Annotated in this window: 58 protein-coding genes and 4 pseudogenes (1 of these 62 only partly in view); 29 read left to right on the top strand and 33 right to left on the bottom strand. The window is 61.3% G+C overall.

The features are described 5' to 3' along the window. Positions 1-547 precede the first annotated feature (547 nt). Positions 548-739 carry a hypothetical protein gene (locus AB4Y40_RS35985; protein WP_028215456.1) on the bottom strand — a complete coding sequence of 64 codons (192 nt, stop codon included), beginning with the start codon at positions 737-739 and terminating at the stop codon, positions 548-550. Positions 740-1,089: 350 nt separating this feature from the next. After that, positions 1,090-1,566 carry a hypothetical protein gene (locus tag AB4Y40_RS35980; protein WP_368691912.1) on the bottom strand — a complete coding sequence of 159 codons (477 nt, stop codon included), beginning with the start codon at positions 1,564-1,566 and terminating at the stop codon, positions 1,090-1,092. A 732-nt stretch (positions 1,567-2,298) separates the two neighbouring features. On the opposite strand from AB4Y40_RS35980, the gene AB4Y40_RS35975 reads away from it, so the two are divergent. Then, positions 2,299-3,381 carry an IS630 family transposase gene (locus AB4Y40_RS35975; RefSeq protein WP_368691911.1) on the top strand — a complete coding sequence of 361 codons (1,083 nt, stop codon included), beginning with the start codon at positions 2,299-2,301 and terminating at the stop codon, positions 3,379-3,381. A 13-nt stretch (positions 3,382-3,394) separates the two neighbouring features. Continuing rightward, a complete protein-coding gene (locus AB4Y40_RS35970) occupies positions 3,395-3,694 on the top strand; it encodes a hypothetical protein (RefSeq protein ID WP_368691910.1) in 300 nt (99 codons plus the stop codon). Between the two features lie 21 nt (positions 3,695-3,715). On the opposite strand, the gene AB4Y40_RS35965 is transcribed toward AB4Y40_RS35970, so the two are convergent. Together AB4Y40_RS35965 and AB4Y40_RS35960 are read right to left on the bottom strand one after the other, a co-directional pair. Then, positions 3,716-4,189 (bottom strand): hypothetical protein, encoded by a 474-nt coding sequence (locus AB4Y40_RS35965; RefSeq protein WP_368691909.1) that lies wholly within the window; start codon positions 4,187-4,189, stop codon positions 3,716-3,718. An 83-nt stretch (positions 4,190-4,272) separates the two neighbouring features. After that, positions 4,273-4,683, bottom strand: coding sequence for a hypothetical protein (locus AB4Y40_RS35960; RefSeq protein WP_368691908.1), 411 nt, complete (start codon positions 4,681-4,683; stop codon positions 4,273-4,275). 8 nt (positions 4,684-4,691) lie between these two features. Here AB4Y40_RS35960 and AB4Y40_RS35955 point away from each other — a divergent pair, with 8 nt between their 5' ends. Both AB4Y40_RS35955 and AB4Y40_RS35950 read left to right on the top strand, forming a co-directional pair. Beyond that, complete coding sequence (locus AB4Y40_RS35955) at positions 4,692-5,129, top strand: hypothetical protein (RefSeq protein WP_368691907.1); 438 nt, start codon at positions 4,692-4,694, stop codon at positions 5,127-5,129. Next, the gene (locus tag AB4Y40_RS35950) at positions 5,126-5,488 is read left to right on the top strand and encodes a hypothetical protein (protein WP_368691906.1); all 363 of its coding nucleotides are present in this window, start codon (positions 5,126-5,128) and stop codon (positions 5,486-5,488) included. The genes AB4Y40_RS35955 and AB4Y40_RS35950 overlap by 4 nt, the downstream gene beginning before the upstream one ends. A gap of 381 nt (positions 5,489-5,869) precedes the next feature. On the opposite strand, the pseudogene AB4Y40_RS35945 reads toward AB4Y40_RS35950, so the two are convergent. Beyond that, positions 5,870-6,175 (bottom strand): annotated as a pseudogene (locus AB4Y40_RS35945) (hypothetical protein); the annotation flags it as partial. Positions 6,176-6,448: 273 nt separating this feature from the next. Between AB4Y40_RS35945 and AB4Y40_RS35940 the strand changes: the two are divergent. After that, the gene (locus AB4Y40_RS35940) at positions 6,449-6,625 is read left to right on the top strand and encodes a hypothetical protein (RefSeq protein ID WP_368691905.1); all 177 of its coding nucleotides are present in this window, start codon (positions 6,449-6,451) and stop codon (positions 6,623-6,625) included. A 92-nt stretch (positions 6,626-6,717) separates the two neighbouring features. On the opposite strand, the gene AB4Y40_RS35935 is transcribed toward AB4Y40_RS35940, so the two are convergent. Beyond that, a complete protein-coding gene (locus AB4Y40_RS35935; protein ID WP_368691904.1) occupies positions 6,718-7,020 on the bottom strand; it encodes a hypothetical protein in 303 nt (100 codons plus the stop codon). A gap of 225 nt (positions 7,021-7,245) precedes the next feature. On the opposite strand from AB4Y40_RS35935, the gene AB4Y40_RS35930 reads away from it, so the two are divergent. Further along, positions 7,246-7,650: a hypothetical protein gene (locus tag AB4Y40_RS35930; RefSeq protein ID WP_368691903.1), complete on the top strand. Its 405-nt coding sequence runs from the start codon at positions 7,246-7,248 to the stop codon at positions 7,648-7,650. A gap of 65 nt (positions 7,651-7,715) precedes the next feature. On the opposite strand, the gene AB4Y40_RS35925 is transcribed toward AB4Y40_RS35930, so the two are convergent. Further along, a complete protein-coding gene (locus tag AB4Y40_RS35925) occupies positions 7,716-7,919 on the bottom strand; it encodes a cold-shock protein (RefSeq protein WP_042293433.1) in 204 nt (67 codons plus the stop codon). A gap of 532 nt (positions 7,920-8,451) precedes the next feature. Here AB4Y40_RS35925 and AB4Y40_RS35920 point away from each other — a divergent pair. From AB4Y40_RS35920 to AB4Y40_RS35875, 10 genes are all read left to right on the top strand, one after another. Continuing rightward, positions 8,452-8,802 (top strand): hypothetical protein, encoded by a 351-nt coding sequence (locus AB4Y40_RS35920; RefSeq protein ID WP_368691902.1) that lies wholly within the window; start codon positions 8,452-8,454, stop codon positions 8,800-8,802. A gap of 695 nt (positions 8,803-9,497) precedes the next feature. Further along, on the top strand, positions 9,498-9,689 hold the full coding sequence (locus AB4Y40_RS35915) for a hypothetical protein (protein ID WP_324159082.1): 192 nt from the start codon (positions 9,498-9,500) through the stop codon (positions 9,687-9,689). A gap of 1,459 nt (positions 9,690-11,148) precedes the next feature. Further along, positions 11,149-13,647 (top strand): glycogen/starch/alpha-glucan phosphorylase, encoded by a 2,499-nt coding sequence (locus tag AB4Y40_RS35910; RefSeq protein WP_368691901.1) that lies wholly within the window; start codon positions 11,149-11,151, stop codon positions 13,645-13,647. Positions 13,648-14,160: 513 nt separating this feature from the next. Continuing rightward, positions 14,161-15,249: a pyruvate dehydrogenase (acetyl-transferring) E1 component subunit alpha gene (pdhA, locus tag AB4Y40_RS35905; RefSeq protein WP_368691900.1), complete on the top strand. Its 1,089-nt coding sequence runs from the start codon at positions 14,161-14,163 to the stop codon at positions 15,247-15,249. Next, entirely contained in the window at positions 15,242-16,222 is a 981-nt protein-coding gene (locus AB4Y40_RS35900; protein ID WP_368691899.1) for an alpha-ketoacid dehydrogenase subunit beta, read from the top strand. The genes pdhA and AB4Y40_RS35900 overlap by 8 nt, the downstream gene beginning before the upstream one ends. A gap of 4 nt (positions 16,223-16,226) precedes the next feature. Continuing rightward, positions 16,227-17,351, top strand: coding sequence for a dihydrolipoamide acetyltransferase family protein (locus AB4Y40_RS35895; RefSeq protein ID WP_368691898.1), 1,125 nt, complete (start codon positions 16,227-16,229; stop codon positions 17,349-17,351). 141 nt (positions 17,352-17,492) lie between these two features. Then, entirely contained in the window at positions 17,493-17,720 is a 228-nt protein-coding gene (locus AB4Y40_RS35890) for a hypothetical protein (RefSeq protein WP_368691897.1), read from the top strand. Positions 17,721-18,016: 296 nt separating this feature from the next. After that, positions 18,017-19,612 carry an APC family permease gene (locus AB4Y40_RS35885; RefSeq protein ID WP_368691896.1) on the top strand — a complete coding sequence of 532 codons (1,596 nt, stop codon included), beginning with the start codon at positions 18,017-18,019 and terminating at the stop codon, positions 19,610-19,612. A gap of 658 nt (positions 19,613-20,270) precedes the next feature. Further along, the gene (locus tag AB4Y40_RS35880; RefSeq protein ID WP_368691895.1) at positions 20,271-20,507 is read left to right on the top strand and encodes a type II toxin-antitoxin system ParD family antitoxin; all 237 of its coding nucleotides are present in this window, start codon (positions 20,271-20,273) and stop codon (positions 20,505-20,507) included. After that, positions 20,504-20,842, top strand: coding sequence for a type II toxin-antitoxin system RelE/ParE family toxin (locus AB4Y40_RS35875; RefSeq protein WP_368691894.1), 339 nt, complete (start codon positions 20,504-20,506; stop codon positions 20,840-20,842). Before AB4Y40_RS35880 ends, AB4Y40_RS35875 begins: the two co-directional genes overlap by 4 nt. 306 nt (positions 20,843-21,148) lie before the next feature. On the opposite strand, the gene AB4Y40_RS35870 is transcribed toward AB4Y40_RS35875, so the two are convergent. The 7 genes from AB4Y40_RS35870 to hyfB all read right to left on the bottom strand — a co-directional run bounded on the left by AB4Y40_RS35870 (position 21,149) and on the right by hyfB (position 28,815). After that, positions 21,149-21,601, bottom strand: a complete 453-nt coding sequence (locus AB4Y40_RS35870) for a hypothetical protein (RefSeq protein ID WP_368691893.1) — start codon at positions 21,599-21,601, stop codon at positions 21,149-21,151. Positions 21,602-21,673: 72 nt separating this feature from the next. Continuing rightward, a complete protein-coding gene (locus tag AB4Y40_RS35865; RefSeq protein ID WP_368691892.1) occupies positions 21,674-22,183 on the bottom strand; it encodes an NADH-quinone oxidoreductase subunit B family protein in 510 nt (169 codons plus the stop codon). Then, positions 22,183-23,745, bottom strand: a complete 1,563-nt coding sequence (locus AB4Y40_RS35860) for an NADH-quinone oxidoreductase subunit C (protein ID WP_368691891.1) — start codon at positions 23,743-23,745, stop codon at positions 22,183-22,185. Before AB4Y40_RS35860 ends, AB4Y40_RS35865 begins: the two co-directional genes overlap by 1 nt. A gap of 3 nt (positions 23,746-23,748) precedes the next feature. Then, complete coding sequence (locus AB4Y40_RS35855) at positions 23,749-25,212, bottom strand: hydrogenase 4 subunit F (protein WP_368691890.1); 1,464 nt, start codon at positions 25,210-25,212, stop codon at positions 23,749-23,751. Beyond that, on the bottom strand, positions 25,205-25,864 hold the full coding sequence (locus AB4Y40_RS35850) for a formate hydrogenlyase (protein WP_342920062.1): 660 nt from the start codon (positions 25,862-25,864) through the stop codon (positions 25,205-25,207). Before AB4Y40_RS35850 ends, AB4Y40_RS35855 begins: the two co-directional genes overlap by 8 nt. Then, on the bottom strand, positions 25,865-26,815 hold the full coding sequence (locus AB4Y40_RS35845) for a respiratory chain complex I subunit 1 family protein (RefSeq protein ID WP_368691889.1): 951 nt from the start codon (positions 26,813-26,815) through the stop codon (positions 25,865-25,867). Beyond that, entirely contained in the window at positions 26,809-28,815 is a 2,007-nt protein-coding gene (hyfB, locus tag AB4Y40_RS35840) for a hydrogenase 4 subunit B (RefSeq protein WP_368691888.1), read from the bottom strand. Before hyfB ends, AB4Y40_RS35845 begins: the two co-directional genes overlap by 7 nt. A gap of 538 nt (positions 28,816-29,353) precedes the next feature. On the opposite strand from hyfB, the gene AB4Y40_RS35835 reads away from it, so the two are divergent. Continuing rightward, positions 29,354-29,551 (top strand): ribbon-helix-helix protein, CopG family, encoded by a 198-nt coding sequence (locus AB4Y40_RS35835; RefSeq protein ID WP_342952542.1) that lies wholly within the window; start codon positions 29,354-29,356, stop codon positions 29,549-29,551. Between the two features lie 20 nt (positions 29,552-29,571). On the opposite strand, the pseudogene AB4Y40_RS35830 reads toward AB4Y40_RS35835, so the two are convergent. Then, a pseudogene (locus tag AB4Y40_RS35830) lies at positions 29,572-30,441 on the bottom strand (fused MFS/spermidine synthase); the annotation flags it as partial. 40 nt (positions 30,442-30,481) lie between these two features. Next, positions 30,482-30,826 carry a zinc ribbon domain-containing protein YjdM gene (locus AB4Y40_RS35825; protein ID WP_368691887.1) on the bottom strand — a complete coding sequence of 115 codons (345 nt, stop codon included), beginning with the start codon at positions 30,824-30,826 and terminating at the stop codon, positions 30,482-30,484. A gap of 179 nt (positions 30,827-31,005) precedes the next feature. On the opposite strand from AB4Y40_RS35825, the gene AB4Y40_RS35820 reads away from it, so the two are divergent. From AB4Y40_RS35820 to AB4Y40_RS35800, 5 genes are all read left to right on the top strand, one after another. Beyond that, positions 31,006-31,452 carry a hypothetical protein gene (locus tag AB4Y40_RS35820; protein WP_368691886.1) on the top strand — a complete coding sequence of 149 codons (447 nt, stop codon included), beginning with the start codon at positions 31,006-31,008 and terminating at the stop codon, positions 31,450-31,452. Positions 31,453-31,487: 35 nt separating this feature from the next. Continuing rightward, entirely contained in the window at positions 31,488-31,751 is a 264-nt protein-coding gene (locus AB4Y40_RS35815) for an HPr family phosphocarrier protein (RefSeq protein ID WP_368691885.1), read from the top strand. Positions 31,752-31,756: 5 nt separating this feature from the next. Beyond that, positions 31,757-32,569: a fused MFS/spermidine synthase gene (locus AB4Y40_RS35810; protein ID WP_368691884.1), complete on the top strand. Its 813-nt coding sequence runs from the start codon at positions 31,757-31,759 to the stop codon at positions 32,567-32,569. Between the two features lie 54 nt (positions 32,570-32,623). Beyond that, positions 32,624-32,845 (top strand): hypothetical protein, encoded by a 222-nt coding sequence (locus AB4Y40_RS35805; protein WP_368691883.1) that lies wholly within the window; start codon positions 32,624-32,626, stop codon positions 32,843-32,845. A 248-nt stretch (positions 32,846-33,093) separates the two neighbouring features. Then, on the top strand, positions 33,094-33,663 hold the full coding sequence (locus AB4Y40_RS35800) for a hypothetical protein (RefSeq protein WP_368691882.1): 570 nt from the start codon (positions 33,094-33,096) through the stop codon (positions 33,661-33,663). A 115-nt stretch (positions 33,664-33,778) separates the two neighbouring features. On the opposite strand, the gene AB4Y40_RS35795 is transcribed toward AB4Y40_RS35800, so the two are convergent. After that, positions 33,779-34,504 carry a response regulator receiver protein gene (locus AB4Y40_RS35795; protein WP_368691881.1) on the bottom strand — a complete coding sequence of 242 codons (726 nt, stop codon included), beginning with the start codon at positions 34,502-34,504 and terminating at the stop codon, positions 33,779-33,781. 280 nt (positions 34,505-34,784) lie between these two features. Here AB4Y40_RS35795 and AB4Y40_RS35790 point away from each other — a divergent pair, with 280 nt between their 5' ends. Next, positions 34,785-35,147: a hypothetical protein gene (locus AB4Y40_RS35790; RefSeq protein WP_368691880.1), complete on the top strand. Its 363-nt coding sequence runs from the start codon at positions 34,785-34,787 to the stop codon at positions 35,145-35,147. 109 nt (positions 35,148-35,256) lie between these two features. After that, positions 35,257-35,664 (top strand): nuclear transport factor 2 family protein, encoded by a 408-nt coding sequence (locus AB4Y40_RS35785; RefSeq protein WP_368691879.1) that lies wholly within the window; start codon positions 35,257-35,259, stop codon positions 35,662-35,664. A 291-nt stretch (positions 35,665-35,955) separates the two neighbouring features. Here AB4Y40_RS35785 and AB4Y40_RS35780 read toward each other — a convergent pair whose 3' ends face one another. The 8 genes and pseudogenes from AB4Y40_RS35780 to AB4Y40_RS35745 form a co-directional block, all read right to left on the bottom strand. Continuing rightward, positions 35,956-36,342, bottom strand: a complete 387-nt coding sequence (locus AB4Y40_RS35780; protein ID WP_368691878.1) for a BON domain-containing protein — start codon at positions 36,340-36,342, stop codon at positions 35,956-35,958. A 33-nt stretch (positions 36,343-36,375) separates the two neighbouring features. Next, entirely contained in the window at positions 36,376-37,521 is a 1,146-nt protein-coding gene (locus AB4Y40_RS35775) for a porin (protein WP_368691877.1), read from the bottom strand. 81 nt (positions 37,522-37,602) lie between these two features. Continuing rightward, a pseudogene (locus AB4Y40_RS35770) lies at positions 37,603-37,787 on the bottom strand (hypothetical protein); the annotation flags it as partial. A 27-nt stretch (positions 37,788-37,814) separates the two neighbouring features. Next, positions 37,815-38,051: a DUF1289 domain-containing protein gene (locus tag AB4Y40_RS35765; RefSeq protein ID WP_368691876.1), complete on the bottom strand. Its 237-nt coding sequence runs from the start codon at positions 38,049-38,051 to the stop codon at positions 37,815-37,817. A 13-nt stretch (positions 38,052-38,064) separates the two neighbouring features. After that, positions 38,065-38,901: an SDR family NAD(P)-dependent oxidoreductase gene (locus tag AB4Y40_RS35760; RefSeq protein WP_368691875.1), complete on the bottom strand. Its 837-nt coding sequence runs from the start codon at positions 38,899-38,901 to the stop codon at positions 38,065-38,067. A gap of 2 nt (positions 38,902-38,903) precedes the next feature. Further along, on the bottom strand, positions 38,904-40,184 hold the full coding sequence (locus tag AB4Y40_RS35755; RefSeq protein WP_368691874.1) for an MFS transporter: 1,281 nt from the start codon (positions 40,182-40,184) through the stop codon (positions 38,904-38,906). Between the two features lie 74 nt (positions 40,185-40,258). Then, positions 40,259-41,314 (bottom strand): 3-keto-5-aminohexanoate cleavage protein, encoded by a 1,056-nt coding sequence (locus tag AB4Y40_RS35750; protein WP_368691873.1) that lies wholly within the window; start codon positions 41,312-41,314, stop codon positions 40,259-40,261. A 44-nt stretch (positions 41,315-41,358) separates the two neighbouring features. After that, positions 41,359-41,766, bottom strand: a complete 408-nt coding sequence (locus AB4Y40_RS35745) for a carboxymuconolactone decarboxylase family protein (RefSeq protein WP_368691872.1) — start codon at positions 41,764-41,766, stop codon at positions 41,359-41,361. Between the two features lie 142 nt (positions 41,767-41,908). Between AB4Y40_RS35745 and AB4Y40_RS35740 the strand changes: the two genes are divergently transcribed. Continuing rightward, the gene (locus AB4Y40_RS35740) at positions 41,909-42,940 is read left to right on the top strand and encodes an AraC family transcriptional regulator (protein WP_368691871.1); all 1,032 of its coding nucleotides are present in this window, start codon (positions 41,909-41,911) and stop codon (positions 42,938-42,940) included. A 235-nt stretch (positions 42,941-43,175) separates the two neighbouring features. Here AB4Y40_RS35740 and AB4Y40_RS35735 read toward each other — a convergent pair whose 3' ends face one another. The 3 genes from AB4Y40_RS35735 to AB4Y40_RS35725 form a co-directional block, all read right to left on the bottom strand. Continuing rightward, entirely contained in the window at positions 43,176-44,033 is an 858-nt protein-coding gene (locus AB4Y40_RS35735) for an MBL fold metallo-hydrolase (RefSeq protein WP_368691870.1), read from the bottom strand. Positions 44,034-44,286: 253 nt separating this feature from the next. Beyond that, entirely contained in the window at positions 44,287-44,763 is a 477-nt protein-coding gene (locus tag AB4Y40_RS35730) for a hypothetical protein (protein ID WP_368691869.1), read from the bottom strand. After that, positions 44,760-44,984, bottom strand: coding sequence for a hypothetical protein (locus AB4Y40_RS35725; RefSeq protein WP_368691868.1), 225 nt, complete (start codon positions 44,982-44,984; stop codon positions 44,760-44,762). The genes AB4Y40_RS35730 and AB4Y40_RS35725 overlap by 4 nt, the downstream gene beginning before the upstream one ends. A gap of 657 nt (positions 44,985-45,641) precedes the next feature. Here AB4Y40_RS35725 and gspG point away from each other — a divergent pair. Continuing rightward, entirely contained in the window at positions 45,642-46,010 is a 369-nt protein-coding gene (gspG, locus tag AB4Y40_RS35720; RefSeq protein ID WP_368691917.1) for a type II secretion system major pseudopilin GspG, read from the top strand. A 397-nt stretch (positions 46,011-46,407) separates the two neighbouring features. Here the strand turns inward: gspG and AB4Y40_RS35715 are convergent, their stop codons facing one another. Both AB4Y40_RS35715 and AB4Y40_RS35710 read right to left on the bottom strand, forming a co-directional pair. Further along, positions 46,408-46,836, bottom strand: a complete 429-nt coding sequence (locus AB4Y40_RS35715) for a VOC family protein (RefSeq protein ID WP_368691867.1) — start codon at positions 46,834-46,836, stop codon at positions 46,408-46,410. A 363-nt stretch (positions 46,837-47,199) separates the two neighbouring features. Next, positions 47,200-47,951: pseudogene (locus AB4Y40_RS35710) on the bottom strand (SDR family NAD(P)-dependent oxidoreductase). Between the two features lie 118 nt (positions 47,952-48,069). Between AB4Y40_RS35710 and AB4Y40_RS35705 the strand changes: the two are divergent. Beyond that, on the top strand, positions 48,070-48,693 hold the full coding sequence (locus AB4Y40_RS35705) for a TetR/AcrR family transcriptional regulator (protein WP_368691866.1): 624 nt from the start codon (positions 48,070-48,072) through the stop codon (positions 48,691-48,693). 336 nt (positions 48,694-49,029) lie between these two features. Here AB4Y40_RS35705 and AB4Y40_RS35700 read toward each other — a convergent pair whose 3' ends face one another. Genes AB4Y40_RS35700 through AB4Y40_RS35690 form a run of 3 tightly spaced genes read right to left on the bottom strand, consistent with a single transcriptional unit; the run spans position 49,030 to position 51,632 of the window. Beyond that, complete coding sequence (locus tag AB4Y40_RS35700; RefSeq protein WP_368691865.1) at positions 49,030-49,800, bottom strand: PP2C family serine/threonine-protein phosphatase; 771 nt, start codon at positions 49,798-49,800, stop codon at positions 49,030-49,032. After that, positions 49,797-51,140 (bottom strand): type VI secretion system-associated FHA domain protein TagH, encoded by a 1,344-nt coding sequence (gene tagH, locus AB4Y40_RS35695; RefSeq protein WP_368691864.1) that lies wholly within the window; start codon positions 51,138-51,140, stop codon positions 49,797-49,799. Before tagH ends, AB4Y40_RS35700 begins: the two co-directional genes overlap by 4 nt. 57 nt (positions 51,141-51,197) lie before the next feature. Next, positions 51,198-51,632, bottom strand: coding sequence for a TssQ family T6SS-associated lipoprotein (locus AB4Y40_RS35690; RefSeq protein WP_368691863.1), 435 nt, complete (start codon positions 51,630-51,632; stop codon positions 51,198-51,200). 294 nt (positions 51,633-51,926) lie between these two features. Between AB4Y40_RS35690 and tssJ the strand changes: the two genes are divergently transcribed. Further along, positions 51,927-52,541: a type VI secretion system lipoprotein TssJ gene (gene tssJ / locus AB4Y40_RS35685; RefSeq protein ID WP_368691862.1), complete on the top strand. Its 615-nt coding sequence runs from the start codon at positions 51,927-51,929 to the stop codon at positions 52,539-52,541. 8 nt (positions 52,542-52,549) lie between these two features. Next, a protein-coding gene (tssK, locus tag AB4Y40_RS35680; protein ID WP_368691916.1) for a type VI secretion system baseplate subunit TssK crosses the window boundary here: on the top strand, positions 52,550-53,849 show its 5' portion. The gene runs 119 nt beyond the window's last position; the window shows 1,300 of its 1,419 coding nt (coding positions 1-1,300); the start codon lies at positions 52,550-52,552; its stop codon lies off the right edge, out of view.

Genomic DNA, 53,849 nt, shown 5'->3' with positions numbered 1-53,849 from the left:
GGAGCGGATGCGGGACGCACTGCATTGGCGGCCCGCTACGACTGATCAGTCAGGACCCTGTGCGCGTCGCCTTCGTCAAGGCGACGCCACGTATGTACATGAGGAAGCGCGGACACTGATCCACGCGCCTTGAACCCCATGCCACACCGTTTCGAGCTTGTTTCTCTGGCGTTGCCGGCTGATTGTCCACCGGAGTCGGTTCCTTCGGCGGTCAGTCGGCTGATCTCGCTCGCGTGGCCGGGTATGAGCCGTGCACAACTCGTGGACCGTGCCCGTCGGCTCGGCATGCATGCTTCGCTGCGGGTGCAGCCCGGTTTCGGACCGGATGGGCTGACGCAGTTCAGGCTCACGCTCAGCTTTGCGGATGAGCGTTTCGTTCTGGTTGCCCATGTACGTTGTGTTGCTCGCCGACGCACGGGCGCACGACGCCAGAAACCGTCACTGCCTCCAGTGCGCGACATCAGGCAACAAAGCCTTTTCTGAGTGTTGCCGAGGCTGGGCAACAACGCCTGTCGACTCCCAGTCATCACCGCTGAAAAGAAGCCCGCTAGAGAATCCTGAGATTGCGAATCTTTCCGATTGCCGGTGAGCGTTCGACGATCAGGTTCGCGATGAATTCAGGCAGCAGGGCGCGCGGTACGTTCGCGGGGATATCGGTCACGAGCTGCGAAGGCACCTGAACGATGAATTCCTCCGGCGCAGTGGCGAGACTATGTTCGTACGCAACGCGGATTTCCATGCTGTTATCTTTCGGTGATGTGGTTGCCGGGAGTGCATGCAATGTGCGCAGGGCTATGTAGAGTTGTGGACCCAGTGTAGCGCGCGATACACCTGTCGTTGTTTGTTGTGAGCGCTTGCGCGCTTTTGCCGACCATCGCAGGCTGCACCGCCCGCGACTTCATTTCCCTGTATTGCAAGCCCGGCGGTCTGGTCCCCGTCTATGGGAGCCGGTTACCATCAGATGCCGGAATATCCGTATGACGTTTGTACGAGCCTCTCTCACGTCTGCACGTCCTTATTCACACCGGCGGCCTTTAATGCACATGAGCAGACTGATGTGCGATTGCGCGGCGGGAAGCGTTGACGACGTTATCGTGCAACCTGGAGATCGCTGTCGTTGGTGCGGGTGTCGCGCGCGACCATACCGACCAGCTTTCCGAGGCAATCACTCGCCCTGAGTATGATTTCCATTCGAGTCACGCTGAGCGCGCGGTCGTATTCATTTACCACGGCGGTGAGACCGTCAGTCAACGATTCAGGCACATTCCAGACGCCAGTGCGGTCTGCCTGATCGAGCACCTCTCCGAGGCCACGCTCAACGCGTTCGATGTCCGCGATATCGAGCTGCCCATGTCCCGCTCGGGTAATGAAGCTCGTGATGATGATGATCTGCGAGAGGAGATTAACCAGCGAGCGGTCCGCTTCTCCATTGCGCAGACGCTCGAGCGCAATCCGTGCACGCAGCGCAAGATCCGAGGATTCCTTGCGGGGCATGGGAAGAAAGAGCGATTTTGCGTGCGCACTGGCAGACGGACGACGCGGGGAACGGTAGTTCTTGTTTGACATGTTCGACAGCGGGCGAATGGATTTCGGATTCGCATATTGGGACGCTTCACCGCAGGGCAAGAGCACCCGTCAAAATTTGTCCGTGTCTCGCGGGTCGTCGCGTTTTCTGTGTGGTCGCCTTTCGATGCCTGGCTGCAGCCCTGCTGCGAAACCGCCTATAAACGCGACTAACTGTCCGCGCGCCGCGGTTCCCACAAGCGCCTGACGGCGGCCTCCGCTTTCCTGCATTGGCGGCACTCCCCAGGAATCGCTGGAAAGTCGGAGCAGGCAGAGGGGCATTGCTGCCCGGGTCAGGGCGAAAACAACTGTGCCTTCCTTGGGCTGATTGCGCAGACGGAGCCGGACTCTGTCGGCGAACTCGCGTTCAGGATGGGAGGCGCAAAACCGGATCGGTCGAGGACCTTGAAGGCACGCGGGAAGGATGGGCTGATTCATCTTGAAACGAGCTTCGGCCCGTCAGATGACATCGCGGGCCGTATCGCCCGCGATACGCTGTTCGGCGGGCATCAGAACAACGGACCCGGTGAGTTGTGAGCGTTGAGCGGGCGCTAGAATAGCCGTCCTGGTAGCCGTAGCCGCCTGTCACGCATCCGCCTGACCAGCGGAAACAGGGCGCGTGTTGCCGCAGGTGCGCGGCGCAAGGATTGTGGGAGCAAAAGCAGATGAGCGATGAACTAGTACAACATCCCGTAAATAGATTGAATAATTAATTGCCTCGGTTATCATGTCTGGATGAGCCGAGGCCGCCATGCATCGCCAGTGAAGCTGGCGAATAAAGAACGACAGGAACTGCTATCGCTGATTGAGCGGAAGACTGCTGCGCAGCGAGATGTGATGCGTGCACGTATCGCCTTGTGGGCCCACGAGGGGCACTCCAATACGGTGATCGCGCGGGAGTTGGGTGTCTCGGTGCAAACAGTCTGCCTGTGGCGCAAGCGCATTTCCCGTCAGGGCGTCCAGGGGATTCGCGAGGGTGAGCGCAGTGGGCGTCCGCCGCGCATCACGCACGAAGCGCGATTGCAATTGATTGCGCTGGCGTGTGAAGCTCAGGAACCTGAGGGAAGGGTCACGCCGACACTCGACGAGATTGCGGCGCGTGCCGTGGAGCGTGGCGTTGTCGCGCAGATCAGCCGCAGTCACGTGCAGCGCGTTCTGCAGGCCGGCGATGTACGTCCGCACCGGATCCAGCAGTGGCTGCACAGTCCAGACCCGGCCTTTCGCGAAAAGGTCAACGTGATCTGCAAACTGTACCGGAAGGCGCCGCGAAACGCGGTCGTACTCAGCATCGACGAGAAGACCGGCATTCAGGCCATTGAGCGCAAGCACCCGGGACGGGCACCTGCTCCAGGACGGCTGCGTCGCCGTGAATTTGAATACATCCGTCACGGCACCCAGGCGTTGATTGCCGCGCTCGATGTGCATACCGGAAAGGTGTTGGCAGAGTGCCGCGAGCGGCGCACCCAGGACGATCTGGTAGCCTTCATGGAACGCGTGGCAGCCGCGTACCCAGACGAACAGGTGCACGTGGTGTGGGACAACTTGAACACGCATCGCGCCCAGGCTGTCTGGCAGGCGTTCAATGCGCGGCATGGCAAGCGGTTTCACTTCCACTTCACGCCGTTGCACGCGAGCTGGGTCAACCAGATCGAACTCTGGTTTGCCCGTTATACGCGCCGGGTGCTGCGCCATGCCAGCCACACCAGTACCGCGCACCTGCGCGAGCGCACCGATCAGTTCGTCGGCGAGCACAATCGGGCCGCACGCCCCTTCAAGTGGAGTTTCCGGGGCTATCCGCTGCAAAGCGGTGCATCGTAATCGAGGAACGCAGATGCCAGCTTTACCAGCCAAATACCACGCCGCTGAACTGCAGCGTCAACTGCGCAGCCTGCTTGGCCATGAGCAGATCGTCACGCAAGCCTACGGGCGTCACTTGCTGATCAAACGTCTGGACGACGACGAGCCGACTGTCGTCGCGCGTCTCACCGAACTCGGCCGAAATCGATATGGCGCCGCGTTTCGCAGCCATAGTGGGCGTTGGGAACCCCTGCCGGGCATGGGTTCGCTCAACGAAATGGCCAATGTGGTCGTCACGCTCCTGCACCCTTATTTGCAGCCCGATAATTATTAAACCTATTTACGGGATGTCGTACTAGGGGCGAAGATTGGTGCTGTCGCGGGCAAGCTTGTGCAGGAAGCGATGACGACCGGACTGACGTGGGAAGAGATCGTCGCCGCCTTTGGCCTGGCCGCGAAAGCAACCGCGCAGGCCGCTGCGAGTGCGGGCGATGCGCCGGCAGATGAATGCGTTGCACGCGCGCGTAGCTGTCTGGAAGATGCCTTCGAGCAGGACGTCCACGTCGTCATTGCGGATGGCGTTGCGCCAATGGGCGACGCCGAAGCCGACGAGAATCCGCTTCTGGCAACTGCCCGCCGTCGCCACCTGTCCAAACTCCACTGAGCCGCAGGCGAACTCCGCGCCGCGGATAGCCTGGAACCCGCTGTTCAGTATGCCCAGGAAAACCCGCGAGAAAAATCCGGTCTCCGCCATCACCCGCAGCGTCAGATGAATGACCTCTCCGGTCAGCCCGGCGATGCAGGTCGGTGGCAAGTCGACCTGACACAACGCAATTTCTTGCGTAGCGGGACCCGGTCACCTCGATGCGCTTTGTGCGGCATGGCACGGGGAGCCTGGCACGCTATACCGGCTCATAGCAGGATCGCCTGCTGCAGCAGTTCCAGCGCTTTCAGTTCGTCCAGGCGACCCGTGCGTGCCTTGCCTGCCAGCGTCTTGATCAAGGCTTCCGCTATCGGCTCAATACCGTGAAGATTGTCCAGACTCGTCACGCAAGCGTAGGGGAGCGCTGCCGGGTTGCGCTGCGGTACTGCGGACGCGGCGAACGACTCTGGGGCTGCCCGTGTAGCTGCCGGCGCCCCGTCACGACCTTCTTCAGGCAGGTGACCGGTAACGTCGTCGGGAAATCCATTTACATGATCTTGCGCGCTGGTCACGATCGCCTCTTTCTCTCCTGCGACATCCGCCGAAACAGTTGAGCTTTCTGGATCGCTCGCCCGCGCGCGCCGTGCACGCGCCTTTGCACCGGCGGCCTTCACTGGCATGTCGACGTTTGTTGCTGGCGCAAGCGATTCGTGCTGTTGGGCGGATACTGTTCTCTGACGAGCGGCTGTTTGGCGGGCACGCAGTGTGGACGCAGAGCCGTGCCGTGCAGGCCTCGCCTGTGTCGGTCTATTCGCGCGAGCAGACAGTCAGGATGTTCGGGAAGGGCGAACTGGCCTACCGCGAGACGGTGCTCGGCGGCTGCGCCAGCGTCGAACCGTGCAGGTCAACGCCACTCGACTGGATGCGTCTGGATTGCCTTGAATCGAACTGCCGCAATCTCGTGGTCGTGCCGTCAAAACTTCAGCGTGTGATCAAGGCGCAGCAGGCTACGGTCGGGAAGCTGCGCGCTGTCGATGAGGCGAGCGTCGAATACCGTATCGAGGCCCAGACGCTGCAACGATCGCTTGACGCGCAAGAGAAACTGATCAAACCGGAGGCAGCATGAGCGAAGCCATAACCGACTACTACGCCGCCCTTGAGCGGCTGAAGAAGCGCAAGGGCGCGCGTATCAACAATGACACCGTGGCAATCGAAGCGGGGCGCAAGAAGGGGAGCATCAAGAAGTCACGCCCACAGTTCGCTGAACTGATCAAAGCGATCGACGCAGCCAACACGGTAGCCGTGCGCCCGAAACGCGATCTGACCAACCAGCTGAACCGCGTGAAGGGCGACGCAAAGGATCTGCAGGGACAGCTCGACGAGTCGCTGGCTCGTGAACTCTCATTGCTGCGCCAGGTATTCAGCCTGCGCAAGGTACTGGCCGCGCTACGTGGCGGTAGCGTCCTGCCTCTGCACCCGCGCTAGATCGAGGCGGGTGTTTTCGCCCGAAACGGGCACTTGGGCGGCCTCACCTGCGTCGGCCTGGTGCTCGCGAGGGTTCCCGCTACCGGTCACCCGGCGTAGTCCCTTCAAATCGATCGTGATTTTGTGACACCGCTGAACGGGTCAAGGGCGGGCGAAGCCCGGCGAAGTGAACCCTTGACGCGCGATGGTTTGACACGCTCCAGCATGGTCGGACGCCCGGCTTTATCGGGCTTCCGACCATGCGAAGCTTGCTGCGAAAGATGGACATTCCGAGGTCGCGCTGTCCATTTTTTGGGCTAACCTGATGGACACCTCACAGACGGCTGGTTCCCAGTGTTTTCAAGGCTCCGGCCGATGTCCATTGTTTTTCTCTTGCGCGTAATGCGGCAACCCGAGCGTGGTTTCCATGTGAAAGGCGGTCTCGGGAGTGAACCTCTCGCCCTTCATCAATTCGGCCACGCGCGTCATGCTGGATTCAAGTGCGATGGCGATATTCTCTGCGCCTACCGTATCGACCAGAAACTGGAACGACCGTGTCTTGAAAATGGAGGCGGTCTGGGTGGAGTCCTGAGCAGGCGCCTTCACATACGGCTGTCCCGGCCGCCTGGGCTGAGACTTCTTTTCCTGGCGAGCCTGGCGTTGGCCGCTGTCGCGGGATCCCGCATATCGCCCGCGGGCTTGATTCATAAAGTAGGGCTCCATGCGGTCGCTGATATCCTTAAGGTGTTGATTATAGACGCGGCGATGCTGGTATTTGATGTGTCATTCGCACAAAACGCGTAAATGTACGCCGGGATGAAGGTGGCGGCCTCCTTGATGTACTGGTTTTCCGTGATCGGGTTTGGAATGGAGAGGATAACGAATGAAGTCACGAAAGAAATCAGGTGATCATTCATGGTCCAGCTTGAGGCGTCAAAGCTTATTTAGCCACTTGAAGCTGCGACGAGCTCGGGGTCGTCGATGATGCAGGCGGCGAGCGGATATTCCGTTCAGGGAGGGCGTGGCGCTCTGCTCGCCACCACAAACCGGCGCATCGACGAATGGGGCGAGGTCTTGCACAACCCGCTCATGACGCTAGTCGCCGTCGACCGGCAGGTCGACCACCCGATCATCTTCGAGCGCAACGTATTCGCCTGACAAGTCCCTGATGAGGATTTTCAGTATTTGGGAATGCGCAACATACCTGGAACATCAAATTTACGTTTCCCGAAATCGTCGTGCCTCCGGTGTCACGACGGCGCAAAAACGACCGCGCCACGATCCTCAAAATGTTTGAAGCTCCGGCTAAAACGGTATAGCTGTCCGCCGATCTCCAGCCGGTTTCGTCCAGCGCGGGTTTGCTCAAGGATCGCTTCGGCCTGGGTCGCAGCGATGTCCCCGTGATATCTCAGGCGATCCTGATCTCGCCTGGCATCGCCAACGTACATGGCACAGACGTCATTGCATTTCTGCATCATGATCACGCTTGCGCCAGAGTTCAGGGACAGTTCGAGATATTCGGCCAACGTCAGAAGTGACTCAGTCGTCGTCATGGCGATTCCCCTGAGGGCACGGCTCGCAGCATCGATCCACTGGGTGCTGGCATCGACACCCACCGAGGATAGCGCCACGAACTTCCTGCACTTGCCTCGCCTGATTTAAACAATCCACGCGGCGGACGGCGTCCCGGTCACCGTGATCATGCACGGGACCGGGCGGGTCCGCCACGCACGCGTCGCGAGGCGCAGTGGGCCAGCACATCGAGGAGGCTGTCTGGCATGGTGAGTGCCAATCGTCAGAAAATTATCGTGCGACAGGCACCTGCCGTGGCCACCGGCATGTTTTCGATCGTAGTGCTTCTGGTCGGGGATGTCGATTCTTCGAGGACGGTTGTGTTGCCGGCGCGGTGTTCAACTGTTTTCCTTCACAGGATATCCGCTGTTTTGCAGGGCAATGATGGGTCCGGGCAGCGTGGCCGCAAGCGCGGCATCAACGTTACCGCGAATGCGCGGTTCGTCCCTGCGTCTTCACACCTATGCTGGATCGAATCAATTCTCAGGAGGACAGGCGAAACGCTTACGCTTCGTCAACGATCAACCGGAGAATTGACCGATGTCGCGAAGAGGGCGCACCCGGACATCGCGCGCATGTGCTGGCATGGCCATCGCTTCATTAAAGATTGATGCGCAGGGTGCAAGAAAAACTGGCCCGCAGGACGGGCCACACATCGGGATGTGACGCGCGCCGGTCAGGCTGGCTTGATATTTGCAGCCTGCTTGCCCTTCGGCCCCATCTTCACATCGAAGCTTACTTTCTGGTTTTCCTGCAGCGACTTGAATCCTTCAGTCTTGATTTCGGAAAAGTGGGCGAACAGGTCTTCGCCGCCGTCATCCGGGGTGATGAAGCCGAAGCCTTTCGCATCGTTGAACCATTTCACAGTGCCAGTTGCCATTTCTTGAATCCTGTCGATGTTGAAACCTGTAATCGCGAGAATACGGCATCGCATGGAGGCGATCACCCGCAAGGGATGACTTTTTACCACGCCGGGATGACACCTGCCAATCAGCAGATCCATGGACCGCACAGGGGCTGGCTTTCAACGACCCAGGCCCGGTGCAGACATTCGTCGTTCTAATCCCTGACGGTGGCACCCTATGATTGCCGCGCGGCAATCGCGATCTACCCGGCAACCGGGAGTCCCGGCGAAGCCTCCAGGCTGGGCCGCGAAGACTGATTCCGAAACGGAACAGGGGAGGCGCCTGCGAAGAGTCGCAGAAGCATCGACGCATTGCGGATTCCTCCCTCGCCACACGCGAAAGCCCGGTCTCCGTCACCATTCTGGTGCGGTCCCGTCCCGCACATTCCAGCGACGAGCAAACTATGGCGCGCAAGCGGCCCCAACCAGTCTTCCAGGGCCAGCCCAGAGACCGGGGAGGCCATGTTACCCTTGGACGACGCTAACACCAGCGAAGCCGCGCTCGAGGATGAACGATACATTCGAGTTTTCTCAGGATTTCGAGCCGTTCCCCGAAGACCTGCCGAGAAAGGACTGGCAGACAAAGTCGCTCGATTGCGCCATGGCCGATTACTGGGTGGCAAGCGATGGACTTGTCGCGCGTCGACAGTTTCTGAGTGACGGTTACTTTGCCAGCAACACAGCCTCCTTCTCGGCTTATTTGTTCCACGTCCGGAAAGGCGTGAGACTCGACCTGAAAGTGGTTGTTGCTCACGGTCGCATTCTGGAGCTTCGGCGGGAGCGCGAACCCGAAGCGGGAAAAGCGGTGGATGAGTGGACGATCCCCGTGCCGGGTCCCGACGCGGAACATCACAAGTGACGCGGGCCGGATCGCAGACGACTCGATAAAAGACTGGTAGCGGTTCCGCGCAAGTGTAGCCTGTCCGAAGGCCACGATCTGCAATAACGACCTGGGCGTCATCGACGTTGCCGATTCTGGGAACGGGCGCCTCGAATGCATCCACGGCATTGTACGAGGCGTTGCAGGAGCATCCGGCGTCGATCGCCGCGCTGCCTGTGCCTGGACCTCTTTACGCCCCGGCAGCGCGACAGCGTTTCGTTCCTTCCTCGTTCTCAAGTGATGAGGCTTGCGCTGCGCAGTGCATTCCTTCAGCTCACGAGATGCCAGGAGCCGTCGGTCAGCATACGAAGATCGAGTGGACGTCCCGCGTCGGCGCGTAGCGATCATCTGACTCACCCGGTCTCATCAGGGAAGACCATCGCCAATGCGCTTCATCGAGGCTGTGCGATCCTGCAGATTTGGCGCAGGCGCTCGCGCTGAAGCGAACGATTAGTCTGGCTTTTTGGGGGCGTACACCGCGCCATGCATGCACGCAATGGCAAAGCGCTCCCGATATGCGGGACGACCCGAATTGCTGCGCCAGGGGAGCGCCGCCTACCATCAACTCCCCGCATCAAATCGCGGCGACTGCACCGCCGGCAGCGCATGTCAAAAGCGCGCGCTTGAGCCGACGCGATCCATACAGCACCTACTCGAGCTATCAGGAGGCAAGCATGCTTAGCGCCCATGAATTTGCGACATTGATGCTGGTAAGAGACTCGGCCGACCACATTGCGGACCGGGAAGAACTCGACATCTTGCTTGAACGCCAGCTGGTTGCCCTGGAGACACTTGACGGGACCGTACGGCCTCGCGTTACGCGGGACGGCGATTCGCTCCTTCGTACCCTCGCGCGCCTGCACTGACACGTTGATACCGGGGTGCGTGACAGGGGGTAATGCCTGAGTCGTCGCGGACACCACCGGCCAGCATGTGTCAGGGATGCCAAAACTGCGTGCTTTCCGAACACTGAGCGCATTCGACCTGTGAGGCGCGCGCGCTGTCACAACACCACCATCTCCAGACTGACCGACCGGCAAAGAACGTTTCTATGCCGCGGGGATTCTCGAAGTCCAGAGTCACACTGCGTCCTGGGATCCTGCATTTCAACAGTTTCGCGTCGGCGAGCGGGCGAGTGAGTCGACGCTGGCTTACGTGGATGTTTCGACTGGCGCGCGACGGGCCAAAGCCCGGCACCTGCGCGTCCGTTTTCCGGACCAGGGAAGAAGCTCACGGCATGTTGTGAAACTGGTGTGGACCGACCATACTTCCCTGTAATGCCCCCCCAAAAATCCTTCAGATCCGCACTGCGCCGGACACCTTCGCGCTTTGGAAGGATGCTCCCTCCGTTCCTGACCGAGGACGCGCTGACCACGTTGGCGTGCCGCTTTGTCACCCAGGCTGCGTCGCGCTGCTCGTGCAGGTCCTTGACGGAGATGGTCATGCAGGGGCCATTGAATAGCTGGCGCCGGGCAACGCAGCGCATTACTTGCGCGGCGTGTTTTTTCTGCAGGCCTCGATAGTCAGGGGCATCGCAAATTGTCAAACAATTGACCGGGGATGCCAGCCTGGCGGTCCTCAACATCTCGTGGACGGCGGTAGCGCTCACGTCAGTCGCTCGCAGGATGAATGGACAGCGTAATACGGAGCGGATGGTGCAGGACACGACTCTTCAGGAACGCGAACCTGCACGAATGGGCCTGTACGGCCAGCTTGCGCGGCTGGAGCGCCGCTTCGCAGTAACCGTAAGCCGCAGGAGGGCAGCAATGACGACGTTGATACGTAGATACTTCGTGTGCGTCAACGGACACGATGGCGAAGAGGTGGCGTGCGATGACGATGAACCGTACTCTTCCCAGTGGGACTCGATTCGCACGACCGGACTGGTGAACAACGGCAGGGACTCGCGTGGATACGCCTGCTATACGTGCAAGACGTGCGGCGAGCTCATGTCGGAAACCGGGAAAAGGTAATTGATAGAAAGCCAGAATCGTGGTTCGACGTTCTGCCTGGACGTGCGCGATCGACTGCCGCAACCGGAATTTGAGAAACGGTGAGTTTGCGTCATTCTCTTCATCAATCGGCTAACAGATTCGAAGTCCTGCATCTAGTGAGACCCGATGCCCGCGCGCAGGCATCGGGTGCCCCTCGGCGTGCCAAAGCACGCTGACGGGGCCACAGCCTCTGGCGTGGCGATGCGCCGGAACACGAATTCGAGACGCCGGCGATTCGTCAGCCGGTGCGTGGCGAGAAGTACGACCATGAGGTCGCGGACCGGGCGTGGCCCGAACAGATCCTTGAATCGATGAAACCTGGGGAAGCATTGTGGCCTTCACCCCGACGTCGGGCGCGAACTCTCACGCGGAATCTGCGCGTAGCGGCCTGAGCATCGACGCGCTGCAGCGCGGCGTGCTCGACAATCTGGTCTGCCTGCAGGCCCGTACACCGGGCATAGCGACGCCGCACGACTGGTACATGGCGCTTGCCTATAGCGTGCGCGACCGGATGCTCGCCCGCTGGGCTGCAACGATCCAGACCTATGCCGGGCGCGATTTACGGGTGGCGTGCTACCTCTCCGCCGAGTTCCTGATTGGACCGCAACTGGGTAACAATCTTGTCAATCTCGGTATCGAAGACAATGCGCGCCACGCCATGCAGGCGCTCGGTCAGGATCTCGACGAACTGCTCGCGCTCGAAGAGGAGCCAGGGCTTGGAAATGGCGGGCTCGGCAGGCTCGCGGCCTGTTATCTGGATTCACTCGCGACGCTCGAAATTCCGTCCGTGGGCTATGGCATCCGCTATGAGTTCGGTATCTTCAATCAGGAAATTCGCGATGGCTGGCAGGTCGAAATCACCGACCTTTGGCTGCAAAAGGGCAATCCATGGGAGATCGTGCGCCCAAACGTGAACTACTACGTCCCGTTCGGCGGACATACAGAAATGTGGAGCGACGCGCAAGGCCGCCTTCGCGTTCGCTGGCTGCCTGCGCGCATGGTTAAGGGCGTGGCCTGCGATACGCCGATGCCCGGCTTTCGGGTCAATACGTGCAACACGCTGCGCCTGTGGAAGAGCGAGGCTATCGAGTCCTTTGGCCTCGAGGACTTCAATGCCGGCGACTACTACCAGGCCGTGCAGGAAAAGGTGATCTCCGAAACGCTGTCCAAGGTGCTGTATCCGAATGACGAGCCTGAAGCCGGCAAGCGGTTGCGCCTTGCACAGCAGTACTTCTTCGTTTCGTGCTCGCTACAGGACATGCTGTGTCTGCTCGATCTGAAGGGTGAACCCGTTTCGCGCTTCGCCGAGATGTTCACCGCCCAACTGAACGATACGCATCCTGCCATCGCCGTCGCTGAACTGATGCGCCTGCTGGTGGACGAGCGGCTGCTTTCCTGGGAAGAGGCATGGGACATTACGCGGCGCACGCTCGCGTATACCAACCATACCCTGTTGCCCGAAGCGCTGGAGACCTGGGGATTGCCGCTTTTTGCGCGGTTGCTGCCGCGTCCGCTCGAGATCATCTACGAGATTAACCGTCGTTTCCTCGACGAAGTCCGGCAGAAATATCCTGGTGACGAGGCGCGTGTGGCGCGGGTGTCGATCATTGACGAGGCCGGCGAGAAAAAAGTGCGCATGGCTCACCTGTCGACCATCGGTTGCCACGCCGTCAACGGTGTTGCAGTGCTGCATTCCGCGCTTCTCACGCAGACTGTGCTGCGCGACTTTGCGCAGATGTGGCCCGAACGTTTTCTCAACGTCACAAACGGTGTCACGCCGCGCCGGTTCATTCTGCTCGCCAATCCGCGCCTTGCCCGGCTGCTTGACGAAACGGTGGGCGAGGGGTGGGTCGCCGATCTTACGCGGCTTCGGAAGCTGGAGGCGTACGCCGACGATCCGGCGTTTCGGGAAAAGTGGCGTGCGGTGAAGCGGGCGAACAAAGAGGTGCTGGCGGAGCGCATCCGGAACGCCACGAACGTCATCGTGGATCCCGACGCGCTCTTTGATATTCAGGTAAAGCGCATTCACGAGTACAAGCGACAGCATCTGAACGCGCTTTACATCATCACGCTTTACCAGCGTCTGCGCCGTAATCGGGAGCGGGGTTGTGTGCCGCGCTGCTTTATCTTTGGCGGAAAAGCGGCGCCTGGCTACAGGATGGCGAAACTGATGATCCGGCTGATCACGGGCATTGCCGAGGTCGTGAACCACGACCCGATGATGGAGGGCAGGCTGAAGGTCGTGTTCCTTCCCGACTTCAATGTGAAGAACGCGCAATTCATCTATCCCGCCGCCGATCTGTCCGAGCAGATTTCGACGGCCGGCAAGGAAGCATCCGGCACCGGCAACATGAAATTCATGATGAACGGCGCGCTTACGATCGGAACGCTGGACGGCGCCAACGTCGAGATCCGCGAGGAAGCGGGTGACGAAAACTTCTTTCTGTTCGGTCTGACTGCCGAACAGGTGGAATACGTCAAACGCGAAGGCTATCGACCCGCGCATTATGTCGAAGGCAATGCGGAGTTGCGCGACGTGCTGGACCTGATTGCCGGTGGGTACTTTTCGCGTGGTGACCAGCAGGTGTTTCGTCCACTCGTTGAGAACCTGATGCGGGTCGATCCATTTCTCGTGCTTGCCGATTACGCCGACTATGTGGCGTGCCAGGCGCGTGTGAGCGACGTCTGGAAAGACGAGGCACGCTGGACGCGCATGTCGATCTTCAACACGGCGCGCTCGGGGAAGTTCTCGTCGGATCGCGCGATCGGCGAATACTGCGAACGGATCTGGAAAATTGCTCCCGTGAGGATCGATCTTGGTCAATCCTGACATTGAACCTGGTCTGCGCCAGGCGGTGCGGGACAGATCGCGGAGTTATAGAGTCGGCTAAATATGCAGCGCAGAGTTGTCCATTGCCTCTCGCGCAACGCACTAGTCGAAATGCTCACCAATCACGATAGACCTGGAAGCGGCACGCACTGACTGATGCGGCTCCTGGAGCCTTCATGCGTTACGTCAGGCTCAGTCAACCGGGCGCAGGCGCGGAGACAGCGCAGGCACCCCGCACTTCGGGGCCATCGTCGAAGAATGGCGGCAAACCGGCCCTGTCGGTGGCGAATGCGGTGGACTGTGCGGCCATTTCGGGGGCGGAAAGATTCTTGCCCGCACCTGGCAGCGCATCAAGATCAGGAGCGCGGCTGCTGTGCTCCATATATGGTACGTAGATTGCAAGTGCCGTATTCCATGTGAATGTGCGGGATCGAGCCCTGACATCGGTGGGGCATTGCACAAACAAACAGGCATCAGAGCGCCTACGATGTGTGAAACAGCCAGGAGGCTGTCATGACCACGGCTGCGAGGTTTCACATCGACTATCTGCAGTATCTCGGTCCCGAGGGTGAACCCGTGCGTCCTCTTCCGGGCTTCGCAAGAGACCCAGCCGCGCTGCTGCCGCTGTATCGCGCGATGGTGGTGACGAGGGCCTTCGACAGCAAAGCGGTTGCGCTGCAGCGTACCGGGCAACTTGGCACATTTGCATCGTCGGTTGGCCAGGAGGCCGTCGGCGTCGGCGTGGCCAGTGCGATGCGCCCCGAAGACGTGCTGTTTCCTTCCTATCGCGACCACGCGGCCCAATTGCTGCGCGGGGTCACGATGACAGAAAGTCTGCTCTATTGGGGCGGCGACGAGCGTGGAAGCGATTTTAGAGTGCCCCGCTTCGATTTCCCGAACTGTGTGCCGATCGGGACGCAGATCTGCCATGCGGCGGGTGCTGCCTATGCGTTCCAGTTGCGCCAGGAGCCGCGCGTTGCAGTGGCGCTTTTCGGCGATGGCGCCACATCCAGGGGAGACTTTTATGAGGCGATGAACTTTGCCGGCGCGTGGGGCGCGCCGCTCGTGCTCGTGATCAACAACAACCAATGGGCGATTTCGGTGCCGCGCAGCCGTCAGAGCGCTGCACAAACACTCGCGCAAAAGGCGATTGCCGCGGGAATCGACGGACTGCAGGTCGATGGCAACGACGTGATTGCGGTCCACCACGTCGTTGGGGCGGCACTCGCGAAGGCTCGGGGCGGCGACGGTCCGACCTTGATCGAAGCGCTCAGTTATCGCCTCGGCGATCACACGACGGCCGACGATGCCACGCGCTATCGCGACGCCGAAATCGTCAGCAAAGCGTGGGAATCCGAGCCGCTGCGCCGTTTGCGCACGTATCTGATCCGTATGAACGTATGGGACAAGGCGCGTGACGAACAGCTTGGCAAGACGTGTCACGCACAGGTCGAGCAGGCTGTCGAGGCGTATCTTGCGATCGCCCCGCCGGACGTGTCCTCGATGTTCGACCGTCTCTATGAGGCACTACCGTTTGCCATGCGCGAGCAACTGGCGATGGCGCAGCGATTTGCGCCTGATGCGGAGAACGGCGATGTCTGACCTGAACATGGTCGAGGCGATCAATGCCGCGCTTGCCTGGGAGCTTGCGCATGACCCCGCTGTCGTGCTGCTTGGAGAAGACATCGGTGTGAACGGCGGCGTGTTTCGCGCCACCGTTGGCTTGCAGACACGCTTTGGCGAACAGCGCGTGATCGACACACCGCTTGCCGAAACGGCGATCGTCGGCACAGCGGTCGGCATGGCCGCGATGGGCCTCAAACCGGTCGCGGAGATTCAGTTCAGCGGCTTCATTTATCCGGCCATCGACCACTTGCTGAATCATGCGTCGCGTCTGCGGCACAGGACGCGCGGACGGCTCACGTGTCCTCTCGTGGTCAGGTCGCCAGTCGGTGCGGGCATCCACGCGCCGGAGCATCATTCAGAAAGCCCGGAAGCGCTGTTTGCTCACATACCAGGGTTGCGCGTCGTCACCCCGTCGTCGCCCGCGCGCGCCTATGGCCTGCTGCTGGCGGCAATTCGCGACCCCGATCCGGTCATCTTCTTCGAGCCGACGCGCCTCTACCGTCTCTTCAGGCAGCCCGCGGAGGACAACGGCGAAGCGCTGCCACTCGATTGCTGCTACGTCCTGCGGGAAGGGGTGGACGTCACGCTGGTCAGTTGGGGCGGAGCGCTGCAGGAAGTCCTCGCGGCCGCCAATCTGCTCGCTCAGGAGGGCGTGATGGCAGAGGTGATCGACGTGGCCACGCTCAAGCCGCTCGACATGGACACGATCCTTGCGTCGGTAGCGAAAACGGGCCGCTGCGTGATCGTGCATGAAGGATCGCGCACGGGCGGCGTGGGTGCGGAAATTGCCGCGGGCATTGCCGAGCACGGACTCTATTCGTTGCTTGCGCCGGTGCAGCGCGTCACAGGCTATGACGTGGTGGTCCCGCTTTACAGGCTCGAGAGTCAGTACATGCCAGGCACAGGGCGCATCATTGCCGCAGTCAGACAGGCGCTGGAGGCGCAGTGAAACCATGAAACTCTTCAAGCTGCCCGACCTGGGCGAAGGCCTCCAGGAAGCAGAAATCGTCGAATGGCACGTCAAGATCGGCGACGACATTCGCGCAGACCAGCCGCTCGTGTCGGTCGAAACGGCGAAAGCCATCGTTGAGATCCCCTCGCCGCAATCCGGATGCATCGCAAAGCTGTTCGGCAAGCCGGGCGACATCGTGCATCTGGGGGCGCCGCTTGTCGCTTTCGAAGGGGGCAGAGAGGGTGGTGAGGATGCCGATGCGGGCACTGTCGTCGGCCATATGGAAGTGGGCCGGCAACCGGTGCAGGAAGGACCCGCTGCGCCCGGCAGTGGCGCGGGAGCGAGGCCTGGCGCTATCAAGGCGATTCCCGCGGTGCGGGCGCTTGCCCGCAAACTGGACATCGATCTCGCGATGGTGACGCCTTCCGGGCCGGAAGGCGTCATCACGGCGGTCGACGTACAACGGGCGGCAAAGCTGCTTGCGGAGCTTGGTCCGCCTGAAGTGCTGCGCGGCGTGCGGCGTGCGATGGCGCAGAACATGGCGCGTGCCCAGAGCGAAGTGGCGGCCGCGACCGTGATAGACGACGCCGATATTCACGCGTGGCCTCCCCATACCGATGTAACGATCCGCCTGATCCGCGCGCTGGTGGCCGGGTGTCGCGCGCAGCCGGAACTGAACGCATGGTTCGACGCCAGGATGGCGCGGCGCCATGTGCTTGAGAAGATCGATCTCGGCATCGCCGTTGATCTGCCGGAAGGCCTGTTTGTCCCGGTGCTGCGCGATGTCGCGCATCGGGACGCGGCCGGCCTGCGCGCCGGACTCGACCGGATGCGTGCTGATATTCGCGCACGCAAGATTCCGCCGGAAGAGATGCGCAGCAACACGATCACCTTGTCGAACTTTGGCATGATCGCTGGCAAATATGCAGCTCCGGTGGTGGTGCCGCCCACTGTCGCGATTCTTGGTGCCGGGCGCATGCATGACCAGGTCGTGGCGCACGAGGGTGCGCCCGCCGTGCACAGGATTTTGCCGCTGAGCCTGACATTCGACCATCGGGTCGTCACGGGCGGAGAGGCTGCGCGCTTTCTTGCTGCAGTCATCAAGGACCTTGAGATGGCGCAATAACTGGATGCCACGGTTGGTCCGGCCAGAATCGCAATGGGCGGTGAGCCTTGCGCACCGGTACCTTGCCATTCTCCGAATTGTCGGGCCGCCGCCCCTTTTTGGAACGATCCTCGATTGATCTGGCGTAACAGAAAACGGTTTGTGTTGTCTCTGGCCTTCATGCAGCGATACAACGGCTGCGTGCCCCGATGGAATCCAAAATCTTCACAGGAACCGGTGAGCGGCGACCAGGTCAAGGCGCGTTATCAGGTAATCGTCGCGTCGCTCGGTAAGGATGAATTCAAGGCGCACATCATCACGATACCGGACGATAAAGCGGCGAAGAAGATGTTCGATGCATTGCGATTCAGCTGGAAGAGAAGCGCATAAGCATCGGGCATATAAACAAGCTGATGTCTCCACGACTTTCGCTCAGCGCCGCCCCATCGTTATGCAGAATTTGCATATATCCATGCCGACACAGCATTAGACGATCACATCAGGCCACTTCATCATCGCGTCTCCGCAGCAATTGCGGTTGCCTCTATAGCTCGGCAATACGACGGCATTACAACGAGGACATGCGTTTTCAGGGCCGGCCACCTGCGTAGGCAGGCTCGGTACGGTACAGGCATGCCGTACTCCCGGTATGGCTCGTTCGCGCTGTCCATAACGTAGGAGACAATGTGAAGCAATCGATACAACGGAACATCGGCCCGTTCGCGCTGATGTTCACCGGCCTCGGATCGATCATCGGTTCGGGCTGGCTGTTCGGCGCATGGAAGGCGGCGAAAATTGCAGGTCCGGCGGCGGTTTGCGCCTGGATCATCGGCGCCGTGGTCATTCTGGCCATCGCGCTCACCTACGCCGAACTCGGTGCGATGTTCCCGGAGTCGGGCGGTATGGTCCGCTACGCCCGCTACTCGCATGGCGCACTGGTGGGCTTCATCAGCGCGTGGGCAAACTGGATCGCCATTGTCTCGGTGATCCCGATCGAAGCCGAAGCCTCGATCCAGTACATGAGCACCTGGCCCTATGAGTGGGCGCACGCGCTCTTCGTCGACGGGTCATTGACGCATTCAGGGCTCGGGCTCTCCGCGATTCTCGTGATCATCTACTTCATGCTCAACTACTGGGGTGTGAAGCTGTTCGCGCGCGCCAACAGCGCGATCACGATCTTCAAGTTCATCATCCCGGGTCTGACGATCATTGGCCTGATGGCGGGTAGCTTCCACCAGGAAAACTTCGGCCAGACGACCTCGTTCGCCCCGTATGGCTGGTCGGCGGTGTTCACGGCGGTTGCCACGAGCGGCATCGTGTTCGCGTTCAACGGCTTCCAGAGCCCGATCAACCTCGCGGGTGAAGCGCGCAATCCGGCCAAGAGCGTGCCGTTCGCAGTGATCGGCTCGATCCTCTGCGCACTCGTGATCTACGTGCTGCTGCAGATCGCGTATATCGGTGCGGTCAATCCCGCCGACGTCGCGAAGGGCTGGAACACGTTCAACTTCAAGTCGCCGTTCGCGGAACTCGCGATCGCGCTGAACCTGAACTGGCTCGCGATCCTGCTCTACGTCGATGCATTCGTGAGCCCGAGCGGCACCGGTACGACGTACATGGCGACGACCTCGCGCATGATCTACGCGATGGAGCGCAACAACACGATGCCGAAGATGTTCGGCAACGTGCACCCGTTCTACGGCGTGCCGCGCAACGCGATGTGGTTCAACCTGCTCGTCTCGTTCATCTTCATGTTCTTCTTCCGCGGCTGGAGTTCGCTCGCGGCGGTGATCTCGGTGGCGACGGTGATTTCGTACCTCACGGGTCCGATCAGCCTGATGGCGCTCAAGCGCGCCGCCACGGACATCGAGCGCCCGCTGTCCGTGCCGTTCATGAAAGTGATCGCGCCGTTCGCATTCGTCTGCGCATCGATGATCCTGTACTGGGCGAAGTGGCCGCTGACCGGCGAAATCATTCTGCTGATGGTCGTCGCGCTGCCGGTGTACTTCTACTTCCAGAGCAAGCAGGGCTTTGACGGCTGGGGCCAGGATCTGAAGGCCGCATGGTGGCTGTGCGCATACCTGCCGATCATGGCGCTCCTCTCGCTCGTCGGCAGCAAGCAGTTCGGCGGCGCCGGTCTGCTTCCGTACGGCTGGGACATGCTGGTCGTCGCGCTGGTCTCGCTCGTGTTCTATTACTGGGGCGTGAATTCGGGCTACCGCTCGCCGTACCTCGCGGAACGCCAGGAGCACGACGAAGTCCTCGAAGGCATCGCAGTCCATTGAACGTCGATCGCCTGTTGTGCACACCGGAAAAGGGCGACCTCAGGAGGCAAATCTGGTAGTCGGTTTGGCGAGCACGCGGCGGTTGCCTTGAGCAATCACAGCGTGTCCGATCGGCCTTGGTGCATGGCCTATACCTCAAGGATCCAGTCGACGTTCAGGGAGAAATACTGGAGCAGAAAAAGGCGCGTCATGCGGGTGGGCATGACGCGCAAAGGACTTCCCTGGGAGAGGTACCAATCGCCTGGGGAATTACCGAAGTCAACCAGGCACGCCAGTCGATCTTTCAGACCTGACGTGCATTCTCGCGGCGTCGTTCGGTGAGCAAAGTCTACGCATTGACGACATGAGACGAATAGTAAGGATTCCCTGAAAATGTTGTAGGCAGACGGCTGCCGAGTCTGCTACCGGCGGCCCCGGGTCAGCATGCGTGCGTTCTGTTTCGCCTGTCCTGGACTCACGATGCGTCTCCATCACCGAAAAGCACCCGCCCTGACACCCAGCAAGGCGTCAAGGCGGCCGGAGTTGAGCAGGGGGCCGTTCCGCCACCGCTGCTGATTCCTGAAAGGGCACGCCTGTTTAGACCATCCGGACTGGTCAGGCGCACCTGCACAATGCCCTCGTCTTGGCAAAATTTGCCAAGACTGATAGACTGATCTACATGGGCACCATGAACATTTCCCTCCCCGATTCGCTGAAGGAATACGTCGATGAGCAGGTCGGTCAGGGCGGCTATGGCACGAGCAGTGAATACGTCCGCGAACTGATCCGTAAGGATCAGGATCGCAAGCGCCTGCGCGGAATTATCCTGCAGGGGGCCGCATCGGGCCTGACGGATCCCGTCGATTCCGACTACTTCGAATCGCTGCGCGCCCGCGTGCGCACGTCGCGCAAATGACGGCGAAGCCCGTCAAACCGACGAGGCTGGCCACGCGGGACGTCGAAGACGAGCTGACCCACTACCTCGTAGAGGAAGGCTCGGAAAAGGCCGCGCTCGGATTCATTGCGGAGATCGAGCAGGCGTACGCTCATCTCGCTAAACATCCGCACATTGGATCTCCCCGGTACGCGTACGAGCTGGACATACCAGGCCTGCGATCGTGGCAACATGATCGCTACCCGCATGTGATCTTCTACGTTGAGCACGTGGATCACGTCGAAGTCTGGCGTGTGCTTAACGGCAAGCGCGATATCGCGTCGTGGCTGTTGAACGATGACAGCGAGATTCACTGACGTTTTCCGGACGGTCATGCTGTGCAAGCACGTTTTTACTGTCGTATCCACCTGCACCTGAAGCGGATCGTTTCTTCGTCGTGCGCGTCAGACTCCCGAATCTCACTGCGCAGCTGGATTGGATCTGACTGGCAGTCGGAAAATCGAACTAGGGAATGCGATTCACCTTGCCTTCCATGCCTTCCCATGGCGACGATTTCCGACGAGTCAAAGCAATTGATCTCGTCGATCATGTCGTTCTTGATAAGTTCATTCTGCGGCACTGTCTCCTTTGTGAGACCAGGCGTTCCTGCATGATTTCCAGACTTAGTCAACGTATCGTCCGCTAAAGGCCCAGGCCAGCATCACGGCCAGCGCACCGAAACAGCACGTCCATTGCGTTACAGCGGATCCAGTCCCGAACTCGGGGTTCGAAATCAGCGTGGGCTGGATCGCGAGGCCGAGAAGCGCACCTGGTTCCAGATGGTGCGTCCGCTCGATTCGCAGCCAGTACATCGAGAGCAGACTGGCCGACCAGCCGGAACCGACCAGGAGCCAGTCGATCACCTTGAAATCAAACGACCTGGCGGGATTCCTCGCGACATTCATGGCGATGTGCGAGATCGAAACCGTCACAACAAGAACGGACAGGGCAACAAACCACGTCGGGTAGCGAAGCAGAACGGCAAAGAGGTAGCCGAACAGCGTGACGAGTTGAGGCCATGCCAGCCGCACGAGTGCGAGGCTCGCGCGCAATTCGTCGAAATCGTCATCATGCATTGACCGCGTCCCGGTGCGTGGAGGCATGGCACTGCGCGTACCTGCCTGGATGCCGATCTTCCCTGAAATACGCTAACGTGCCCGACACGCCGCCAGAATACCCCGCAGCAAATCGATGGGCGGCGGAGGACAACCAGGGATCGCCACATCAACCGGCAGGACCGACGAAACTGGGCCGCATACGGCATAGCTGCCGGCAAATATGCCACCCGTGCACGCACATTCTCCCGCCGCCACGACGAGCTTCGGGGCTGGCGTTGCTTCATATGCCGCAAGCACGGCCGCCTTCATGTTCAGCGTCACGGGCCCGGTTACGAGCAGCAGGTCCGCGTGGCGGGGGCTCGCAACGAACCTGATCCCCAGACCTTCGATGTTGTAGTAAGGATTGCTGAGCGCGTGGATCTCCAGCTCGCAGCCGTTACAGGAGCCCGCATCGATCTGCCGGATGCATAGCGCGCGCCCGAGGAGATCGAGTACTTCGCGACGAATCTCTCGCTCCTCGTGTCGCCATGCATTTTCCACTGTCGGCGCTGGTTCGTCCGGAAAGCCGGAGCGCGCGAATTGCCGGATAAGCTGCCACATCAGAGATCGTGCCCCGCGTAGTTCAGGTTGAACGACTTGTTGATCAGGGGAAAATCAGCAACGATGTTGCCAATGATCGCGTGCTCGAGTGCTGGCCAGGCCTGCCACGATGGATCGTGGCAATGGCAGCGCGTAATCACATCGTCCGCGTCCAGTTCGAGCGCGACGAATACGTCGCCGCGCCACCCTTCCACCCAGCCCGTCCCGCGCGACGGTTCGGAGACCGGCTTCACGTGGACGGCAACGGATCCGGCAGGAAGGCTGGTGAGCAGTACACGTATCAGACGCAGGGACTCGTCGATTTCGGCAAATCGCACGGCAACGCGCGCCGCGACGTCGCCCCGTGTGTCGCTTGCAGCCTTGACGGACACATCGTCGTACGGAGCGGGTTGCAAGGCCGCGCGCAAATCGAATGTATGACCGCTGGCGCGAGCGGCCATGCCGCGCACGCCGAAATGCGCGGCGACATCGGGACTCATCCGGCCGGCACCGGCAAACCGGTCCTGCAATCCCGACTGGTCCTCGTAGATCTTGCGCATAATGCGGGCTTCACGCTCGATAGCATCGCACTGCTTCACCAGGGCCGTCGCGGTCTCCGGACGAATGTCGACTGACACGCCACCCGGTACGATCCGGTCCATCAGATAGCGATGCCCAAAGGCGTGCGCGTTCATCCGTATCCAGTCCTCCTTGAGCCGTGAGAACTGTGCGAGTCCGAAGGCGAACCCGGCATCGTTGCCGAGCGCGCCAAGGTCGCCCAGATGATTGGCAACCCGCTCCCGTTCCAGCAGGAGGGCGCGCACATACAGCGCGCGGTTCGACACCGTGACACCGCACGCCTGCTCAAGCGCCATGCAGTATGCCCATGTAAACGCAACTGTCGAGTCGCCTGCAATCCGTGCCGCGACCCGATAGCCACCTGAGGCCGGCGTTCGTTCGAAGAGGCGCTCGACTCCGCGGTGCACATAACCCAGGCGCTCTTCAAGGCGCAGCACCTTTTCCCCAACGACCGAAAAGCGGAAGTGCCCCGGCTCGATGGTGCCGGCGTGGATCGGCCCGACCGCGATTTCGTGTACGCCGTCTCCCGCGACCTGCACGAAGGGGTAATCCGCCTCGCTGGACTCGAACGTCTCGACGCCTGATGCCTGTCTTTGCAACGGGAAATAGTCACCGGGCCAGTTGCCGTGATTGAGCCACGGGCGGGTGTCCTGCGCATCACGCGCCCGCAGGCCGCTGAGATCGAAGATTGCGCGCTGCATGCGCGCCGCGTACGGAAAAATGGCGGCAAGATCAGGGAAGCTCCCACCGGCCTGAGGGCTGCACCCCGTCGCAAGACGCACCCACATGATCCCGTCTTCGCACTCGTACGCCGCGTTTGCCGAAAAACCCCCGTCGGGTGCTTCGCAGCCCCACATCGTGATGAGCCGGCTCTGCTGCGAGTGTGCCATGTGCGCGACTTCGAGCCACCGCGCTTCGTTCACCTCCACGATGGCTGCCGGAATCTGTCCCGTTGCGGGTGACAGCCGGATCGCGCCTTCGATCTGTACCGTGTCAAGTCGCATGCTTCAGCCCCCCAGCATCGTTGCGGCCTGGCGATACCACGTTGCCAGGTAAGGCGGCACATAGAGGCCGAGCATCAGCCCGAGGCCCAGATGCACGAAGACCGGCAGCAGGGCAGGGCGATGCTCGAGCGGTTTTGCCGTGGTCGTTCCACCAAACACCATCCGCTGCACACGCGCGAAGATTGCCGCAAAAGCGACGGCGAGTCCGAGCAGGAGCAGGGGTGCCGTCCACGGTATCGTATTCATGGCGGTCGTCAGGATCAGGAACTCGCTCGCAAACACGCCGAACGGCGGCAGGCCGAGGATCGCGAGCGAGCCGAGCATCATTGCCCAGCTGACCGTCGGGCTGACCTGCAGCAGCCCGCGAATCCCGTCGATCGCCTGCGTGCCTGCCTTCTGCGCCGCGTGACCCACGGTGAAGAAGATGGCCGACTTGACGAGCGAATGGACGGTCATATGAAGCAGCCCGGCAAACGTCGCGATCGGGCCGCCAAGTCCGAACGCGAAGGTCATCAGCCCCATGTGCTCGATCGAGGACCAGGAGAACAGCCGTTTGACGTCCTTCTGGCGAAACAGCGAGAACGACGCAACCAGCACCGAAACGAGCCCGAATCCGACCAGCAACTGCCCCGGCAGGCCATTGCCCAGGGCACCGTCGGCAAGTACCTTGCAGCGCAGCACCACGTACAGCGCGACGTTCAGCAGAAGACCAGAAAGCACGGCCGAAATCGGTGTCGGGCCTTCGGCGTGGGCGTCCGGTAACCAGCTATGCATTGGTACCAGTCCGACCTTGGTGCCGTAGCCTACGAGCAGGAAGACGAAGGCGATCGATACGATGTTGGGGTCAAGGTGGATCCTGGCCGCTGCCAGGCTTGTCCAGAGCAGCGCATCATCGCCGCTCAACTGCCGGCTCGCCGCGAGGTAAAGCAGGATTGTGCCGAACAAGGCCTGCGCGATGCCGACTCCACACAGGATGAAGTACTTCCATGCGGCCTCGAGGCTCGCAGCTGTGCGGTAGACGCTGACCAGCAGCACGGTCGCGAGTGTGGCGGCTTCCATCGCGACCCAGAGTACCCCGAGATTGTTGGTCAGCAGCGCAAGCAGCATGGCGAAGATGAATAGCTGGTACATGCTGTGATACAGCCGCATGCGCCTGGCCGTCATCCGGCCACGGTCCTCTTCGACCTGCATGTACGGCCGCGAGAACAGTGACGTCGTCCAGCCGACGAATGCGGTCAGCGCGACGAGGTACACGTTGAGCGGATCGACATAAAATGCCCGACCGAACGCAAACGACGGGCCGTGTTCGACGGTACGCGCCGCGAGTACGAGCGTGGCAGCAAACGTCGCGACGCTGAATGCGACGTTCAGGTGCCGTGCGACACGGCTCGTTCGAGTGAGCGCCAGGCATGCGGCGGCCAGGAGCGGAATGCCGAGTACGGCGAGCACGACGTGGGCGTCACTCATCCCTGAGTTTCTCGATGTGATGGATGTCCAGGCTGTCGAACTGCTCCCGGATCTGGAACATGAACACGCCCAGAATCAGGATGCCGACCAGCACGTCCAGCCCGATGCCGAGCTCCACGATCATCGGCATGCCGTTGGTCGCGGCCGTTGCCGCGAAGAACAGGCCGTTCTCCATCGACAGGAAGCCGATCACCTGGGGAATCGCCTTCGCGCGCGTGATCATCGCCATGAACGACAGCAGCACGCACGCGAGTGCGATCCCGAGTGTGCCGTGCGCGACCGAGGTCGCGAGCTGGCTGATTGGCGAGGCGACGGTGAACGCGATGATGACGAGCACGATACCAATGAGCATCGTCGTCGGAATGTTGATGAGCGGCTCGACGTCGGCCCGCACGTCGAGCCTTCGCACAAGCCGGTACAGGATCCACGGAATCACACCGACCTTCAGCACGAGCGTGAGGCCCGCGGACACGTACAGGTTTGCATCGCCCGTCACGAATCCGAGGATCAGGTTTGCCAGCACGAGTACGACGCCCTGCAGCGTATAGAGGTGAATCAGCGAGAGGATCCGGCGCTGGCTCAGCATCGCGAACGACAGTGCGAGCAGCACTGCCGCGAGGAAGTTGATGAGTTGCGTCGCGTAACCGTGCATTCACGCCCCCAGCAGGATATGCACGAGCATGCCGATGACCGCGAGCAGGAAAGCGGTGGCGAGAAACTCGGGAACGCGGAAAATGCGCATTTTCGCGTTTGCGGTTTCGACCGCGGCAAGTGCAGCACCGCCCGCCATGAGCTTGATGAAAAGCACCGGCAGCGCGAGCAGCAGCGCAAACGGGCTGCCTGCCCCGGCGATGCCCCAAGGTACGAACAGCGCCAGTCCAATGCATGAGTACGCGAACAGCTTCAGGCTCGCCGCCCATTCCATCAGCGCGAGGTGTCGTCCTGAATATTCGAGGATCAGCGCCTCGTGGATCATCGTCAGCTCGAGGTGAGTGGTGGGATTGTCGACCGGCAGGCGCGCGTTCTCGGCGAGCGACACCAGCGTGAACGCAATACCCGCGAAGGCCAGGCTCGGATAGATCGTGAGTTCACTCCGGCCCAGCGTTGCGACGATGTTCGTGAGCAGTGTCGACTGCGTGATCAGCGAGGCAGAGAACAGCACCATCAGCAGCGCCGGCTCTGCGAGGAAGCCGATCAGCATCTCGCGGCGGGCGCCGAGCGTGCCGAACGCGGTGCCGATGTCCATCGCAGCGAGCGACAACGCGACTCGCGCGAGCGCAAACAGGCCGACGAGCGCGATCGCGTCCGCAGCAGGTGACAGCGGCAGTTCAGTCGACAGCGTGGGCACGATCGCACACGCGAGCGTCATCGCGGCCCAGACGACGTAGGGGGCCCCACGGAACACCGGACTTGCACTGTGCGCGACGACCGATTCCTTGTTGAAGAGCTTGTGGAGCGTCCGGTACGGCTGCCAGATGGATGGCGCGCGCCGGTTTTGCAGCCATGCGCGGCACTGGTTGATCCAGCCCGTGAGCAGCGGGGCGCCGGCAAGCGCCACGAGAATCTCGAGGGCCTGCGAGATCACGCCGGACAGGCTCACCATTGCCTCACCAGCATCAGCAGCAGGATCAGGACGGCGAAGCTGTAGGTCAGGTACACGGCAATCCTGCCGGTCTGCAGCCGGCCAGCCCATTGTGCCGTGCGCTGCGTGAGTGCCGCGATTCGATCATAGAGCAGGGACCATGTGCGGTCGGTGACTGACACGCGGTAGACCGGTTGCGTATCGTATGGCGATGGCAATTGCCGCTCGACGCGTAGCAGCGGCGCGAAGATCTCCCGGATCGGTTGCCCGAAGCCTTCGGCGGTGTCCTGCATCCGTGCTGTCGTGAACGGAAAGCCGCAGCTCCAGGGCGCCGCGCGACGCAGCCGGCCGTGGTAGAAGCGCCGCACCAGGATCCAGGCAAGCGCGCAGCAGGCAATGAAGAAAAGCACGAACACGCCGGGCATGTAACTCGCCCGTGCAGTGGACACCGGCGCGAACAGCAGCCAGCCCTGGTTGTTCGCAGCGACGCCCCTCCCAACCAGCGCACGCGTGACCGGGTCCAGCACCTTGACGAACTGAACGGGCATCAGCCCGAGCAGCACGCCGGCCGCGGCGAACCAGCAGAACGCGAGCCGCTCCCATACATTCGCGTCGCGTGCACGGGCCAGTTTCGCTTCCCTCGGCTGCCCGAGGAACACGATGCCGAAAAACTTGACCATGGTGTAGCCGGCGAGCGCCGCCGACATCGCGACCAGCGCGGCCACGATCGGCACGGTCATGGCAAGCACGGAATTGGGCAAGCCCGGCGCGAACAGGAAACTCTGCAGCAGGAGCCACTCCGCGACGAAGCCACTCAGCGGCGGCAGGCCTGCACTGGCCGCGACGCCGGCGAGCACGGCCCACGCGGTCCACGGCATGAACCGGATCAGGCCGCCCAGCCTGCCAAGGTTACGCTCCCCGGTGGCGTGCAGCACAGCGCCCGTACCCAGGAACAGAAGGCTCTTGAAACACGCGTGTGCGGCGATCTGGTAGAGCATCGCGGTCAGCGCCAGGGCTGACAGAAGCGGCATGCCGCACGCGCGAAACAGCACCGCGAGTCCGAGTGCGGCGATCATCAGGCCAACGTTGTCGATCGACGAATACGCGAGCAGGCGCTTCATGTCGACCTGGATCGTGCTGAACACCACGCCAAGCAGCGTGGTGCCAACGCCGAGCACGAGCAGCAGCACACCCCACCACGCGATCTGCACGTGCAGCAGGTCGAACACGGTACGCAGCATGCCGTAGAGGCCGACTTTCAGCACGAATCCGCTCAGAAGTGCCGATACGGGCGACGGCGCCGCCGGATGCGCCTCCGGTAGCCAGACATGCAGCGGAAACACGCCGGCCTTCGCGCCGAATCCGGTCAGGGCGAACAGGAACGCGAGCGACGCCCAGAATGTATCGGGCGACTGAGCCCGCATGTTGGCGAAGGTGTAGTCGCCGGTGCGCGCCTGGAGAATGCCGAAGCACAGGAGCAGCGCGAGCGCGCCGACGTGTGAAATCAGGAAGTACAGGTAGGCGGCGCGACGGATCTCGCCGATCCGGTGGTTGGTCATGACGAGGAACGTGGCGGACAGCGTCAGCGTTTCCCAGGCAACCATGAACGCGTAGGCGTCGTCTGCGACGAGCACGAACGCGATGCTCGCGATACACACGTGGTATTCGAAACAGATGAGCCCAGGCGCGGTCCCTTCGCCCTTGCGGAAGTAGCCAGCGGAAAAGGCGCCGATCCCCACGCTGACGACGCCGAGCACGAACAGGAAATAGCCCGACAGCCGGTCGAGGCGCAGATGGAACGGAAGGCCGGGCAGACCGACCGGCAGTACCAGGGTGGAAGGTTCGGCGAAGACACCCACAACACCTGCCGCGCCCAGCAGCACGCCAGCCAGCGCTCCGAGCGGAAACAGTCCGTGCGCGACCAGCCGTGTGCGATGCAACACCCCAAGGCCCAGCGCGCCGACTGCGAGCCAGGCAGCGACGACCAGCAGGACGAAATGGACGCCAGACACGCTTGCCATCCGGATTGTCTCCAGTGCGCTCGGATTGGACGAGGGGCATGGACCGAGCCCGGCACACCGGATCAGTCCTGCGCATAATATTACATCGAAAGATGCATGTGGCTAGCAGGGTATGCTAATGACGTTATCATGTGAGCTACATGGGGAAAAAAGAGCCGGCGCAGCGGGTGTGCCGGCGCGTCACACGTAGCGTTCAACGGGCTCGCGGAAAGTGGGCGCAATACAAGCGCAAACCGTCAGCATGGGTTGTCGCTCGCCTTTATCGCCGACGACGTGTTCGCGTAGTTCCGCAGGCAGCAACCGGGCACGGGGAGATCCCGATGCCGTGCCGGGCACGATGGTCTGCGTGAGGAGCGTGAAGCGGGGGAGTGGCCGTAGCGCGCAGTCCCGGCAGTGTTACCGGAACGTCGCTGTGCAGGGTATCGATGCCCAGGGCGTCGTGACTATCGGGACGGCCTCGCGCGCTTGCGCGGGCATTGGCATTGAACGCGAGTGTATTATAATTCGATTATCATACTTGCCTTTCCTGCCTCTCCCAATGGAAACGAAAACCGCGCGTCTGACCATCCTGATCGATCCCGCCAAGAAGGAGGCATTCGAGAAGCTCTGTGCCGCGCAGGATCTGACGTCTTCGCAGGTTGTCCGGCAGTTGATCCGCGAATATCTCGAACGTCACGGCGTGACCTACAAGACGAAGAGTACGCTGGGAAAGCGGGTCGGGCGCAGCGCCGACTGAGCCTCACTGAGCCAGCACGTTCAGGCACCATGCTCCCAGTGCGCGTGGCCGTTCTCGCGCCAGATCAACCGCTTGGGGTCGAGGCTTACACCGCCCTTCAGTCGTCTGGCGGTAACCGGTAGCCGCAGGTCATCCGCCCACGCATACGAGAAGGCGCGATCCAGCAGGACGCGCGAAGACGGCAGACGGCTTCTGCCTTTCCAGGCGAAAGCGACGAAATTGCTGTCGTCTCCGCATCGGACCAATGCGTATGAGGTGCCGAACACGGATTTCAGCCGTTCAAGGTAGAGGTCCAGCGCGGGTTCGTCATCGGTGAAATTCATCGCAAGTACGCCCGTCTCCGTCAACCGTTCGCGACATGCAGAGAAGAACGCGATATCCGTGCACTGGCTCGCGACCCCGCCCGACACGTAGGCATCAACCAGGATGACATCGGCTGCGGCGCCCTCATTCCGGATGTGGTCTGCGCCATCGGCGCACACCACCCTGAAGCGCGCGTCGTCTGCCGGAATCCTGAACACGTCGCGCAGCGCAATCACCTCAGGGTCGATCTCGACCGCAGTGATCTCCACTTCAGGCAGATGCAGATAGCAGTACTTCGCCAGTGAGCCCCCGCCCAGCCCGATCATGCAGATGTGCCTGGGAGCGGGCTGCAGCAGCAGGAACCCCATCATCGTGCGCGTATAGCCGAGCGTGAGCCTGTCCGGCGCACGAAGCGACATGCAGCTCTGGGTGGCAAAGTGATCGAAGTGCAGGGACACGGCGTGCTGCGTTTCCAGCACGAAGGGTCGCCTGTCATTCAGTGGCGTCGAGAGGAACTCGACGAATGCGTCACAGGATGTCTGGTCGCCGTCCATTCTCGATATAACCTGTAGTCGGGCAAGTGCGTAAAAAACCGCGGCGCTTCGCGAGCGGGTGCAGGCCGCCCGGTCAGGCCTTCTTCAGGAAGCAGGCCTTGAGCATGAAGCTGCCGGTATCGGTCCTGCAGTCGATCTCGTGATCGCCGCCGACGATCCGGATATTTTTCACCCTGGTGCCCATCTTCAGCATGATCGAGGAGCCCTTGACGCGCAGGTCCTTGATCAGCACGACCGAGTCACCGTCTGAGAGCACGGCTCCGTTTGCGTCCCGGACCACACTCCTTTCCGGTTCGCCCACGGTTTCCACACCCCCGTTCTCTGACCATTCATGGCCACAGTCCGCGCACACATACAGCGCTGCGTCCGGGTACGTGTTCTCCATTGAGCATTGCGGGCATGCGGGGGCGGCGTTCATTGCGGATTTCATTAAAAACAGTTTCGGGTCAGTCAGGAAGAAGACGGGTGTTCGCCGGAGGCGATCATCTGCTCGCACACAGTGCATTATAATGTAAGGCACATGAAATTGTTGCTGTATTATAATGATGATCGCCGCCCTTCCGCGAACTTGCGGGCGGATTCGCTGAGGATGTCGTCATGTTGGATCTGGATGGAGCGCTGCTGCTGCCTGACCGGCGCATGGTTCGCGTGCAGGAAATCGCGGGAAGCCGGGGTCTGATCCTGGTGGGGGTCGGGCGCGGTGGCGAACGCGGGTTCCAGATGATCCACCGCTTCCATGACGTAGGCGAGCAGCTCGCGGCGGTCGGTATTCACCTGGCCTTCGTCTATCCGCGGGAATCGGCCCGGCACGTGCTGGACGCGATCTCAGTCGCCAGTGCGAGGTTCCGGCACCATCCGCGGCTCCTTCTGGACGTGGACCGCCGGTGTTTTGCGCAGGCCGTGTGGCCCCGATCGCTTGAAGCGGTTCACCTGAACCTCGAAATGACACGCCTTGCCGGCGTCAGCATCGACCTGCAGGACACAACGTGGGAAGGCGAACTCAGGGCGTTTCTCGCGGACTGTCAGGTCGATAATTCGCACTGAATCCAGGGACCTGTCCCGAGATTTTGGAAAAGAACATGGCAACCGTTGTGGATGTTGAAGCCGGTTCCGGGTGGAACCGGAATGGGGCGCACGCTGCCCGGGATGTATTCGTCAATGTGGCGCGCCGTTTCGAAAGCGACATCCTGCTGGTCGCGAATGGACGCCGCGGTAACGCGAAGGATGGCATGGCAATCGACGCACTACGGGTGCGCGGCGGGACCGCTGCCCAGGTGCTGGTCGCGGGCCCGGACGAAGAGGCGGCACTTCACGCGCTTTTACCGCTGCTACAGCAGGGGTGAACCGCATGCCCCGGTTCAACTGGCCACTCCCGAATTTCCGTGCCCGTGGCCCAGGCGCTGCTCCGGATATCCCGGTTGTTGTGCAATCCGAACATCTCATCTCGCTGTACTTTGACGGCCGTGGCATGCAAAGCACCATGCTGCGCGCGGCGCCGGATGCGCTTGTATTGGGATATTCGCGCACGATGATGGGATTCCTGTTGCTGCAGCCCGCTCCCAGACACATCTGCATGATCGGGCTGGGTGGAGGATCACTGACCAAGTACTGCTATCGGCATCTGCCGGATGCACGCATCACGGTAGTCGAGATCAATCCGGAGGTGATTGCGCTGCGCGAGCGCTTCTGCATCCCACCCGACGACGAGCGGCTGTCGGTCGTTTGTGCGGACGCCGCGCAGTATCTGTCGACAACCACGCACACCTTCGATGCGCTGCTGCTCGACGGTTTCAATGCGCACGGCGTGCCCCCCGAGCTATCTGACGGAGCCTTCTACGAAGCCTGCCATTCGCGGTTGAACGACGACGGCGTGCTGGCCGCCAACCTGCAGGCAGAGGATCCACGGCTTGGGGACAATCTCACCCGGATTCGCGAGACGTTCGGTTCATCGGTCGCGCTCGCCCCGGCCAAAGACAGCGCCGGAAACATCATTGCCTTCGCGTGGAAGAACGGTGTCCCGTTACCTTCACTCGAGGCGCTGATGAAGGAGGCGGATCAACACGCCGGGCAACATGGCGCTGACCTCGTTGAAACAGCCGTACGCATCGAGATGGGTGCGCGCTACGACTGGACGCGACAGGAGGCGTCGATTTTCCTCTGATGGCGTAGCGCCTCGCAATCCGCAACGACTAGCCGTTAATTCCTTGGAGAAGCAATGATCGACAACGACTCACCAAATGAGCAAACCCTATCCGCGTCCTCAATCTGGGCGCTGGAGCGCCTCGCTGAAGTTCGCTATGGGAGAGACGCCCCGGCGCTCGGTTGGTCGGTCACCCGGGAGTTGATCAGCGCGGGCTTCGTTAGCTACCCATCTGGTGCGCGCTCCAGTATTGCGATTACGGCTGCCGGACGGGCGTTCCTGAAAAGCCGGAAGTAGGTCATCCACTCTGATTTCTCGGAGGCCACTGTTCGGCCTGAGCGGACGTTGAACGAACGACGCTCAGTGGTCGCTCAACGTTCCAGACCAGCCATTGGTCACACAGCCTGATCGAACGGCAACTGCCCTCCTGGTCAGTGGGTGAAACCGACCCACGCCGGACCTTTCATTCGCCCGGTAGCAGTCATTGGATTGGCACGTTGCTGACGAGCGATAATGAGCATGAGCCGCAGTGACCGGGGGGTGTCATGCAATTCGAGACTGCTGAGAGGACGATGTGGGGTCTCGTGGAAACATATACAGGCCGAGTTGGCTACCAGCGCGGCATGAAGTCCGAAGGGCTCTCGGCTGAGCCGCCGGTCATCGACTGCTCGGGGTGGACAAGGTTGCTCCTCACTAAGGCGATGCAAGCAGAGAACGAGGCCGCGGGTCGCGAGGTGTTTGGTTCTGGCGACGTGAAAGCCCTTCAAGCGTGGTCGGATCGAATCATTCAGGAGATCGAGACTCGAACGGGATTTGTCCTCGGAGGGGACAATATTACGGCAAAAAGTCTTCCGCGCTGCGCCACCATTGGGCTGAAAATGGGAGAGCCTTCGTGGGCGAACAACCATCCTCGTCCTCGCGGAATCACCCACATTGTTCAGATTGTGCGCCGCCCTGAGGATAGCGTGCCGTTTGTTTCGGAGTCGTTCTGCGGTGCAGTTTCACCGGGCATCAGTCTGACGTCGCTCGAAGAGTGGCTCGCTCGGTCACAGCCGCATATTCGCGCGGGCGAAATGTGGGCCGTTGATCCGTTCCGGCTGGCCTCAAACAACTGAATGCCTTCTTGAACGTTCCTCCATGGCCGCCCTGTGCCCAACGAGCGGGCATGCTGTTCGTCACCGGGCCGCCTCATACACCAGGCATGACCCGACCCGTTGCTGACATCCACCGTCAGCAAGGTTGTGTCCGCTCTTGCTGAGGACGTTGCCAGACCTTCGATACGGGGCAGTCGTGTTGACTACGACACGGTTGCGCTTTCCCGTCTCCGGTCGGTGTGTCATTCGCAACGGGAAGCGCCTCAGCCTCCGAACTGATTCGATCTATCGCGTGAAGCAGCTTCTTGAACACGAGTGGCTTGGCGATTACGTCATCAACCTTGCCTTTGAAGCTCGGTGCGTCCTGCGGCCACACGAGCGCGATGATGTGCGGTCTTTCGGTTGCCACATCGAAACTCTCCACGAACCACGCAGAGGGACCCCGAGAAAATTCTGCAACGTCGAGTACGATCAACTGTTGCGACGGTTCAAGGCAGAATTTCTGCCAACTGTCGAAACCACATGCCTTCGACCGCCCATACCCATTCACATTGAGCAGAACGGCTAGAGACTCCCGTATCACCTCGTCGCGGCCCACTATCATTATGGGTCCGACCGCTGGTGGCGGCGTCGGTAGCGCATGGGCACCCGACGCGCGCAGCTGCCACTCGCAGCGCAGCCACTCCAGCCGCGACAGCTCGTAACGGTGCTCCGCCCTCGCAAGCGCAGCGAGGGAGGTCGCTGGATCGCGCTCCAGGCGTTGCAGATCTTGCGTCGCTTTGCTCAGTTCAGCGAGCGCAGCGCCGAATGCAACCTTGTCTTCTGGCTTCACAATGGGGTTCGCGGAGCAGAGGTTGAACAATTCTCAACTGCGGCAGCATGAATCTTGCTGGCAGATCCATATCCGTGGAGCATAGATCCCGGTGCTTGAAAATGCCATGAAGATTCATCTGTTGCCTCAGCGGCGCAGCGGGCAAAAAGCCTGAAGGTACCGGGTTGCGGAAATTCGAAATGCGTTTCGGGCTGCCGCCCGACAGAACACGGAGCCCGCTACGTGGCCCGATTGCGGCGATCATCCGGTGGCTCGATTACGCCGATCCCGGAATGGCTCGAATATGCCGGTCAGTGACAGGAGGCGACTGATGCAAGATCTGACTTCGGAATTGCAAGAACTGCACGAAGCGAGTGACCATATCAGCGCGGCAACTTGGCGTCTGGTTGATCAGGCTTGCCGGGTGGAATTCCTGCAAGGTGCTGGCCTTGACGCCGTGGAAGCTCGCCGACTTCTGGAAAACATGTGGGACGCGCTGATTGCAATGTATCTTCACCGGTGTGCGATCAAGCAACGGCTTCGGCCGGAAGGCACCAGGAATCCTGCCGCCTTCGACACCTACGTGGTCACACGACAACTACCGATGGAGCGACTCGCCCTGCGAGTGCTTAAGCGTGCGTTGCGGGTCGCCGGTCAGCGTTCGCCGAGCGTCCGCACGTTAGCTAATCAATGAAATGCTGTCGCAATATGCGTCGCGATCTTGGGGACGCGAGCTTGCCTTCAAACGGACGAACGGTCGCTGGAATCAACAATCTGCCTTGATTTCGAAGAGATCGAAAAAAATGACCACCGACGCGCCTTTCGTAGATTCCGCCGAATTCACCGTGCAACAGCAACTCCACTCCTACAACGCACGCGATATCGACTCGCTCATGCAATGGTGGGCCGATGACTGCGAGTATTACGAGTTCCCCTCTCGGCTGCTCGAGCGTGGCGCTTTAGAGATTCGAGAGCGCCAAGTTGCCCGTTTCACTGAACCCAACTTGCTCGGTCGACTTATCCATCGCGCCGTACTTGGGAATGTGGTTTTCGATCACGAGCGCGTGACCCGGACATTCCCGGAAGGTACTGGCGAAATCGATGTGCTTGCGATTTACGAGGTCACCAACGGGAAAATTACGAAAGCTTGGTTTAGGATGGGAACACCGCAACTGCTCACGCAGATTCTAGGTGTTGCATCGACCGGTTGAATCCGCCGCCGGACCCCGTCCGACCCTCGAAGACGGCGCCATGGTCCGCCGTTGAATCGACACGCATCGGGCAGCAGTCGACCCACTCCCGCCATTCGACCCGGCGCCGCCTCGACGGCGGGTTTTAAACGTCAACGGACATTCGCGCGATCACGTCGGCCGGCGGTGGCTCTTGAGGTTTGTTCGGCGCCTGCCCCTGGCCCAGAAGCGTTCGGTTGATAGAAATGGATTGGGCGTTAAGCGCCTGCCCCGACATCACATCAGGCTCTGTCGGATCGCCGCCAAGCCCAGTTACTGGCCGCCAAACGGCTTTTTGACCGTCAACTTGTTGGTAACGGATGTGACGCCCGGAACGCCTTTCGCGATCTCGCTCACTTTGTCGATCTGCGATGCATCGACCACGGTGCCGTCGAGCGTCACTGCGCCGCCCTTCGCGATGACGCTGATGTTGCCAGCGTTGATCTCCTTGTTGTGCGTGACGATCGCGGAGTAGACCTTGCGGCGCAGCGCATGATCGGCTTTCCGGATGTCTTTCGCCGTCATGCTGCCCGAGGCCGCAACCGCGGTTCCGCTCGAAGCGGCGCTCGTTTCGCTTGCACCCGCCTGCGCCCAGGCATGAACCGATGCCAATACGATCAATACGCCGCCCGCAATCCCGAGCGCCCAGTTTGTTTTCATTGAATGCTCCACTTGTTATCTGTGTGGGGGAGTTCAGAAGCTATGGCGAATACCGACCATCGCCGCCGTGGTTGACCTGCCTTCCGGAACAGGCGCACCGTAGGTGATTGTCTGGCTCATGTTGCCGCGGTTGTTGACATAGCCGACCTGCGCGTAGCCGAGGGTGGTTTTGGACAGGTTGTATTCGGCTCCCAGCGCAAACTCGTTCGATTGACTGGATGAGTGGTTACGATCCTTCAGGTAATAAAAGCCCGAGGTGACCTTGAAAGTCGGGCTGAACTTGTAGCCGAGCCCCCCGGAAATCATCTCGAAGTTGGCGTGGCCACTGTTCGCGGGGTTCTTGCCGATGCTGTATGACGTTGACACGGAAAAATCGTGGAAGGTGTACTGCGCGCCCAGATACCAGAAGCGGTTGTTGGCCAGGCCGGTCGACGGCGCCGTGACGATTGTCGTGGGGCCCGTCTGCGTGAATGGATTCGTGTCGTGACCGTTGTAGTAGACAGCTGCCAGGTTCAGGCCATAGTTCGAATACTGCAGCACGGCGGACTCGCGCGTGCCGCCCTGGAACTGACCCGGAACGCCGCCGGGAGCATACTCGAGCGCAAGCGACGCGCCGTAGAACTTCGGCGACCGGTAGACGATCGCGTTGTCGTCGTACAGCGCGCCGATCGGGCCGTTCGTGCTGAGGCCCTGCCAGCCCGCGGCCTGGTTCATGCCTAGCCATGCGGTCAGGATACTGCCGAAGTACTGGGCGTTCCGTACGTCTGTATCTGCCATCGCATAGATCATCGGCACGATCTGCCGCCCCATGTCGATCGTACCGAACGGGCTCGATACACCCACCGTCGTCTGCTGGTTGAACAGCGCTGTGGCGCCCGGCGTGTCGGCCAGCCCGGGCTTGCCGTTCGAACTGTTGAATGCCCCCTGCAACCTGAAATTGACCTTGTAGCCACCCCCGATGTCTTCGCTGCCCTTGAGACCCCAGATGCTCGAATAGATTCCGCCATCCTTGAGCTCGTAGACATGGCCGAGGTTCACTTTCGACTGAAAGTTCGCTGCATTCGCACTCTGATACAACACCCCCGAATCGATGACGCCATACAGCGTCACCGATGACTGCGCGTACGTGGTGCCTCCCATTGCAGCCAGCACAGCCGCCACCAACCACTTCAGTTTCATTTTGTCTCCTGTTTGGTATATCCAAGCAACCCGTAACGACGTCCATCCGCGTTCGATACCAAGCAACCATCCGCCCGGAAATCAGACCAGCAGATAGTCATGGAACGCTTCACGCAGCTGGTTCTTCAGCACCTTGCCGGTGGCGCCCATGGGCAGCGCCTCGACGAACACGACCGCGTCCGGCATCCACCGCTTCGCAATCTGCGGTCAGGGATCTGCATGAAGCCGTCCGCATCGATCGTCGCGATATCGCCGGTCGGGAACCAGCAACTGCTTTTGCAGCATCAATCCGTTCACTCTAGCAATCCATTTTCTAAAACATCGCAGTTGTGGCGCGGCGTCAAACGGCACGCGAATGTGGGTCGGCGGCGTTCGACCGCCGCTGCGATTTCGGCCTTCTGCTGGTCAGTCATCTGATCCCATAGGCCAATCTCACGGAGCGTTCTCCAGCACCCCTGGCAGAACTGATCGTTCGGGTCCATCCGGCAGATATTGATGCAGGGATTCATGACGGGGTTGCTTCGGGTCATATGGCGTATCCGGTTAGATCACTACCCCTCCGTTGGGGCTGATCACCTGGCCCACCAGGTAGTGATCGCCAGCCAGCCAGGTCACCGTCGAGGCGTATTCCTCCATCGTGCCTAGGCGTCCGGCGGGTATCAGCTGCCAGAACTGGTTGCACTTTTCCTCGCCTGCGGCCTTGAAGTATTGGGTGAATTCGGGCGTGGCCACGCCGCCTGGCGCCATCGCATTGACGAAGATGTTGGCACCCGCTACCTCGGCCGCAACCGACTTCGTGAAAGCAATCACCGCACCCTTGGTCGCGCAATAGTGCGGACTGTGCGCGCTCATTGCCGACGTGCCGGCAATCGACGCGATGTTGATGATCCTGCCGTCGCGCTGCGGCTCCATCAGCCTGAGCGCTTCGCGTGTGCAATAGAAGAGCCCGTGCACATTGACATCCCAGTAGCGATGCCACTCCTCATCGCTGATGGTGCTGGTAAAGCCCAGTGACTGCCGCGGCACGGGCGTGGTGATGTAGGCGTAATGCTGGTTGCGGCGCTCCGTATCGACCGGCGTGTTTGGCACGCGCGCAGCATTGTTGACAAGGATATGCAGCGTGCCGAAGCGCCCGGCGATGGCGGCAAACAGCCGGGAGACTTCGCTGCTCGACGAGACATCGCAGCGTAGCGCGAGACACTGCGCGCCGGCTGCTTCCACCGCTGCGCGCGTTGCTTCGAGCGCTGGCATGTCGATGTCGCAGATCGCGACGTCTGCGCCCGCGCGGGCCAGGTCGATGGCAATGGCGCCGCCCATGCCGCGGCCGGCACCCGTAACAAGGGCGATACGCCCAGCCAGATTCTGACGTTGGTTTTGCATTCTCAGGATCTCGCAGGTTGAACATGTTCGGTTGAGGCAACGCGCTGCCTGCCTGAGGCGCGCGCCGCAAGGGCAAACCAGACGGCCGAGCTGATCGCCACCACATCGTTGACGAGCAGGATGCCCGTCAAGGGTGCGGTGCTGCCTGCATGCTTCAAATGGTCAGCCAGCATGCCAATGGCCACCGTGCCAATGGCGAGCGCAAATACATTGATCAGCAACATCGTGAAGCCAGTCACCGTCGAGCGCATCTTTGCCGGCGTCATGCTGGTTATGGCCGTCAGGGCTGAGCCATAGGCCGCCATCGGCAGAACGAATCCGGCACACATGCCGATATAGAACAGGGGCGAGCCAGCCGGTACGAATCGATATGCCAGCATCGACGGCGCGCAGACCAGGACGAGCAACGCCATGAAGCTTGCGTGTCCCCCGTGCAGGCGCCTCGCCGCGCGATCCCCCACTGCACCTCCCGCTGCCGCGCCGAGCGTGCCGAATACCAGCTGCAACGCCCCGATCCGTGTGGCAATACCGGCCGCATTCATGCCTCGCTCGTCGACGAGCCAGAGCTGCGTGAAGGAGAAGCTGGCAAAAACCAGATGCACCAGCACGAAACCGACAATCGTGAAAGCCAGTGCACGATTACTGACAACGGTGCGCAACACGGCGAGCGCCTGCTCGAGGAATGGTGCGCCGCGCTCCTGCGGCGCGAGTACGCTTCGGTCTTCCCTGAGCAGCGCCAGCGGCAGCGCAATCGCAATGCCAATCACGCCCAGCGCATGGAACGTGGACCGCCACCCGAGCGTGGCGCCAAAGCTGCCAGCAAGCAGGAAACTGCAGCCGACACCCAGCGGAATGCCCATGAAGAAGAGCCCCATTGCCGTGCCACGCCGCCTGCCGGAGAAGAGTTCAGCCAGCAGGGCCACTGCGGCAGGGACCAGCGCCGCCTCTCCGCTGGCAACGAAAAAGCGGGCCACCACCATCTGCTCGAAGCTCTGGGCGCGGCCCGACGCCAGGGTGCAAACGCTCCAGATCAGCAAACCGGCGGCGATGATCCGGGGGCGGCTGAAACGGTCGGCGAGCGTACCCATGAACATCGCCATCACGCCAAAACTCAGCACCCACACCGCGCCGGCGAGAAACCCGTATTGCGTACGGTTGAGCGCCAGGTCCCGGATGATCTGCGGCGAGAACCCCAGCAGCATGTTGCGGTCGATGTGCGCCAGCAGGTGGATCGCCAGCAGGGTCGCCAGGACGGCAGCGGGGCTTTTCTTCCAGAACATCATCTGTCTCCATGCCTGATGGGTTGGACTGCATGCGAGGCGCAGCATGTTGCCACCCCTGCACCTCGACATGCCGGTCAGGCAACCTTGCGTGCCGGCACGCCACGCTGCTCGGGTGCCCGGTTCGGCACCATGCCCAGCCTGTCCAGCGTCTCTTCAACCGACTTCCATTGGGTACCGATCTGGTAGATGTCGCGTGCCTCCGCCGCACTGGCGACGTCACGATTGAGTTCGCGCGCAATGCGCACCATCTGCTCGATCTGCTGCACGGAGGTCGCACGTTTGCCGTCCGGGCCGAGCAGCGTGTCCTCGATGCCGACGCGCACATGGAGGCCCAGCGCGATGGCCATCGTGTTCATCGGCACGACATTGCGGCCCAGCGTTTCGATCGTGAGCACGGCACCGTCCGGCGTGCGACGCGCGAACTCCAGCATGTCGGCCGGATGCAGCCCTGCTGCGCCGCCGCCGATGGCCACGTAATTGAGGTTGAGCGGGCCGGTATAGACGCCCTTGCGGATCAGGCGCTCGAGCGTTTCGAGCTGCGCGAGATTGCCCAGCATGAATTGCGGCTGGATGCCGGCGGCAAACAGCCGCCGGATGTGCTCGACATGCCACGACGGATTGGACGGCGAGATCATGTCGCGGTAAGCCGCCTGCAGTGCGGGGTTCATGAACGAGGTGCCGGCGATGTCGGCCTCGGTCAGCAACTCCATGATGTTCATCTGGCCCGTGTTGATCGCCACGGTCACCTGTTCGGGACGCGGGTCCAGGTCCGCGAGCATGTGGCGCGTGTCGTCGTTCGCCCATTTCGCCATTTCGCCGTCGCTTTCCGGTGCGAACGAGATCGAACCGCCGACCTGGAGGATCATCTTCGGCACCGCTTCGCGCAGAAGGGCGAGCATCTCGTTGAACTTCGACAGACGCTTGCTGCCCTTGCCATCCTCTTCGCGCACGTGCACGTGCAGCACCGTCGCGCCTGCGTTGTAGCAGTCCACGGCCTTCTGCACCTGTTCGTCCATCGTGACCGGGATATCGTCTGAATCACCGGGGATCCATTGCGGCCCGTACGGCGCCACCTGAATGACCAGTTTTTGCTGATTTTCAGGCAGCAGCGAGTCGTCCATGAAATGCATGATGTGTATTCCTTATCAAGAATGGGGTGGGTGTGTTGGTGGCGTCAGGCAGCGGCCTGCGCACCCTTGTTTTTTGCCTGCTCTAACGCGGCCAGCTCCTCCAGCAGGATTGGTGCGCCGAGACTGGACGAATGAATGCCGAGGACACTGACAGCCTGCAGAACCGCCGCGATCTCTTCCTTCGTGGCGCCCAGTTCGAGCGCCTTGCGGATATGGCGGCGCGTGCCCGGCGCATACATGTGCGTGCAGGACGAATCGACTGCGATGGCAAGGAACTCGAGCACCTTGGGTTCAAGCACCCCGGACATCATGGTGTGTGCGCCCATCGTCATGAATTTCTCGGCCCACACGGGATCGAGTTCGGCAATGGCATCCCACGAAGGATTCCAGTTGCCTGTGGCGCGCAGCTGATCGCACACTGTCGTGGCGCTGTGGTTCGTCTCATTGCTCATTGCCTGTGTCCTCGGTATTCCTGAATGAATCGGTACATTGCCCGGTGCTGTGCCAACGGAGACAAGTATCGGGGTTCGGCAGGAAGACGTTTGACGGATTGGGACAAATAATTTACATTCTGGGACACTACGGGAAAACGATATGTCCTATCTGCTTCGCAGTGCAGCCCTCACCAATTACGTCGAGGTGGCCCGGTCGGTGGGTCTCGATCCCTATCAGCAGTTGGGCGACGCAGGAATTGAGCGGTCTGTGCTGCTCGACCCCGACATCATGATTCGGGCCGAGGCGGTCGCGCGGCTGCTGGAGACATCGGCCCGGTCCGCCGCGGTCGAGGATCTGGGGCTGCGCATGGCCGAGACCCGCCACATCTCGAACCTCGGCGCGCTCGGTTTTGTGATGCGGGAACAGCCAACGCTGCGAAAGGCGCTGGAATCCGCGGCGCACTACCTTCGGCTGCAGAACGAGGCAGTGGTGATGCGTATCGAGGAATCGGAGGGTCTGGCGGTCATCCGCGAGGACATCGTGGGCGGCATACCGGGTTCGATGCGTCAGGCAACGGAGCTGGTACTGGGGGTCCTCTACCGCGTACTGGGCATGGTGCTGGGCGCCGCCTGGAAACCCCGCACCGTCTGCTTCACGCATCCTGCTCCGGCCGGCACGACGATTCATACGCGCGTATTTGGCGTGACCGTCGAATTCAACCAGGATTTCGACGGCATTGTGTGTCTCGCGTCCGATCTTGACGCCGCGATCCCTGCCTACGATCCGGTCATGGCGCAGCAGGTGCGCCGCTACCTGGATTCGATGCTGCTGCAGTCCAGCTCGACGATGCCCGACAAGATCAGGAAGCTGATCGTTGCGCTGCTGCCGTCAGGCACCTGTTCGGACGATCGGATTGCGCAGCATCTGGGCATGGATCGCAGGACTGTGCATCGCCATCTCGCACCGTACGGCGAGAGTTATCTGTCGCTTGTCGATTCGGTACGGGTAGAGATGGTGAAGCGCTATGTTGGCAGTGGCAACAGGCCGCTGTCTGAAGTCGCCTCGCTGGTTGGCTTCTCATCGTTGAGCGCGTTCTCCCGCTGGTTCAGCGGTCGCTTTGGTTGCAGCGTTTCGACGTGGCGCCGCGAAGAGGCACAACGAAGCGCAAGTGCCGATGATAAGTTCGTTTAGCGCTGCAAGCGCATTGGTCTGCGAATGATGGGAGCAGGATGGGCGGTTTGGTCGAGGATGCAACGAGTTTGATCATCGGTGGACTGTCCGTTTCCCGAGCTGAGCCAACGTTCGAATGTCCGCCAGAAAGCGCGGTCGAACGGCCGTAGGTGGCCGAGTCTTGCCACCTCATTGCAGGGCTGGAATCAGGGAGGATTCGAAGCGCCTCATGCCGGAAGGAGCTATCCCGGCGACTTCAACCATTTCGCATGCGCGCAACTAATGCGACCAAGCGAGCACTCATTTCCTTGGCCGGCAAGTGCGCGAGCCAGCCGTGACCAGGAAGCAGCCATTCGAAACGATACACGGCCAGCTTGCTGAGCGATTCGGTGAGCTCGGTCCATGAGTACCAGCACGCGTCCCTGAATGCGACCAGGTCCTGCTCGCGTGGGCTCCAGGCAAGCGAATCACCCGAGCAGAGATTGCGATCGTCGAGGAGATACACGACGCTACCCCGAGTGTGACCGGGCACGGGGATTGCCTGTACGCCCGCCGCAATGGTCGGCGCCGACACGTCGTCGAGTAGATCCGTTGCATAGGGGGTAGCCGAGCTGTCCTCCCGGTGAATCCAGACGCGCGCGCCGAATCGACGCGCGTATTTGTCGGCGTCTGCGACGTCGTCACGATGCGTCAAAAGAATGTGTGCGACGCCACCGGCGTCGTCGAACCATTTGACGAGCTCTGCCGCATAGCGCGGTGAGTCGATCAGCAGATTGCCGTCCGCACGCGAGGCAAAATAAGAATGTGCGCCAAACGATGAGCGTGAGTTGAATCCGCAGCGCCACACGCCCGATGTGATCTGCTGTGGAAAGATCACCGCGTTCGGACGAAGCTGCTTCGTTTCGCTGCGTACCGATGCTGTCGGGCATACGAACACCGCACGCCAGGCAGCAAGCTGCTCTTCCGGCGTGCCGGGCTGCCGAACGAAGATACTTTTGTCGTTTCGCTCGACGATCAGCCCGGGCGCGACATGACGCGATGCACCGCAATTGATGCACGCTGTGTCGATATACCACTCTCCAGGCACAGAGTCGGTATTGCGTGGTGGCTTCATTCGATGCTCCGGTCCTGACAACGCATGGCAACCTCACAGTCCCATCATAGACCTTCAACCATCAAGACACGACCGGAGCAACGGGTTGGCAAAGTCCAAAATCGACGGGGCCGTAAGCGCCCTGGCGACCGTCCAAGCGGATAGCGTTGACACGCCCCACGAACCGGGCGGCGGGCTGTATCTTCCAGCCGTACCTCAATTTTCGAAGCGTTCGAAATCGAAACCGTCTCTTCGGTGTCCAACGCGAGCCAACTCACGAAACGTCTGTACGACGGCGGTGCAATACCGGGTCGCGACGTGCCCGATACACCACAAAGACCATCCAGAGCACGAGCAAGCTGAAGCTCCACCATCGTAGATATGATCCCCATCCCCAGATGAGCGACCCGAACGCCGAAAGCGTTAGCCCACGCTTGGCGGCCAGGATGTCGCTCAGAACTTCACCGGACTTGAATATCGCGCCCGTGTCTGCGCGGGCGATAACCAGATCGGTCACGGTGTGCTCAATGTACGGGCGTGATGCCAGCAGAAGCCCGATGATCGTCGCTATCGATCCGGACCGTTCGAATAGATCCCAATGTCCAGAGGCTTGCGCAATGCAGGCGCATATGATTTCCGGACAAACAGCCAGCGCAATCATCGCGATGCTCCAGGCGACGTAGCCCTCCGGCGCCCGCAGCACTCCTTGTTGAGGATTGCTGACGCTGCGGTTCACAGGCTCTTCGTTCAAAATATGCTCTCCAATTCATCCACGGGCTCATGCTTTCCTCGACGATCTTCGCGATCTCGACATCGGCCTGCTCCGTACTGCGCGAAGGCAACCGTTCGATAGACCGCGTTTATCTCCGCACTGAGCCTCGCATCCAGTTCCGCGGCCAACAAATTGCGAGCTTTGTCGACCGCGAACATGAAGTTCTGAGCTTGCTCAAAATGTTCGTTGACATAGCTCATCGGCGCGTTTCACGTGTCCGATGTGCAGCTTATCTGACTTGTCAGCTATATTCAAGATTTTTTGGCAAGCTGCCGGTTTGAGGAGCGGACAGTGACGCCGGTCCCGTTGAAGGGCCGTGGCGCGCTCGTCACCGCTTCAATCGCCCCTTCACTGCAGCGTTGTCGAAGCTGCTTGCCGACGCACGCACGCCGATGCGTGAATGTCGGCGCTATAAGTCCTTCGATCCGGCCTCGCACGAACGTCCGTTGTTTGATGCGGATCTGCCGTTTAGTGCCCTTCTGAGCGCGCGGGCGAACAGCTCCAGTTGGCCGCACAGCGCCCCACGACTGAACGCAACGATCATTCCGGCTCGAGATTCATCCATTTATCGGCGATCGAAGACACGGCATCGGTCAGAGCGCAGGATCGTTCCTCATCCATTGTCTGGCCGCTCCGCAGACTACATTTACTTTACATCCCTGGCACGACAAAACTTAGAATGACCGGCCGGCCTTATTTGACCGCTCTCTGGTCGCGAGGAACCCCCGCGCGTTTTTTCCCGAACAATAGGCAACAAATTATGAAATTGAGGACTGGTCGCCGCACAGATATCGCGGGTCTGCGCAGCCGTGATCAGCAAGGGTTTGCGTTTAAAAGAATTATCGTTCGTGGTTGCGATGCTCGGCGTGCTGGCCACACTGATCGCCCTGAAGGTCATGAGTGGCCCGGAAGGGGTGAAGCGTGTCGCTGCGAAACAGGACGTCGACACGATCATGCAGGCGCTGACGCTATACCACCGCGACAACGGCCGCTATCCAACCCAGGAGCAAGGCCTGCGGGCGCTGACCGAGAAACCTGCTACTAGTCCGGTGCCGACCTTCTGGAAGGAAGGCGGCTATCTCCAGCGTTTGCCGAACGATCCATGGGGCAACGCGTATCGGTATCTCAATCCGGGTGTGCATGGTGAGATCGACGTATTCAGCTACGGCGCCGACGCAAAGCAAGGCGGTGAGGGTAACGACGCCGACATAGGCTCGTGGGAATAGCCGGCTCCCTTTCATTGCGTACCCGCTGCTTACCGCAACGGCGTCCGTATGTCCGACTATGTGTCCCGTGTTGTCATGCGTGGACTCAGCGAAGGCGATGCGCGACCGACGTGATCTCGCTCGAAAGGCACGTCGTAGGGGTGTCGCCGCTGTTCGAACGTCCGCGCGAAGGTGTGGGCCAGCGCCTGTCGATGACCGAACCCGGAGGTCCATCGAAAGCCCGTGCGCAGCGGATCGCATTGGCCGGCGAACTTACGTAGTCGACCCCGTTGCAGCCACCAGGTCCGCAAGGACGGCGAGGCCTGTTCTCAGCACTTCATCAGCCATTCACCTGGGGGAAGCGAGTGCGGCTCGGCGGCCAAATCAGTCGCACGCGGGACTGCCACAGCGACCGCCATCATTTCTCTTGCCGCATTGATGGCGTAAAGGTGATTCCTACCAGCAATCCTTCTGGCCCGATGAAGCGACTGACGGTCTGGCCCCACGGCTCATTCCGGTTGCTGACCAGCATCCGATACCCTCGTGATTCAAGTTCTGCCGTAGCCGCTTCGACATTGCCGACATCAAACTCAATCCAGGCTTGCGGGATCGGTACGTCACGAGGCCACGAATCCGTGCCGAAGCACGACTGAGCGGCCTGGGAGAGCGGCCACAAGGCGAAAGTGTTTGCGCCTTGCAGACTCTCCGTATGGAGGTAGCCGCCTTTCTCTTCCTTGAAGGGAATACCGAAGGCCCGACTGTAGAGTTCGCGGCTTGCCTGGGCTTCAATGACAATCGGGCCGAAGCCTGCGACGAACAAGGCCGTGGCTTTTGGGATCTTTTCCATGATTTCTCCTTTGCCGCGAATGAGCGGCGCCATGAGGAACGAACATGTCCCCCCGCGCCCGTCGAACTGATGTGGCGGCCGGCATTCAGGTAGCGCGGAGCATGGATGAGTGTAGGCTTGTTTCGAGTGGCCGACAGGCACACTCGGCCGTCCAGCCGTGGGCGAAGGATGGGCCGCACGCGTGCCGTTTCTTCGCGATGCCGGCATTGCGTGCGGCAGCCGCTGCGCAACAGGGGGCAACCTCCGCCTCCGTGGAAGCATTCTTTCCGAGACTCGCGCTCCCATAACAATGAAGCGGCGGGATGTTTTCCGGCGCTCGAAAAATCATTGCTCAACTATCCCGGTGGTGTTTCACCGACCATCTCACCAGGGAAGCGGACCCGCTGCGTTCGAGAAACTGCCAGTCGGCCCGTTTGCATCAAGAAGCGCCAGGCGGACCGGTTCTCGTGCCGCATCCTCAACCGGTCCAGCTCCTGGGGCATAGTTGCTCAAATCAGTTGCGGTAAACCCCGGACAGACTGCATTGACCTTGATGCTGGTTCCCCCAGCTCAATGGCGAATGCCTGCGTCACAGCATTGAGTGCGGTCTTCGAGGTCTGATAAACCCCGACATACAGGCGCGAGTAATCCGATGGGTTGTCCTTGAGCGTGAGGGAGCCACCCGCGCTCGAAACATTGACGATGCGGCCGGCCGGTGCTTTTCGAAGAAGCGGTAGCAGCGCCTGCGTAACGGCGACAACGCCAAACACGTTTGTCTCGAACACGAAACGCATGTCGTCAACCGATACACGGCTGACCTTGTCCGCGACCTGAATTTCTTCGATAGGCGTCCCCGGTTTGATAGGACGTGAGATACCCGCGTTGTTGACCAGCACATCGAGACGTCCCAACGTGTCCTCGATCTGCCTCGCCGCGGCGGCAATCGACGCCTGATCCGTCACATCGAGCTGGATGGGCTGGGCGTCTGCACCAACGCTCTTCGCGGCCGCCACGCCCAGGTCCAGCTTGCGTGCACCGATGAGTACCTTGAAGCCTTTGACGGCTAGGTCCTTGGCGATCTGAAGGCCAATTCCTTTGTTTGCGCCGGTAACGAGCGCGACGGGTGTGCTGTGCATGTTTGCTCCGTTCGAAAATGATGGGCGAGCGCGATTCGCTCACGGTAGAATGTAAGTGGAACGTCGCTCCGGTTCGGACTATACGGAACCTTGTTCCGTTTATCAAGAGGAAAATGAGTTGAGTAGCAAGACGAACAAGTCCGCAAACGAAAGTGCACCGCGCCCCGTACGCGCAGACGCGCGACGGAACATAGAAACGCTCCTCCGAACGGCGCTGGCTGTTTTCGAATCCTCGGGAATCGATGCTCCGGTGCGCGAGATTGCGCAAAAGGCTGGGGTGGGCATCGGCACGATCTATCGCCACTTCCCGCAACGTTCCGACCTTGTCGTGGCCGCGTTGTGCAGTGAAGTGGACGCGTGCGCGGATGCTGGTGTTGAATTTGCCGCCACGCTAGGCGCCGGCGAGGCGTTAGTTGGATGGGTCGAGCATTACGTGGAATTCGTGACGAGGAGACGCGGTCTTGCTGCCGCCCTAAATTCAGGCGATCCCGCCTTCAAGGCTTTGCCTGTTTATTTCCTCCAACGGCTCCGCCCCATAGTTCAGGGTCTCCTCGACGCTGCGATAGCTGCGGGCGAAATTCGTAAAGGTGTCCAACCGGACGAGCTCCTGTGCGCGGTGGGCGCCCTGTGCGCCCCGTTTGAATGTCCCGACCCACCGGACACACGGAGGCTGGTGACTCTGTTTCTCGACGGATTGCGCTATGGCGCGGGCCCACAGACTTCTAAAGCACTACTAAAGTGAGGCTGCGAGCGAAAGACCGTCCGAGGAAGGCATATGGCCGCCTTGCGAGCACGAACAGACGTCCGAATGTCCGAGCTAGTGTCGTGGCGAACGACTCTTCCTGGCCGACCACTGCCCGAAGCGGCCGAACAAGATCACTATGTCGTGAAAACCTGGGCACCGAGCCCGACGAGCCGGGAGCCGTCACGCAAAGCCATTCCGGATTGCACCGAACCCGGGGCGATAATTAGCTCCGCTCCGGATCACGAAGCTCCGACGTCATGTCAGTCAGGATGTTTTGCCGCGTATTCAGTGATGCTCCACTCTGGACATTGGACGCGCCCGATTCGCGCCATCTCACGTCGCCCGGCGCGCCCGCACACGCGCCAGCGTGACGTTCTGTGGGCTCCCGGCCCAGACTGCGAGCGCGGAGTAATTGTCGGCGTGCGGCGCGCTGCCCGCATGACGGATCGCCTCGTGCTCGATCAGCGCGGCCCAGTCGTCGACGGTATGAACGACGCGCAAGCGATCTTCGAGTGCATCCTCCGCGACGGATTGCCAGAGCCCATCGGTGCAGAGCAAGAACACATCGCCATCTTCGAGCACGTGCGGCGGGCTGATCGCGGGTGCAATCTGGCCGCGCATGCCGAGCGCCATATGCAGCCAGGCGGGATTGACGCCGTCGCCTGGCAGGCCCGAGTCCAGCAGCTGCTGCCGCACGCTATGATCGCGCGTCTGTTCGATCAGCGCGCCGCGTGCGAACCGGTAGAGCCGGCTGTCGCCGAGATGGACCCATTGCGCCATGTCGTGCCGCCGGTCGATGAAGAGCGCCACGACGGTCGCACTCATGCGGCCGCGCTCGCGGTCGCGCTGCTGCATCGCGAGGATCGCGGCGTGTGCTTCCTCGATGCACTCGAGCAAGGTGTGCGCGAGCGTGCGGCCGGTGTCCTGCGCCCGGTGGAGGATGCGCTCGACGGCGCAACGCGAGGCGATTTCGCTGCCAGGATTACCGGAGACGCCGTCGCTCACGACAAAGCAGGCGTAGTCGTCCGTGATCGTGTAGCCAAGCGCATCCTGGTTGCTGTCCCGCTGTCCCGCGCGCGAGAACTGGGCACACGAGAGATTCATGCGTCGGCAGAACGCGCCGGGCGGCGTCGCGCGTGATAGTTCCTCACCTCGTCGTCGTACGCGCGCAGGAAGGCCCTGCCGAATACGGCGCTGAAGTCATCCTCCACGGCGAGCATCGTCTCGTGGTGCATGCGTTCATAGCGATGCCACAAGCGCACCTTGCGCAGCATCGGGACGAGCTGTTCGTAGCGGGTCGGTTCGCTTCGTTCGGCGAGACGTGAGGGCGAGAAGCGCTGCAGCAGGTCGTTCAAGGCGGCGCGCATGCCCGCGACCATGGCGATCTGGTGCGCCTGCAGGTCGTGGAACGCGTCTTCCACGGCGCCGGGCGGCGTCATGAAGCCGGGGAACGGCAGGCCGAACATCTGCCGTAGCGCCGCACTGCCATCGGGCAGCAGCTTCAGCGGGTTGTTCTCGCGATCGAGCAGCACAGTCATGTCGGCTTTCACTTCGCGTTTGAGGATGCTGCGCGAGGAGAGCAGCTCGACGGTGCCATTGGCGAACAGCGCGAGCAGTTGCCCCGCAGTGTGCAATTGCTCGGTTGACCAGTCGCAGGTGGCCTTGTCGAGACCCGCGCCGCGCAGGAAGGCGGAAAGCAGGGCGTCGGCCGAGTCGGGCGCCGTGGAGGCAGTGTCCGCATCCGCCGAAGCGGTGCTGGTCGACGGCGACGCGGTTGCGCTTTTTGCGTTGCTTCTGTCGCTCGCGGCAGCCGGTTTTTGGGCGGCCGGCTGAGGCGCGGGTGGCAGTGCATCGCGCTCACGCCCGGCGTCCGGCTTTGCGAACGCGCTCGTGCGCAAAGGCGTATCGGCCGCCCGCTCGATGGCGCTGCGCATCGCGAATTGCGCCGCCTGCGTCGTAACGGGTTGCGCCATTGACGAGTCGGCACCGCCCGAACGTGCGAAAAGCGCGAGGGGATCGGTGGGGATGGGCGGCGTGTCGTCGAGCGCGGCGGTTGCCGTGCTTTGCCTCGCGCCCGATTGCGCGCGAGGCGTAGCGGCCGCGCTTGCACTCGTCGCACCAGCGTTGCCGCCAACACCCGCCTGCGCACGCAACACATACGGGCCGATGCGGATCGCGTCGCCGGATTCGAGCGCATGCTCCTCGGTGTATTCGAGCGGCGTGTCGTTGATCTCCACCACCGAGACGCTGCTCAGATTCTTCAGCACGCAGTGGTCGCCGTCGATCTGCAGCAGCGCCTGCAGCCGCGAAACCTGACGCGTTTCGTCGGGCAGCACCAATTGGTTGTCGGCGTTGCGTCCGATCGTGCCGCCCGGCGGACGAAATTCCACGCTGGTTTCGGCGTGGACCGGTTCTCCTGCGTACTCGATGACGGTCAATTGCATGATGCGGACTGAATCACATAAAGACGGATAAAAAAGCGCGCAGCGCGGGACGGTCTATCAGGAGGGTGCCACCTTGCGGCGCGCGGCGTCGAATGCGGGTCCCCAGATCGGGTGTCCCTTCTCCGCGGCGGACAATTCGAAATGCGGATCGATCCGCAAGATCGCCTCGAACTCCGAGCGGCACTGCGCAACGCGGTTCGTCACGCAGTAGCTGAACGCCATCAGCTTGTGCGCGTCGATCTGCGTGGAGCGGTCGCCGTCGACGAAGGCGTTGCTGTTGCGTAGCAGCTGGATGGTGCGCGGGTAGTCGCCCGCAGCGTACGAGTCCTGTGCGGCAGCAACGGCATTCGCGGCGGTGCGTTGCGCGGGCGACAGGCTCGTGCAACCGCCCTCGGCAAGAAGTGTCGCGGCCAGGGCCAGTAAAAATGCGCCCGCGAGGGCAGCCCGCGTGCGACTCGCACGTAACAAGTTCCACGTAATCGGCCAGGTCATTTTCGGCGATCCGGTATTTACTTCTTCATGCGAGCCATGAAAGTAATTTCTACGGCCCGTGAAATTTTTTATAGAGGTGGCATTCGGATAGCGTTGCGATCACGAATCGTACGAACTATAGTCTAGTCACCTGAATTTTCATCATATGAATTATTACTCGTGAGACACGGCCGGCGATAGATTAATTTAATTCCGCGAATATTCGAAAGGCATTGCCCCAATTCCGCTTGTTGACGTGGAAAATTTCGGGGCAAGCGTTCCGGGAGCAGAGACTTCCAACCCCTGAATTCAGGCATGAATGCAGGGGCGGGGGACGTTTTTGCCTTTGAATTTGCAACGAGAATTCGCGCTGATTCAGAGGGTTTGGACGGTATGTACGGAGTGCCATTTAAGCGCGTGCATAATCCACGCGAAGGGATATATTTTGCCCTTTTATTATTGTGCGGGTGCGCATCGACAGAGAAAGATCTGCCGGTCCCTTATGCCGTCACGTTTCAGGTGGCGGCTGACGTTAATCGCGACTCGCAAAACCGGCCTGCTCCTGTTGCATTGCAAACGTTTCAGCTCAAATCCGATAATAATTTCAGGAGGGCGGATTATTTTTCTCTGCAGAACAAGCCTGAGGACGCGCTGGGCGCGGAACTGGCGGGCACGGACCGGATCGTCCTGAGACCCGGAGAGTCGCGCACGCTCCACTACACCGGCGGCGAATCGGTGCGCAGTCTAGGCATCGTGGCAGGCTATCGCACCCTCGAAAAGCGCCGCTGGAAAATTACCGTGGCGCTGCCGCAGCCCGCCAGCACCAATCTGTTCAAGTTCTGGCAGGGCAAGCCATCCGAAGCGCATTTCGTGATCGTGGTGCAGGGCGACGGGCTCGTCGCGACGCCGGCCGGCGGTGACGCACGATGAACGACCGCATGAATCCTCCTGTTGCGCCTGCCACGGGCAGCGCCGGACTGCGCGACCGGGTGGTGTGGTCCGAAGGCATGTTTTTGCGGCCGCAACATTTTCAGCAGCTCGAGCGCTATTTCGAGCGCTATGTGCACTTGCGCTGCGCGCCGCTGCAGCGCTTCCTGTGGGGCTTCGCATCGCTGCAGATCGACGAGGAGGCGCTGGCGCTTGGCAAGGTGATGCTGCGCGCGGCAAGCGGCATCCTGCCGGACGGCACGCCGTTCGACTTCTCGCATCTCGACGAGGCGCCCGAAGCGCTCGAGGTGAGCGCCGATGTGCGCGACGCGACGGTCGTGCTCGCGCTGCCGGCGTTGCGCAGCAGCAGCGCACAGGTGACGTTCGGCGGCGGCGAACGCATGCTTGCGCGCTATCTGGCGCACGAAGCCGAGATCGCCGATGTCAACGAGGTCCGGCTGGAGCCTGCGCTGGTTCAGTTGGGACGACTGAAGCTGAAGCTCGCGCTCGCCGCCGAGGTGGACGACGACTGGCACGCAATGGGTGTGCTGCGCGTGGTGGAGCGGCGCACTGACCGCCAGCTGGTGATCGAGGAAACGTATATTCCGCCGCTGCTCGACGCGCATGCCCACCCGCAGCTCGCGGTCTATGTGCAGGAGCTCGACCGGCTGCTCTCGCAACGCAGCGAGCTGCTGGCGGGGCGCCTGGCGCAGGCGGGGCGCGGCGGCGTGTCGGAAGTCGCCGACTTCCTGCTGTTGCAGCTCGTCAACCGTTACCTCGCGATCGCGTCGCACACGGCGCAAACGCCGGGTATTCACCCGGAGCTGCTGTTTCGCGACTGGCTCAAGCTGGCCGCCGACTTCGCCACCTTCACGGCGGCTTCACGGCGGCCCGAGGTGCTGCCGGTGTATCAGCACGACGACCTGCGCGCGACCTTCGGCGCGCTTTTCGCGGAGCTGCGCCGCTCGCTCGCGACAGTGCTCGACCAGCACGCGCTGCAGATCGCGCTCGAAGAAGCGGGCAACGGCGTGCGGGTCGCCGTGATCGCCGACCCTTCGCTGCTGCGCGATGCGGGCTTCGTGCTGGCCGTGCGCGCCGATATTCCCGCCGAGAGCGTGCGTGCGCGCTTTCCGTCCCAGATCAAGCTGGGCCCGGTGGAGCGCATTCGCGATCTGGTGCAACTGCAGTTGCCGGGCATCGCCGTGCGGCCGCTGCCGGTCGCGCCGCATCAGATTCCCTACCACGCTGGCCACAGCTACTTCGAGGTCGACAAGGGCGGCGACCTCTGGCGCCAGCTCGAACGCTCGGGGG

The sequence above is a fragment of the Paraburkholderia sp. EG287B genome (assembly GCF_040965595.1).
Taxonomy (GTDB): domain Bacteria; phylum Pseudomonadota; class Gammaproteobacteria; order Burkholderiales; family Burkholderiaceae; genus Paraburkholderia.
This window is presented reverse-complemented; position numbering and strand designations above follow the sequence as displayed.

What these genes read in the sequence shown, in the direction of transcription:
- AB4Y40_RS35985 (WP_028215456.1), bottom strand. Translation starts at nt 739, where the DNA reads ATGGAAATCCGCGTTGCGTACGAACATAGTCTCGCCACTGCGCCGGAG.
- AB4Y40_RS35980 (WP_368691912.1), bottom strand. Translation starts at nt 1,566, where the DNA reads ATGTCAAACAAGAACTACCGTTCCCCGCGTCGTCCGTCTGCCAGTGCG.
- AB4Y40_RS35975 (WP_368691911.1), top strand. Translation starts at nt 2,299, where the DNA reads ATGAGCCGAGGCCGCCATGCATCGCCAGTGAAGCTGGCGAATAAAGAA.
- AB4Y40_RS35970 (WP_368691910.1), top strand. Translation starts at nt 3,395, where the DNA reads ATGCCAGCTTTACCAGCCAAATACCACGCCGCTGAACTGCAGCGTCAA.
- AB4Y40_RS35960 (WP_368691908.1), bottom strand. Translation starts at nt 4,683, where the DNA reads ATGCCAGTGAAGGCCGCCGGTGCAAAGGCGCGTGCACGGCGCGCGCGG.
- AB4Y40_RS35950 (WP_368691906.1), top strand. Translation starts at nt 5,126, where the DNA reads ATGAGCGAAGCCATAACCGACTACTACGCCGCCCTTGAGCGGCTGAAG.
- AB4Y40_RS35940 (WP_368691905.1), top strand. Translation starts at nt 6,449, where the DNA reads ATGATGCAGGCGGCGAGCGGATATTCCGTTCAGGGAGGGCGTGGCGCT.
- AB4Y40_RS35935 (WP_368691904.1), bottom strand. Translation starts at nt 7,020, where the DNA reads ATGACGACGACTGAGTCACTTCTGACGTTGGCCGAATATCTCGAACTG.
- AB4Y40_RS35930 (WP_368691903.1), top strand. Translation starts at nt 7,246, where the DNA reads ATGGTGAGTGCCAATCGTCAGAAAATTATCGTGCGACAGGCACCTGCC.
- AB4Y40_RS35925 (WP_042293433.1), bottom strand. Translation starts at nt 7,919, where the DNA reads ATGGCAACTGGCACTGTGAAATGGTTCAACGATGCGAAAGGCTTCGGC.
- AB4Y40_RS35920 (WP_368691902.1), top strand. Translation starts at nt 8,452, where the DNA reads ATGAACGATACATTCGAGTTTTCTCAGGATTTCGAGCCGTTCCCCGAA.
- AB4Y40_RS35915 (WP_324159082.1), top strand. Translation starts at nt 9,498, where the DNA reads ATGCTTAGCGCCCATGAATTTGCGACATTGATGCTGGTAAGAGACTCG.
- pdhA (WP_368691900.1), top strand. Translation starts at nt 14,161, where the DNA reads ATGACCACGGCTGCGAGGTTTCACATCGACTATCTGCAGTATCTCGGT.
- AB4Y40_RS35900 (WP_368691899.1), top strand. Translation starts at nt 15,242, where the DNA reads ATGTCTGACCTGAACATGGTCGAGGCGATCAATGCCGCGCTTGCCTGG.
- AB4Y40_RS35895 (WP_368691898.1), top strand. Translation starts at nt 16,227, where the DNA reads ATGAAACTCTTCAAGCTGCCCGACCTGGGCGAAGGCCTCCAGGAAGCA.
- AB4Y40_RS35880 (WP_368691895.1), top strand. Translation starts at nt 20,271, where the DNA reads ATGGGCACCATGAACATTTCCCTCCCCGATTCGCTGAAGGAATACGTC.
- AB4Y40_RS35875 (WP_368691894.1), top strand. Translation starts at nt 20,504, where the DNA reads ATGACGGCGAAGCCCGTCAAACCGACGAGGCTGGCCACGCGGGACGTC.
- AB4Y40_RS35870 (WP_368691893.1), bottom strand. Translation starts at nt 21,601, where the DNA reads ATGCATGATGACGATTTCGACGAATTGCGCGCGAGCCTCGCACTCGTG.
- AB4Y40_RS35865 (WP_368691892.1), bottom strand. Translation starts at nt 22,183, where the DNA reads ATGTGGCAGCTTATCCGGCAATTCGCGCGCTCCGGCTTTCCGGACGAA.
- AB4Y40_RS35860 (WP_368691891.1), bottom strand. Translation starts at nt 23,745, where the DNA reads ATGCGACTTGACACGGTACAGATCGAAGGCGCGATCCGGCTGTCACCC.
- AB4Y40_RS35855 (WP_368691890.1), bottom strand. Translation starts at nt 25,212, where the DNA reads ATGAGTGACGCCCACGTCGTGCTCGCCGTACTCGGCATTCCGCTCCTG.
- AB4Y40_RS35850 (WP_342920062.1), bottom strand. Translation starts at nt 25,864, where the DNA reads ATGCACGGTTACGCGACGCAACTCATCAACTTCCTCGCGGCAGTGCTG.
- AB4Y40_RS35845 (WP_368691889.1), bottom strand. Translation starts at nt 26,815, where the DNA reads ATGGTGAGCCTGTCCGGCGTGATCTCGCAGGCCCTCGAGATTCTCGTG.
- hyfB (WP_368691888.1), bottom strand. Translation starts at nt 28,815, where the DNA reads ATGGCAAGCGTGTCTGGCGTCCATTTCGTCCTGCTGGTCGTCGCTGCC.
- AB4Y40_RS35835 (WP_342952542.1), top strand. Translation starts at nt 29,354, where the DNA reads ATGGAAACGAAAACCGCGCGTCTGACCATCCTGATCGATCCCGCCAAG.
- AB4Y40_RS35825 (WP_368691887.1), bottom strand. Translation starts at nt 30,826, where the DNA reads ATGAACGCCGCCCCCGCATGCCCGCAATGCTCAATGGAGAACACGTAC.
- AB4Y40_RS35820 (WP_368691886.1), top strand. Translation starts at nt 31,006, where the DNA reads ATGTTGGATCTGGATGGAGCGCTGCTGCTGCCTGACCGGCGCATGGTT.
- AB4Y40_RS35815 (WP_368691885.1), top strand. Translation starts at nt 31,488, where the DNA reads ATGGCAACCGTTGTGGATGTTGAAGCCGGTTCCGGGTGGAACCGGAAT.
- AB4Y40_RS35810 (WP_368691884.1), top strand. Translation starts at nt 31,757, where the DNA reads ATGCCCCGGTTCAACTGGCCACTCCCGAATTTCCGTGCCCGTGGCCCA.
- AB4Y40_RS35805 (WP_368691883.1), top strand. Translation starts at nt 32,624, where the DNA reads ATGATCGACAACGACTCACCAAATGAGCAAACCCTATCCGCGTCCTCA.
- AB4Y40_RS35800 (WP_368691882.1), top strand. Translation starts at nt 33,094, where the DNA reads ATGCAATTCGAGACTGCTGAGAGGACGATGTGGGGTCTCGTGGAAACA.
- AB4Y40_RS35790 (WP_368691880.1), top strand. Translation starts at nt 34,785, where the DNA reads ATGCAAGATCTGACTTCGGAATTGCAAGAACTGCACGAAGCGAGTGAC.
- AB4Y40_RS35785 (WP_368691879.1), top strand. Translation starts at nt 35,257, where the DNA reads ATGACCACCGACGCGCCTTTCGTAGATTCCGCCGAATTCACCGTGCAA.
- AB4Y40_RS35780 (WP_368691878.1), bottom strand. Translation starts at nt 36,342, where the DNA reads ATGAAAACAAACTGGGCGCTCGGGATTGCGGGCGGCGTATTGATCGTA.
- AB4Y40_RS35775 (WP_368691877.1), bottom strand. Translation starts at nt 37,521, where the DNA reads ATGAAACTGAAGTGGTTGGTGGCGGCTGTGCTGGCTGCAATGGGAGGC.
- AB4Y40_RS35765 (WP_368691876.1), bottom strand. Translation starts at nt 38,051, where the DNA reads ATGACCCGAAGCAACCCCGTCATGAATCCCTGCATCAATATCTGCCGG.
- AB4Y40_RS35760 (WP_368691875.1), bottom strand. Translation starts at nt 38,901, where the DNA reads ATGCAAAACCAACGTCAGAATCTGGCTGGGCGTATCGCCCTTGTTACG.
- AB4Y40_RS35755 (WP_368691874.1), bottom strand. Translation starts at nt 40,184, where the DNA reads ATGATGTTCTGGAAGAAAAGCCCCGCTGCCGTCCTGGCGACCCTGCTG.
- AB4Y40_RS35750 (WP_368691873.1), bottom strand. Translation starts at nt 41,314, where the DNA reads ATGCATTTCATGGACGACTCGCTGCTGCCTGAAAATCAGCAAAAACTG.
- AB4Y40_RS35745 (WP_368691872.1), bottom strand. Translation starts at nt 41,766, where the DNA reads ATGAGCAATGAGACGAACCACAGCGCCACGACAGTGTGCGATCAGCTG.
- AB4Y40_RS35740 (WP_368691871.1), top strand. Translation starts at nt 41,909, where the DNA reads ATGTCCTATCTGCTTCGCAGTGCAGCCCTCACCAATTACGTCGAGGTG.
- AB4Y40_RS35735 (WP_368691870.1), bottom strand. Translation starts at nt 44,033, where the DNA reads ATGAAGCCACCACGCAATACCGACTCTGTGCCTGGAGAGTGGTATATC.
- AB4Y40_RS35725 (WP_368691868.1), bottom strand. Translation starts at nt 44,984, where the DNA reads ATGAGCTATGTCAACGAACATTTTGAGCAAGCTCAGAACTTCATGTTC.
- gspG (WP_368691917.1), top strand. Translation starts at nt 45,642, where the DNA reads ATGCTCGGCGTGCTGGCCACACTGATCGCCCTGAAGGTCATGAGTGGC.
- AB4Y40_RS35715 (WP_368691867.1), bottom strand. Translation starts at nt 46,836, where the DNA reads ATGGAAAAGATCCCAAAAGCCACGGCCTTGTTCGTCGCAGGCTTCGGC.
- AB4Y40_RS35700 (WP_368691865.1), bottom strand. Translation starts at nt 49,800, where the DNA reads ATGAATCTCTCGTGTGCCCAGTTCTCGCGCGCGGGACAGCGGGACAGC.
- tagH (WP_368691864.1), bottom strand. Translation starts at nt 51,140, where the DNA reads ATGCAATTGACCGTCATCGAGTACGCAGGAGAACCGGTCCACGCCGAA.
- AB4Y40_RS35690 (WP_368691863.1), bottom strand. Translation starts at nt 51,632, where the DNA reads ATGACCTGGCCGATTACGTGGAACTTGTTACGTGCGAGTCGCACGCGG.
- tssJ (WP_368691862.1), top strand. Translation starts at nt 51,927, where the DNA reads ATGAATGCAGGGGCGGGGGACGTTTTTGCCTTTGAATTTGCAACGAGA.